This window comes from Pseudomonas sp. SJZ103, from assembly GCF_007828335.1.
In the GTDB taxonomy this organism is placed as follows: Bacteria; Pseudomonadota; Gammaproteobacteria; order Pseudomonadales; family Pseudomonadaceae; genus Aquipseudomonas.
In genome coordinates, this window is sequence record NZ_VIUN01000021.1 from 1 (window position 1) to 57,671 (window position 57,671).

Below are 57,671 nucleotides of genomic sequence, written 5' to 3' on the forward strand. Positions count from 1 at the left end.
GCCGCCATGGTTTCAACAATCAGCTGTCACCGGTAGAGTTTGAAAAGCGTTACGCAATGAGCTTGCAAGGTGTCTACAGAATCCGGGGCGATTCACCTTTAGCGGCGCGGCGATGTGGTTTTCTGTAGGCATGAGGAGTCCTTGCCGGGCCATGCCCGGCGGTGGAGTAGATTGATTTGAACTGCTGATTCCATCAGGTGCCGAAACAGCTACCACCCAGAGGACATAGCGATGACTAAGGAAAAGAAGAAAGAGCCGGAGCAGGAAACCCCGGCGCACTCCACTGAGGAAGAGCGCGAACGCTTGAAGGACTTCAACAAGGACGGAATTCCGCCTGGTTCAAGCTGATCGTCAAGCAGCGCGTGCTTGGCGCTGTTCTGTTCGCCGTGCCGTCCTGACCTGGGCCATTCCTCAGGTTGCCGGTGCCGAGGGCAAGCGCTCCGCTGCGGTGCTGCCGGCTGCCTGTTACGACATCACCAATTGGGATAATGATGGCAAGCCGGAGTCGACCCGGTACTGGTGGCGCTCAGGGATCCGCAAGACATTGGATGACCAAGTGAACGAGGCGCTCACTGCCGCTCAGGAACTGCTCGACGCAGAGGGATTAATCGAAGGTTGCGCGGCGTAGCAAAAAGCCGTTGCAACGAGTGAGAAAGTGAGAGAAAGATTTATCCATCCTGTCAATCTTGCGCATAAGGGATTGATATTAGAGAGCCTCGTCACTGGACGGTTTTTTTTCGTCCGCTCGTCGAGGCAGAAGCACTTTCTGTCTAATTAATCCCTCCCAGTTATACGCGCAACCCCGCGCTACAGACAGGAGATGATTTATGGTGGATGACAATAATGGTCCTGCAGCGGCATATCCGGGACCAAAAGAGGAAGTGCCTGAGACGGGCGAAGGTCATGACTCCGGTCTTGAGCAAGCTGAGTCCGAGCCCAAGCAGGGTACTGGTGAGAGTCCAGAGGATTGGAATCCGCCGCCTGGAAACCCAGGATCGGATCAGGACGCTCAGAATGATCGCAGCAACGGCGGCGCTAAGTAGTCTTCAGCGGTTAAAAGTTAAAACACAGAGCCCGGCCATCGGCGGGGCTTTTTGTGTCCGATTAGCTATAGGCGAAATTGGTTAACCATTCGGTTCAGTTCAGCCGCCAGCTTCGACAGTTCCGAACTGGCTAACGCGGTCTGGTTTGATCCTTCAGAGGCCTGGCTCGACAAATCGCGGATACTGACCAGGCTTCGATCCACTTCCCGGGCTACTTGAGCTTGCTCCTCGGATGCTGTGGCAATCAGCACGTTGCGTTCCGTGATGTCGTCAATGGTTTCGGTAATTTCCACCAATGCCGAGCCAGCACCACGCGCTGTGTCGAGTGTTTTTTGTGCTTGGATGTTGGTATTGCTCATTGCAGAAACGGCGGCTCCAGTGCCTTTCTGAATGGACGTGATCATCTGTTCGATCTCGCTGGTTGAAGTTTGCGTTCTATGCGCGAGCGCTCGGACTTCATCGGCTACCACAGCGAATCCGCGGCCTGCTTCTCCTGCCCGGGCGGCTTCGATTGCAGCGTTGAGTGCAAGCAAATTAGTCTGTTCGGCGATGGCCCTGATGACGTCTAGAACCTTACTGATGTCGGTAGCCATCACCGCGAGTCCTTGAACCTCATTGGATGCGTCTCCCACGCTTGAGACCATCAGGCTAATCGCTTCGACGGTTTCATCCACCCGTGCGCGGCCGGCAATAGCCGCCGAATTGGAGCGTGTAGCGGCCTCAGATGCCGCAGAGGCATTTCGGGCGACTTCTTCAACTGCAGCGCTCATCTCGGTAACAGCCGTAGCGGCCATTTCCACCTCGTGGCTCTGTTGCTGCATGCCGGTATTCGCGTTTTCGGTTACGGCATGCATTTCCTCGGATGTTGATGCCAGCTGGCTGGATGAGTCGGATATCGACAGAAGTGTGGTTCGCAAGTTAGCCTGCATGGCTTTCAACGCCTGCATCAGCCGCGCTACTTCGTCGGTGCCTTGCACATCAATCACTTCGCTAAGGTCGTTTTTCGCGATCCGCTCAGCGATGGCCAATGACCGATTCACCGGGGTGGTGAGGCTTCGGGTGTACATGAAAGCAAGGACGATCGCAGCCAGCGTACTCACCAAAATGAAACCGCCGACGATCAGTTTGCTTTGTTCATAAATACGCGTTGCATCTTTGCCAGCATTCATTGCTTTATTGTTGTTGAGTTCGGTCAGGTTCTGAAGAACGGTGTTTACGCCATCCGCCTTAAACTTCATTACCTCGCTGGACAGCTTGACTGCATCCTCGAATTTTCCGGCACCTGTAAGGGCCAAATATTGCTCCTGAACGACCTCATACGTGCTGTAATCTTTCGCCAATTCCCCGATAAGCTGTTTGCCCTTAGCCGTTACGATGAGCGGTTGGAGTTTCTGAATAAGATCCTTAAAACTTCCGCGCGATGTTTGGACCTCTACAAGCGCTTGAGCTCTGCGCTCGGCAGGCTCAATAGGGTTGCGCAATCTCGAATTATTATTTCGAATGCTTAAAAACTCGCGGTCCATCTTGGCGAGTATCGAAATGCTGGGCACCACGTTGTTTTCTACAAACTTTTCAGCGTCGTTCAAGCTTGATGCCTGGATGAGAGCTACCACTCCCAACCCAATAATCATCGAGCAAAAAAAACCAAAGCTAAGTGCGGAGCGTGGGGCGATATTGAGTTTGCGCAGAATCATACTGATACCTCTTCATGATCCTACTCTATCGGCAGCAAACTGAGCAGCAGCCCGTTCATCGCTGCTACGCATTCTATTGCTACGAGTACGAAGGCATTTGCACCTGTTTCTAGCGTCTGCATATGCAGACGCTTTTCTTTGCCGGTTCCTTTCGAAGGACGCGACCGACCGAGCCATGGACAGCGCCGATATCGGCACGTTGAAGCGCCTGAACGGACTGCTGAACCAGGAACGCGCTGCCAGTAAAGAGGCTGAGTCCCGCGCCGATCAGTTCGCCGAGGAACGCAACGACCTTGCCGCCGCAGTAGGCCGCATGGAAGGAAAAATCGAAGCCCTCACCAGTCAGGTTGGCCAGCTCACCGAGCGCGTCACAGAGCAGAGCGAAGAGATTCACCGCCTGTTGTTGGATCAATCCGAAGCTGGTGAGGGTTCTTGCTTCGGCTTGCTCTTGCTGAGAACGAACCACACAGCTAAACAGATGAGCCCGCCGCCGTAGAAATGCGCGGCCGAAAGATGTTCATCAAGGAACATCACACCCCACAGCACGCCGAAGGGAGGGATTAGGAAGGTTACGGTCAGCGAACGCACCGGCCCGATATCCGCGATCAAGCGGAAGTACAGAATGTACGCACACGCAGTGCAGATGAAACCCAGCGCAACCAGTGCTATCCATACCTCTGGGTTACCCCAGCTCGCCGGTGGGTTTATTGCGGTTGAGATTCCGAAAAACGGAACGAGAAACAGCGTCGCGCCAATCTGACTACCAAAAGCTACGAGTTTCGCGTCAAGCCCACCCTTGTCAGCTACCCATCGTTTAGTCAGAAATCCTGCTGCACCATAGCAACTGGTGGCGACTAAACATGCCAACGCGCCCATGACCACGTTCATTGAAAGTGTGACGGGGCCGGTGCTGGTCAGCAACGTAATGCCCATAAGCCCGATCAAAACGCCGACACCTTTTTTCAGTGTCAACGAATCGCTGAAACACATCCAACCGATCAAGACGCCCATCATCGGTGTGGTCGCATTGAAAATTGCTGAATAGCCGGCAGGTAACAGCAGTGCCGCCACGCTATACATCAAAAATGGGATGCCCGAATTGATAACGCCCAATACCATGATCTGCTGCAGCTTGCCTTTGAAGTCGACTTTGGTTTTTAAAATGGCAAGAATGGCGGCCAAGCCAATAGCACCCAACAACACGCGAAAAAATGCAGTCGGCAATGCGCCCAAAACAGGAGCCGAGATGCGCATGAAGAGGAAGCTGGCGCCCCAGATCGCCGCCAGAGCAAGTAGTCGAACATAATCGGATAATTTCATGGGCTGCCTTCAGCGCTGTTCGTTAACTCAAAAATGACTCGAGGATTGCATAGCTAATGCCGCGCAATCCAAGAATTTATTGGAGTGGTTAAGGGGAAAAGGCCAGCTATACGGAAGCCATGGTGGACTTCTCTAAGTTTGGAGTCTCATCGTAAGAATCTTCGAAATGTGCTCGCACTCCGATTCTTGCTGCCGAAAATGTATGTGCGTTTGGGCATCACGCCTTTCGGCGTCTGATGGATGAGTACTGAGCCAAAGGCGCAGTTATAGGTGGAAATCGCCCGCAGCCTCCGGCTGGTAAAGCACTTTCTTGATCTCAATCCGGCGGGTCCGATCAGAAATTCGCCAGTCGATGGCATCTCCCTCCTGATAGCCAAGGATGGCGGCGCCTATATCAGAAGACACGGAATGCTTCCCTGCATTGCTGTCCGCGTCTTCAGGGTAGACCAACGCCACTTCGAGCTCTTCGTCGTCCAGTTGCAGCAAAGCCCTAGAGTTCATCGTGATGACATTGCACGCCACCTGCTGCGGCTTGACGACAATAGCTCGTTCAAGCTCATGTTCGAGCTCAACAACCGCCGAGCCTTGCTCTAACGCGATTAGACCGTAGAGCCTGGCCTTGTCGATTTCAGTGATGTAGATCCTACTGGAGTCGCCACCGGCTCCTTCGCGTAGGAACTGGAGATAGCGTTCCTCCGTCATGGACAATGATTTCAATGTCGGCGTTTCGCTCTCAAGCATAAAGCCGCTGCGCAAAAAGGCTTTTAGCGAGCGCGAATTGTCCGGGTGAATCTTGGCGATGAGCTTCTCGGCCCGCATGTCGAGGAAAGCCAGTTTCATGCCTTCGCGGATCGTGCGGGCGCCTAGGTTTCGGCCCCATTTGTCGCTGTCTCCGATGACCAGGACTATCTCGCAATTTGAGCCGGTCTTGACCAGACGGACAAAGCCCACCGGGGCGTCATGCCGGTCATAGGCCATAAAGAATCTGCCGCCCCGGTTGAATAGATGGGTCAGGATCGGCAACTGAGTTCGATCAATGGCTTGCTCGATGGAGCGGGAGACATGACGCGAATCGCTCAGGTAGCAGGTGACGCGCTCATCCTCTAACCAATTCATTAATGTCAGCGCATGCGCCCGAGTAATTTCAGGGCAGAGCGAAATGAAAGGCCTGTTCATCTTAACCACTCTTATTTGTAAAGGATGGAAGGCCTTCATGGATATGAACATGGCGGCTCTTCGGCAACCGGGCATTTTAAGATATACCGCGAGTAATGGCGAACAGCCTAGAGAGTTTGAAGAAACCATCGTTTTGGCGAGCCCATGCCCAAACCAGTCAAGCGCTCAAGCCTCGATGAAGCCGACTACATTCGGAATGATCAGCGCCGTATCGTTCTGTCGCTCTCTTCCGTAATGCAGTGGTTGCTGAACGGCACCACGCATAGCGAGATGCCTAATTTTGGGGTGCAACTTCATACCAACTGGTGTTCTGATCGCCGCATAAAGCCGACGCTGCTTTGCAGGTCGGATGCCTGCTTGACGTACTCCGAGCTCGTTGCCGGCGGGAAAATGAAAGGTGTTTCCAGAACGTTGCTTTCGCTTTTTCCGGCGACCCGTGTGTTTCCTGGCGAAACTCAACGCATGCGTGGCGGGATCGTTGATTGCGTCGCGCCCAACAACCGCGGCTGCATTTTCAGCCTTGCACCTTCAGCCACGCACGAATGCGCGTTCGGGCATTGGCGTAAGGAGACGAAGTATTGAACTGAATCATGCGGCCCTTGGGCCATTTTCCGTACCAGGCGCTGCCATAGAGTTCATCGTCTGACCTTGCCGTGATCGTCGCCGCGAGCCGTGTTTTTGCTTCTACCAGGCGGGCAATCAGTTCGTGCCATTCGAGTGCGTTGTGATCTGCATAAAACTTCTGTGCCAGCAGGCCGAGCTGGTTCCATTTGAAGCCGATCTCAGGAAACTCAACCGGTTCACCCCGGTCGTCGCGGTCCAGCCATTTCAGTACCAACTCGTTCCATCCAATCAGGTAGGCCACAAGATCGGCCGGACTCATGGTGGTACCGTCGACATGACCCTTCAGTGTGGCTTCACGCGCACGATCAGGCGCAACCTTGGCCAGATCGCTCATCAGCGTGTTGAAGGTCGTCGTAATGGCCGCAAGCAATTCTGCCTTGGAGGCTGGAACAGCCATGAGTTCCTCCTTCTATCTGCTCTTACGACTGGCACGGAGGGTATGGAAAACTCAGGTTTCCCGAAGCGTTGAGATCAGTCTCGACGAGGCCCCCCGCGCTCAGTAAGTGGTTGCGATCGCCTGGGCGAGCTGCATGTCGGTCATGGGGCGCGTGTGAGGGGCCGAGCGGTAGTGTAGAGATGCCTGCTCAAACTGAGCGCCGCGAATTTCGCCCTCGGAGCCAATGAATGCAAGGGCATCATCCTTCGCTTTTTTCATTATTGAGGGCGAGTAGACCGTAAATGCCGTGGTCCCGCCGAGGATAATGGTCGGGAACAGGGTGGTGGCGCTCAGCGCTCTCTCGACCGGATTCTCCACATACCATGCCATAGCGTTGGTGCTGATCGATGCCATGAGGGCGATTGCCTGCGTCTTCCATGAATTCATTCTCCGATGCTTCCATTGCGGTCGAAGGACGCACGATAACAGAGTCGGCTGAGCGCCAGAAACTCGGCCCGTCAGCAATTAAACACAGGCGCATAACGCTCTTCGCGTTTCTTGAAATGAATCGGGGCCATAGGGACTTTTTCACCGTTGACGAATATGTCCGGGAAGGTGAGCGTGAAATCATCCATATCGCCTTGACCCAACGCTGTTCCTTTGAACCCGTCGTGGAATGTTTTCCTGGGGTCGAAACCGGTTTTGAGTTGTTCAATGGTGACAGGATAACTTTGCCCATTAGCCAGCGTGACCGTGACAACGGGCGATGCCGCGCTGACCCAAAGCGCCGGGGCGGGCTGTTTGACGGCTGCTGTGCGCTGCACCGAGGTATTAGATGGGTAGAGCCGCCCGAACAGGCGCAGTTCAGCTGCGGTTGAGCGCTGGTTGCCCGGCCAACTGGAGGTGCCGGGTGGCGCCACATAGACCAGCACATGAACCCAGTTGAGTGCTTCTGACAGCGGGGCATAGCTCATCGCCGCTTTCGGGCCGGGGCAGGTGCGCGAAAGCAGGGCGTTGCTGCCCACCGTCGACTCCGGATGCAGATAGGGCCCCGTGCTGCATCCTGCAAGCAGAAGCAATAGCGGATACAGGATGTTTTTCTTCATAGGGGCAACTCCATTTGCTGTTTGGGTTCGGCGCACAGTATCGCTTATATCAGGCGGCAGATGCGTGGGGCGCGAAGATGGGCTTCGCCAGCGTCTCCGGCATCGCCAGCCATAACAGCGCCAACGCGACGAAAGCCACACCGGCCAGGGTGAGGAATGCTGCGTTGTAGCCCGCCTGTTGCACCACGAACCCGGCCAAGCTGCTGCTCAGTGCCGCGCCCAGGCCAAATACCGTGGACAGCGCGCCCAGGCTGACGTTGAAACGCCCGGTGCCCTGGGTCAGGTCCTTGACGATCACCGGGAACAGCGCGCCGAAAATCCCCGCGCCGATACCGTCGAGCATTTGCACAGCCACCAGCCAATAGGGATCGCTGGACAGGGTATAGAGCACACCACGCAGCGGCAGAATCATGAAGCCGAACAGCAGCAGCGGTTTGCGCCCCCACACGTCGGCCTTGCTGCCCACCAGCCAGGCCATCGGCACCATCACCAATTGTGCGGCGACAATACACGCCGAGGTCAGCGGTGTGGCCATCTGCAGGTTGATCTGCGAGAGCTTCTGGCTGACCAGCGGCAGCATGGCTGCATTGGCCAAATGGAACAGGGCGCAACAGATGGCGAACAGCAACAGCGGGCGGTTCGCCAGCAGCACCTTAAGCCCGGACGGCTGCTCGTGATCGGCCGCGTGGGCGGGGTCGAAGCCTCGCGCAACCTCATGGTCGATAGCCTTGGCCGAGACACAACTGACCGCGACGACACTGGCCACCGCCATAAAGGCCATCAGGTAGAACACCACAACGGGCCCAAACAGATACGCCAGGCCACCGGCCAGCAGTGCAGCCACAGCGTTGCCGGCATGGTTGAAGGTTTCATTGCGCCCGGTGCGGCGGGTAAAGGCACGTGGTCCGGTAATGCCCAGGGAAATCGCGGAGATGGCCGGAGCGAACACCGAGGCGGCCACGGCGCTGGCCGCCTGGGTCAAGGCAACGAGGCTGAATGAACTGACGAAGGGCAGCAGCAGGCAACTGCCCGTCACCAGCAGGGCGGCAATGGCAATCACTGCGCGTTTGCTGTGCGTGCGGTCGATCAGTGCGCCCGCCGGGCCCTGGGTGATCAGTGCGGCGATACCCGCCAGGGTCATGACCACGCCGATACTGGCGGGGTCCCACTTGTGCACCGCCAGCAGGTAGATGGCCAGGTACGGGCCAAGGCCGTCGCGCACATCCGCCAGGAAAAAATTCAGGCTGTCCAGGGACAGGGTATTACGCAGGTCGGAGGCTCTGGCCATGGCGCAGTCTTCGGAAGGGGCGTTCAACGGCTGAACACTCGATGGGCTAATGACCTGTGCGCTCCACATTAAGTTTCGCCCGCTCCCCCGGGGTTTTAATCCTTGCCCACTTGGCTTATTTTCTGATCCTCCCTGTAAGAATATCTGGAGACGCAATGGACATGCCCTCAGCTCAACAAGCGATTGCCTGCAACAAGGACGCCTGGGACCAATCCGCCGACCTGCACAAAACCACCGAGACCTGGAGCGCACTGCTTGGCGGGGTCCGCGACCCCGGTTTTTCGTGCCTGGACCCCACCATTACCGGTTTGTTGCAGGACATCGGTGTCGCCGGCAAGGACGTGGTGCAACTGTGCTGCAACAACGGTCGCGAAAGCCTGTCGCTGTTCGCCCTGGGCGCGCGCTCGGTCGTTGGCGTCGATCAGTCCAAGGCGTTTCTCCAGCAGGCGCGTGAGCTTGCCGATGTGTCGCCGCATGCTCCTGAATTCATCGAGAGCGACATCCATCACCTGCCGCAACGCTTGCACGCGCGCTTCGATATCGCCCTGGTGACCATCGGTGTACTCGGCTGGATGCCTGATGTGGCGTTGTTCATGCGCCATGTCGCCAGCACGCTGAAGCCCGGCGGTACGCTGGTGATGTATGAAACTCATCCGTTCCTGGAGGTGTTCGATCCCAAGGCGCAAAACCCGCTGCTGCCTGCCAGTTCATATTTCCAGCGTGAGCCTTTTGTGTTGCAGGAGTCGATTGTCTACGAAGGCCAGGGCGACGTGGCTGGACCGACCTCCTATTGGTATGTGCACACCTTGGGGGATGTCGTGAGCGCAGCGATTGGCGCCGACTTGCAGATCAGCCATCTGCAGGAGTACGCCCACTCCAACCGTGAAGAGCTGTACGACCAGTACGAGCACCAACCTGCTCAGTTGCCCTTGTGCTTTACCCTGACTGCCACCCGGCAGCGAGTCTGAGTGGGATTGTCCAGACAAAAAAAAGCCCGCGAGGAGAGGCGGGCCAAGGGATTCACTGGAGTAGGTAGGTTTCACCCTATAAGACTGGAAGTGAAGGCTTTGTGAAAACGTTGTCGCAAATTCGGATGGCGTACGGCTCAGGAGCTCCGTATGAAACTGCGCATGGTTTGGCCTGCGCTCGTCTTGAATGAGAGGGGCCTGGGCATACCTTCATCCGCGGCAATGAACACAAATGTATTGCCTTCGAGGCGATAGCTGGCGGGCAAGTGCTTGCCGGCGTCATCGCCGATGGCGTCCACCCAGGTGATGCTCTTGGGAACGGTAGAGCTGTCGAGGAAAAATCGGCCAGCCAACAACACCTCGCCACTGACGGTCTTGACCTCGAAACGGTCGCCGGCAATCGTGGTAATTGCACCTGGAGCGCTGTGGGCATCCACGGGGTTGAGTTCGCCACTGTCTTCGAGTGAGGTTTGCTCCCAGGTGCCTTGAAGGGCTTGAATATCTGGGTCTGAAAGGGATGACATACAAATTCCTTTTGCTGAAAAATTAGTTGCCGGTCGTTCTGAACAAAGCGGTGTTTTCTTTATCTAAAGCGAAAGTTTATGTAGGAACTATCCTATTTTTTATTTTTTTGTAATTTTGCGTTTACCGGCAGGCAATTTGCGTTACTTTGCCTGCCTGTCGGGTAACGTCTCGTAACGAATCGTCTTTACTCAAGGTAGGTGCCACATACAACAGTCGTGTAACCGAAATGAAACCTCCCGCTGCTTAAGTGTGAGGGTTAAGTTAAATGGATGGCCTTTTGATGGCGTAGTGCCGCATTCGTGGTATGCCGGGAAGCTGCCCCCTGTTTATTCGTTGTTAGTCCGATCTGTGTGTTTGGGCGCCGGATTCCAACTCATCAGAGTGTACGAACTTTGAACAATACCCCCCTGCGTCATCAACATTTGGTATCGGACGAAATTGATCTCCTCGAACTGTTTCACGGGATATGGAAGCAAAAAAAACTGGTAATCGGTTGCACGATTCTGGCGGGTATTCTGGGGGTAGGCTATGCGTTTCTTGCACCCAGGGTTTACCAGGTCAGCAGTGTGCTACGGCCAGCGGCGATCAATGAGTTGGATGCTCTTAACCGTTCCGAAGTCTACAGGTTGCCGCCAGCCGAGGCCTTGGCCAAGGTCGGTGCGCAGTTGGACTCCTATGAGGTCCGGCTGGGTTTTTTCAGGGCTAATCCTGCACTGTTCGAAGCCTTCCAACGCCCAGGGCAAAGCCTGGAGCAGAGCTTTGAAGCGTTCAACCAGAACTCCATCAACCTGGTGATGCCTGATCCGAAGAGGCCCGATGAGGCCAGTTCCTATCTGCGCCTGGAAATGCAGTACCCCAAGGGAATTGACGGCGCGGCCATTCTCAACGGCTTCGTCGACTACGCCATTGCGCAGGAGCGCAACCAGGTGGCGTCCGACCTCAAGGTGATCGTTAATAACCGCCTTAACGAACTCAAGGGCAAGATCGATGCTGCGCGTACCAACTACGAGGCGGATAAAGCGGCGAAGACCGCCATGTTGCTGGAGGCTGACGAAGTCAAACGCGCTAGCTTGCAGGACGAGCTCAAGGCCTTGCGGTTGCAGATGAAAATGGAACGCACCAACCGCTTGGCCGAACTGGCCGAGGCGATCTCGATTGCCAAGTCCATTGGCATCAAGAACCCCACCACTCCCTCTGCCCTGGATCGGAATGGACCTCGTGGCTCGAACCAGGTGACGAGTATTGTCTTGACCAATCAGCCGATTCCTTTGTATTTCATGGGCACCGAAGTGCTGGAGGCGGAAAGGGCTGCGCTGCAACAGCGTACCAACGATGATTTCACCAACAGCAGGGTGGCCGAGATCGGCAAGGAACTTCGCATGCTCGACGTCAACCGCGAAGTCGAAATACTCAACGGCCGCAAGAACGAAGATATGTTCCTGCAGGACGTAGAGCCCCTGCGGGCGGAAGAGGCTCGGTTGCGCGGACTGAATATCGACATGAGCATGCTGAAACTGGTCACCGTGGATCGCCAGGCACTGGAACCGCTGAGTCCGATAAAGCCAAGGGTGGGCGCGATCATCGCAATCAGTTTCGTGGGCGGGCTGGTGCTGGGAATATTCTTGGCATTAATTCGACATTTTGTGCAAGCACGGCGTAACCGTGCCGTGTTCGACGATCGCCGGTCGCCACACCAATAGGTCGGGCTGAATACGGAGTGGGGTAGTTGCACGGTCGGCCGCAGAGGCGCCAGCCCAGCACCTTCAGTAGACAGGTTTTCACAATTCTTGATTAACTTTTGGTTACAAACTGTGGCTAAATAACTGCCACGGACCACGTATCGGGTTATTACTCAGCCGATCGCGCCAATTGTGTGAATTGTGATTTCAAACGCTGCTATCCATCCTCAGCCGTTGTGGGCGCGCAGGTGCAGCCTGTTTTCTTCTGACATGTGACGAACCCCCTTGAAACTCATCATTGTTGTTCTCTATGTGGCCTCCATTGCGTATGTACACCTGCGTGGTCGGGTGCGACATAAGCTGGGCCGCCAACTCAGTGATCATTCGACCTTCCTGGCGCCGATCAACTGCTTGCTTTACCTATGCTCCAAGCTACCCAGTCGTCCCTACCTGTCACCCAGTGATTTTCCTGACTTGAGCCCGCTGCAGGCGCATTGGAAGGAGATTCGCGAGGAGGGCCTGAGCCTGATGCGCGCGGGTGAAATCAAGCGTTCCGACCAGTACAACGATGTGGGCTTCAATTCGTTCTTCAAGGCTGGCTGGAAGCGCTTTTACCTGAAATGGTACGGTGAAAGCCACCCTTCGGCGATGAAGCTGTGCCCGCGTACCACCGAGCTGCTGCAGGGCATAGGCTCGATCAAGGCGGCGATGTTCGCCGAGTTGCCACCGGGCTCCAAGCTGGTGCGCCACCGTGACCCTTACGCCGGCTCGTACCGTTATCACCTGGGTCTGGTTACCCCGAATGATCCGGGCTGCTATATCAATGTGGACGGCGAGCACTACTACTGGCGTGACGGTGAGCCGGTGATGTTCGATGAGACCTACATCCACTACGCCGAAAACACCACGCAGCAGAACCGCATCATCCTGTTCTGCGATATCGAGCGGCCGATGAAATATCGCTGGGCTGCAGCGTTCAATCGTTGGTTCAGCCGCAACGTCATGGCCGCCGCCGGCTCGCCCAACGATGCAGGCGACAAGACCGGCGGGCTCAACCGCGCCTTTACCCGGCTGTACAAAATTCGCTTGCGTGGCAAAGAGCTGAAAAAACGCGACCGCACGCGTTACTACCTGGAAAAATGGGCGATCTTTGCCGCATTGGCGCTCATATTTGTGCTGATTTGAGGCCAACCTGGGCGTAAGTCACTCCGGTGGCGTCGCGCCCAGCTTGTCCCACATCTTCTTGCTGATTTTCTGCCGATTGGCATAACCGGCCCATGGGTCAACCTTCAGCCCCTGCAAGCGTTGGTGCAGGTTGGCCACGGTCCATTGCTGGGCGCCACGCAACCCCTTCAATTCCTCGCGACTGACCGGTACCGATACTGGCAGCCCTGGGCGTGCGCGCACCGAATAGGCCGCTACCGTACTGGCGCCGCGTGCATTGCGCAGGTAATCGACAAAGATCTTACCCACGCGGTTTTTCGGCCCGGAGGTGGCGGTAAAGCGCTCGGGCAGTTGCTCGGTCATGAATTGGGCAATGGCCTTGGCAAAGGCCTTTACGGCGTCCCAGCTATCCCGGCGTGCCAGCGGTATGACCAGGTGCACGCCTTTGCCACCGCTGGTCTTGACGAACGCTTCCAGCCCCAGCTCGTCGAGTACCGACAACGTGAGCTGCGCGGCTTCCAGCATGGTTTTCCAGGGCAGCGCCGGGTCCGGGTCGAGGTCGAGCACAAACAGGTCCGGGGTTTCGATTTTGTCCGAGGTGGCGCCCCAGGTATGCAATTCGATGGTGCCCATTTGCACGGCCCCGATCAGGGCTTTCGTCGTGTCGATCTCCATCAGGCGCGCATGGCCTGGGTCCAGTGCCGGGTCCAGTTGCTTGATATTGGGAATGGCGAGGCGTTCCGAGTGCTTCTGGAAAAACTGCTCACCCTCGATGCCTTCCGGAGCCCTGAGCAGGGACACGGGGCGATGTCGCAGGAAAGGCAGGATCCACTCGCTGATGCCCTCGTAGAACTGCGCCAGTTGCTGTTTTTGCGTGCCGCTCTGCGGGTCGATGACACGCTCGGGGTGAGTGATGTTTACGCCGCCGCGTGGCTTAGGGGCTTTCACCGCTTTGAGGGAGTTTGCCGCGCGCGTCTGTTCATGGATGATCTGCGTTGCTGGCTTGTCGGTACGCAACCCCACGAAGGCTGCCTGGCGCACCACGCCTTCACGGGTCCACTCCGTAAACTGCACTTCGCCGACCAGGCGCGGTTCCACCCAGTGCACACCTCGTGCCTGGGGGCTGGTGAGGGGGTTTTCCAGGGGCGATGCGTCGCGCTCCAGCGGGGTGAGTTGTGCGTAGATGTTTTTCAATGAGGCTTGGTCGAAACCAGTGCCCACCCGCCCGGCGTAGACCAGCCCGCCATCGTCATTGACTGCCAGCAGCAGCGCGCCAAAACCGCTGCGCGACCCCTGGGGCCGGGTGTAGCCGACAATCACGAACTCCTGGCGCAGGCGGCACTTGAGCTTGATCCAATCGGTATTTCGACTGGAGACGTAGGGGCTGCCCTTACGTTTGCCGATCACGCCTTCCAAGGCCAGGTCGCATGCACTTTCGAAGATATCGCGTTGATTGGCGGCAAACGCTTCGGAGAAACGCAGCAGTTTGCTGCGGCTACCAGACAAGGCGTCCTTGAGCGCGGCGCGACGCTCCTCCAGCGGCGCCTGGCGCTGATCGCTGCCGTTTAAAAACGGCGCGTCGAACAGGTAGTAGACAATGTCCAGGCTGCGGCCGATATCAAAGGCATTTTGCAGCGCCTGAAAGTCCGGCAGGCCGTCGCCATTGAGGCTGACCACCTCGCCATCCAGCCAGCTGTCCTTGAGCTTTAGGGCGCGCAGGGCCTTGGCCTGGCGTGGCAGGCGTTCGGTCCAGTCGTGGCCGTTACGTGTAAACAGGCGGACCTCGCCGTCGCGGATGCGGGCGAGCATGCGGTAACCATCGAACTTGATTTCGTAGTGCCAATCGCCTTCTGGCGCGCGGTCTACCAGGGTTGCCAATTGCGGTGCGAATTGCTCGGGGAGGGCTGTCGCCTGCTTCTGTGGTTTGGCGCGAGGCTTGGCCTTGGGTTTACCGATGGATGCATCACTGAGGACGCTCTTTGGCTGGGCCTCCACAATGTCATAGTCGGCCGCAGAGCGGGCCTGTTGGTCGTGTTCCTTGATCAGCAGCCATTGCTCCTTGTCGCCGCTGCCCTTGAGGCGCGTACGCACCAGCGCCCAGTCACCCGAGAGCTTCTCACCGACCAGGGTAAATTTGAGTTTGCCGGCGGCGTAGGCCTTGTGCGGGTCGTCATGGGGTTGCCAGATGCCGCGGTCCCACACGATCACGTCGCCGGCGCCGTACTGGCCGGCCGGGATGCTGCCTTCGAAACCGCCATAACTGAGGGGGTGATCTTCAACATGCACCGCCAGGCGTTTCTGGCTCGGGTCCAGGCTCGGTCCCTTGGGCACTGCCCAACTGAGCAGCACGCCGTCGAGTTCCAGGCGGAAGTCATAGTGCAGGTTGCGCGCATCGTGCTTCTGGATCACGAAGCTCAGGGCCGAAGCCTCGCGCTTTCGACCTGCTGCGCTGCCTGATGGCTCAGCGGTGACCTCGAAATCGCGCTTGCGGTTGTATTCGCTCAGGGGCTTTGCCATGGAGTTCTCCTGTATATGGCAGGCTCAAGAGGCCTTTTTGCCGGCTTTTTTCGCCGCCGGTTTTTTCGTTGTTGGTTTTCCGGCCAGGCTGCGTTTGAGCAGCTCGGTCAGGTCGATCACATCGGCCGACTTGCGCTCGTCGCTGTCTTCCTGGGATTCGACGTCTTCGATCTTGCCTGCCTTGGCCTTCCTGGCCACCAGCGCCATGATCTTTTCCTGAAAACTGTCGCGATACTCCTCGGGCTGCCAGTCGGCGCTCATGTCTTCCACCAGACGCTTGGCCATGTCCAGCTCGCCCTTGGCCAGGTCGGGTTTGGTCACGTCGCTGGGGAGTTCCAGTTCATCCAGGCTGCGCACTTCAGCTGGCCAGCGCAGCATCACCAGCACCAGCGCCGACTCCAGGGGCATCAGTGCCGCCAGGTGTTGCTTGGTGTGCAACACCACATTGGCCAGGGCGACCTTGCGGGTTTTCTTCAACGTTTCGCGCAGCAGTGCGTAGACCTTGCCACCGCGTTTATCCGGGGCCAGGAAGTAGGGCGTGTCGATGTTCTGCAACGGAATTTGGTCACTGGCGACAAACGCGATGATCTCGATGGTCTGGGTCGACTTGGGGTGGGCCGAGCGGATCTCATCTTCGCTGAGTACCACATAGCGGCCTTTCTCAAATGCCACGCCCTTGACGATATTCTCCTTGGTGACCTCCTTGCCGGTGCTCTTGTTGATGCGCTTGTAGCCCACCGGGTCCATGCTGCGCTTGTCCAGCCAGTCGAAATCCACGCCCTGGGCGGACGTGGCCGAGACCAGCGATACCGGAATATGAACCAGGCCAAAACTGATGGCGCCTTTCCAGATTGCCCGTGGCATACGTGCGATTCCTTAAGAAGAAGCTGTGTTCTGGTGACTCGACGGCTGCGTGAAAAGTTTCCCCCGGCAGATGCGCGGACAGATCGTGTTACACCTGATGAGAAACTATTTAGTTACGAAAGCCGAACCCAGGGCGTAGCGTGGTATCGAAAGCACGTACTCCTCGCCCCAGAGAGGCTTTGTCATGAAAAGCTGTGTGCGTCATCTCGCGGTGCTGGTGTTAGGCCTGGCACTTGGGCCATTTGCCCACGCGCAAAACCTGCCCGGCAGAAGCGATTCCAATAACGGTCCGATCCACCGGGCCAATCCCAACAGCATGCAGGGCACCCAGCCCAATACACCGACGGTGCGTGGCATTCAGACCGTGCCGACCCCGCGTGCGCCGACCCTGGAAAACGGTGGTATCGGCAATCGCTATCCGCAACGCGATGCGACACCCAGCCGCCCGGCCACCGACACCAAAGCCCCCACCTATGATGCCAACGGCAATCGCCGGTAAGGACGCTGTCTTATGTTTATACGCAAAACCCTGCTAGCCACCCTGTGCGCCACCACGCTGCTTGCGCAGACGGCCGTTTATGCGGCCGATGCGCAGCAGTTCCCCAGCGAACAAGGCAGCATCTCCGCGACGCCGATCGCCAAAGGCCTCGATCACCCGTGGGCCGTGGCATTTCTACCCGACCAGCAAGGTTTCCTGGTGACCGAGCGTCCAGGCCACCTGCGCTTTGTCAGTCCGGACGGCAAGCTGTCTGCGCCGTTGACCGGCGTGCCTGAGGTGTGGGCCAAGGGGCAGGGCGGTTTGCTCGATGTGGTGCTGTCGCCGGACTTCAAGCAGGACCGCATGGTCTACCTGACGTACGCCGAAGGCGGTGGCAAAGGCGGTACGGCCGGCACGGCAGTGGGCCGCGGGCGCCTGGCGACGGACATGAGTGGCTTGACCGATTTCAACGTGATCCTGCGCCAGGAGCCGAAACTCTCCACCGGCAACCACTTCGGTTCGCGCCTGGCCTTCGACCGTGATGGCTACCTGTTCGTGACCCTGGGGGAAAACAATGATCGCCCGACCGCCCAGGACCTGGACAAGTTGCAAGGCAAAGTCGTACGGATCTACCCGGATGGCCGCGTGCCCGATGACAACCCGTTCGTCGGTCAACCCGGGGTACGCCCCGAGATCTGGTCCTACGGCCAGCGCAATCCGCAAGGGCTGGCGCTGAACCCATGGAGTGGCACGATCTGGGAAAACGAACACGGGCCGCGCGGCGGTGACGAAATCAACATTATCGAGCGGGGCAAGAACTACGGCTGGCCGCTGGCGACTCACGGCATCAACTATTCGCTCACACCGATTCCCGAGGCCAAGGGCAAGACCGCAGAAGGCACCGTGGCGCCTCATCATGTGTGGGAGAAATCACCGGCTATCAGTGGCATGGCTTTCTACGACGCCGACCGGTTCAAAGCGTGGCAGCACAACGTGTTCATCGGTGCGCTGGCCAGCCAGGAACTGATTCGGTTGCAGTTCGACGGCGACAAGATCATCCACGAGGAGCGTTTGCTGGACGGCTTGAAGGCACGTATTCGCGATGTGCGGCAGGGGCCGGATGGCTTTCTGTATGTGCTGACGGATGAGGACGATGGGGTGCTGTATCGGGTGGGCCTCAATCAGGATTGAGCAATGAGCCGCAAGCTTGAAGTTTCAAGCTTGCGGCTTCAGTCAAAGCCCCAGAGCGGACAACCCCGGATGCTCATCCGGGCGTCGACCCAGCGGCCAGTGGAACTTGCGTTCGCTTTCCTTGATCGGCAGGTCGTTGATGCAGGCAAAACGATTGGCCATCAGGCCATTCTCGTCGAACTCCCAGTTCTCATTGCCATAGGAGCGGAACCAGTTACCCGAGTCGTCGTGCCATTCGTAGGCATAGCGCACGGCGATGCGGTTGTCGGTAAAGGCCCATAGCTCTTTGATCAGCCGATAATCCAGCTCCCTGGCCCATTTTCGAGTGAGAAAACCCTTGGCCTCTTCGCGGTTATGGACGAATTCGGCACGGTTACGCCATTGCGTGTCCAGGGTATAAGCCAGCGACACCCGGTGTGGGTCGCGGGAATTCCAGCCGTCTTCGGCCAGGCGCACTTTTTCAATCGCCGATTCACGGGTAAACGGCGGCAAGGGCGGACGTGTTTCTGCGGTAGATGACATCAGGTGGCTCCTTAAAACCCTACAGCGTTATCGAAAGTTGCCAGGCGTGTGGATTCACAGTCCCAATAACGTTCGCGCCATGCATTGCGCATTATCAGCAGCTGTTGAATCACCCATGACCAGGGCAACGGTAATGGCGCCATCGATCAGGATCAGCAGTTGCGCGGCCTGCCGTTCGGGGTCGGGGGTGCCATGTGCCTGGCACAGTTCGAGTGCGTACTCGAACAGTTTCTGTTTATGGGCCTTGGCCAGCAGGCGTACCGGGTCGTGCGGGTCGCCGGTTTCGCCACTGGTGTTGATAAAGGCGCAACCTCGAAAGTCCGCCGAGGCGAACCAGGCCTTGAGGGCGTCGAACAGCGCGAGCAAGCGTTCTCCGCTGCCATCGACGCGCTCCACTTCGCCGTGCAGCCATTGCATCCAGCGCTCGTCGCGGCGCTGCAGGGCTGCGATCACCAGCTCATCTTTATTGGCGAAGTAACGGTAAATACTTTTTCGCGAGACGCCGGCGGTTCTCACCAGGAAGTCCATGCCGGTGGCGGCGATGCCGTGGCGATAGATCAACTTTTCAGTGACGTCGAGGATAATGTCGCGAGTTTCATTGTGGGTCATATCGGTCATACTTATAAAAGTAGAACGATCATTCTTCTTGGTCAATAAAAATTTTACTCTCTGGCACTGCGAGACCTGAGCACCCCCATGGTGTAAGCTCGGGGCCTCCTCGGATTCGACCCATTGCGAGCCCTATGCCGTCGTTCTTCAAACGCTCCCTGTTGCCCAAGCTGCGTGGCTTCCCCCTCACTCCCGACGCCCTTGACGTGCTGTCCGGCGCTGACGCGTTTCGCCGCTGCCTGCTGGAAAAAATTGCCCAGGCCACCCGACGCATCTACATCGTTGCGTTGTACCTGCAGCAGGACGAAGCAGGGCAGGAGATCTACGACGCCCTGCACGCCGCCAAGGCGGCGCGGCCGGAGCTGGACATCGTGGTAGTGGTCGACTGGCTGCGCGCCCAGCGCGGGCTGATTGGCGCCGGCAAGCAACCGGGCAACAGCGCCTGGTACCAGGCCATGACGCAGCGCCATGCCAGTGAAGTGCCGGTGTATGGCGTGCCGGTGCAAACCCGCGAGCTGTTCGGCGTACTGCACCTCAAGGGCTTTGTGATCGATGACAGCGTGCTGTACAGCGGCGCCAGCCTGAACAACGTGTACCTGCACAAGTTCGATAAATACCGCTTCGACCGTTATCACCTGATCCACAGCCAGCCGTTGGCCGATTCGATGCAGCATCTGGTGGAGCACGGCCTGGTGACCTCCAAGGCCGTGCACCGCCTCGACCTGCCCAACCTGCCGACCACCCGCAGCCTGCGCAACGACATCGGCGACCTGCGCAGCCGCCTCAAGCACGCGGCCTACGACACCACCGCAGGGCAGTTGCCCAACGGTCACCTGTCGGTCAGCCCGTTGCTCGGCGTGGGCAAGAACAACCCGTTGAACCGGGTGATCCTCGAACTGATCGCCAGCGCCCAGCATCAACTGACTATCTGCACACCGTACTTCAACCTGCCGCTGCCGGTGACCCGGGAAATCAACCGCGCCCTGGCGCGTGGGGTGAAGGTCGACATCATCGTCGGCGACAAAACCGCCAATGATTTCTACATCCCGCCCAGCGAACCCTTCAAGGTGATCTCGGCACTGCCGTATCTCTACGAAATCAGCCTGCGCCGTTTCGCAAAACGCCATCAATCGGTGATCGACAGCGGCCAGTTGAACCTGCACCTGTGGCGCGACGGTGACAACACCTACCACCTCAAGGGTATGTGGGTCGACCAACGCTACACCTTGCTCACCGGCAATAACCTCAACCCTCGGGCGTTCCGCCTTGATCTGGAAAACGCCTTACTCGTCGATGACCCGCAAGGCCAGTGGCTGGAACCGCGACGTGCCGAGCTGGCGCAGATTTTCCAGCACACTACGCGGATCGAGCGTTACCAGGATTTGCAAACCCTGGTGGATTATCCCGAGGCCGTCGGCAAATTTTTGCGCCGTGTCAGCCGTGTACGAATCGAGCGGTTGTTGTACCGAATTCTCTAGTAACGGGTGCGTTGCGGCAGACTCGACTTCTTGAGACTTTGCCTCTGCAGCGGCTTTGGCGTGTGCTGTACGTTTTCTATTGACTGTTCTAAGGGACGAGAACTCTCGCCGTTCAATTGGCCAGGGGTTAATAGATATGTACACCACTCGATTCAGCAGTACTGTCCCGGCGCTCAGTGAGTTTCAGGCGCCCTCCCAGGGGGCGTTGTTGCACCCTGTCGCTGTACCTGACAGCCGGTCCAAACGTGCTGCTTTGGATACCGTAACGTCTCGACGCCATTTCCCCAGCGCCGCTGTTGCCGCTGCCGCGGATACCACGCTGCGCAAAAGGCTGGTTCAGTGGTTGACCACGGGCAGCGCGCCCGAAAACCTCATCCCCCCCAATGCGTCCATCGCCCCCTTTCTCCAGATGTACAACGCCGCAATCAATGAGCCGGCCGTGCTTGCCTGGTTTGAAGCCAAGGGCCTGAAGCTGTCGACCGTGCGGGTCTTTCGAGATTCGGTGGCAGGCACGGTGACGCGTGATGGCAAGGATACCTTTGAGCGGTTTACAGCCACGGATGGTTCGGGCTGGTGGGAGGTGAGCACAAAGATCAACGCCATCCAGCAGGTTCTGTCACCCCATGACCTGGGTGTGCCCGTTGCTGAAAGCCCTACCCAAGGTGCGGTGCCACGGGACGTGGTGCTGGATTTCTACGGCGTAAGGCCGCCGCTCAATGAACGGGCCTCGGCTGCAACGGGCACACAACTCAAGCGCGAGGGATGGCCCGCGATTTCTTCCACCTTGCGTGATCAGTGGGAGAAACAGTTCAAGCACCTGCTGCAACAGAACGATGACCAGGCAGTGCGCCGGCAATTGGTTGGCCAGTTGCAGCCGATGATCGCGGGCAAGGCGGACGGCGAATCACTCAAGCTGGATAACCATACGGTCTCCATTGCGAGGGGATCGACCCTGGATCAACTCAGTCAAGAGGCACGAAAGCAGTTCAATGCCTTTCTGACGACGCCGACCTTCCGGAATTTCCTGACGAAAGTGGGTTTCGCGGGAGAGGGCCGCGCATACAGGTTGTCCGAGGGGGAGCTCCAGATGCGCAACGCTGCCGGTCAATGGCGATCGTTGCAGGCGTATTTCGACGATGAAATCCAGAAAACCCTGGCCGCCGGCAGCGAAGAAGCACAACAGTCTGCCCGCCAGTTGAACGCGAATCTCGATGATTTGCTGCTGATGAGTGGCAAGACCGGGAATGCCCTGTACAGCACTCGCACCTATGACGCGCGGCAGGCGTTGGCGTTTTATGCCCCTGATGCGCCGCAGACCGTGAGTGACGTGCGTGCCACATTGAGTTGGTTCAATACGTCGTTCCCGCCGCCGCTGCCGGCAGCCGATTACGCAGCCATGCTGCCCTATGAGCAGAGCGTGGGCGCCGCTTTGTCGGCCGATGCTCGTGAGGTATTGAAAGGCATGGCGCCAGCGGTGGTGTCATTGCTTGGACGCTTTACAGGCTCCAGTGTGGTTGAGCAATCGCCGCATGATCCGGACCGCCGTCTTGCCGACTTTTTCGATTCGCCACCGTGTATCGCCAAGGCCGACGAATTGGCCAAGCGGCTGAAGCTTTACGCCGTGGCCGACGGCCAGCCCTTGAGTAAAGCCAAGCGCCATCAACTCCTCGCGGCGGCGCTGAAGCTGAGTGTGAACGCTCCAGTGCCCGGCCGGCCAGGCGTGGTGGCCGGGTATTGGCTTTACCAGCCAGGCAACCTGGGCCGCACACTCAAGGATGTGCGCCAGGACGTGGAAAAACACCTGGAAAGCAAGGGGGTCGATGCCACGCTTTCGTCCCTGTTCGCCCACCTGTTCCTGGCCCACTCCGCACCGGAAATGCTGATCAAGGCCGATCCGGATGTGCCGAGGGAGGCCGCGCAGGCCTTCAACCGTGACCCGCAAAGCGTCAAGATCGGCTCCACCGGCTGGCTGGAAATGCGCCTGGGCTGCGCAATAGCCGATGCACTGTCCGGCGCGGGCAGTTCGCGATTGATGAACCTTACGCAAATCATGGCACTCTCGCGGCTTGACGCGGGTGGTGCAACGCAAGAGACGCTGCTCAAGACCCTGGCGACCAGGCCCTTGTTGGACTGGGCGGTCATGACCGGTATTTTCCCCATGACCCACGACGGCCAGTACTCCCCAGGGGATTATCAGGCCGCAGCACAGGCCTTTACCTCGCGGGAGAAGCAGATCCGCGAGGCCTTCAGCACGCTGACGAAAGAGCCGCCGACCCAGCGCAGCTTGCTGATCGAGCAACTGGTGCCGTTGTTCCCGGAAATGACCGCCGATGAAATACGTGAATTCAGGCTTGAACTGGACACTGACGTGCCCTTTGACCCTCGCCAGCATGCTCATTTGGAATCCCGTCGGCCGTTGTTGACCGATGTCATTCTGACGGAGCAGGTTCGCGATGACCCGTTGCTGGCCGTCGATCATTGGCTCAATACCCGGATCAGTGGGGAGCGACGCTACCGGTTCACCCATCCCGGAGTTTCCCAGGCAACCTTCGAGGCGCGCATCCGGCAGGTGCCAGAGATTGCCCCATTGGTGGAAGCCGCCGTTGATCGGCACATTGCCGATACCCGCGAGGCTCAGGCTACTGCATTGAAACTGATGATTGCCCAGTTGCCTGCGCAGGAGCGTCTAGCGCTGGAGGCAGGCAAAATAGAATTTTTCACCGTACGCCAGGAAACCGGGGAAGCCCTGGAGGACGATCAGGGCCCCGACTCCAAAGTCGACGAAAACTGCGGCAGGCATGGTCTGCTGCTGCGTTATGAAACGGGCGTGGTAGAACCAAGGTTCGGTTACTACGAGGTGTTCCCGCGATCGATGCAGATGGTCAAGCGCACCGATTTGCCTTATCGGTTGACACTCAACGGTACTGTCGAGGAGGGCCGCAAGCCCCACGGGCCATTTGCTTATGTGCGCGCTCCGTTCCGGCTGGGGACTGAGCAAGCGTTGGATGTGATGGCCTACCGTTCAGGTTCGCCCCCGCGTACGGGGGCCAAATCGAAGGTGATTCTCGACAAAGCCTCCACAGAACTGCCGCCGACGCCGCTGCCACGCCCTGGGGATACGGCGATCCAGCGTGTGCCCGATACCTTTGCTTCGACCAAAACCCAGCGAATTGTCAACGCTTTGCTGGCGCACAGTTTTGACGACAAGCGCGAGGCGCTGATTGAGTTTGCCAACCAACCCACGGGTCTACAGAGTCGACGCACCTATCCGTTTACCTCCGGCAGTCAGCTGTTCACCGCCGAGAACGCTCGTATGATGCTGAGCCTGATCCCGTTTGTGGGGGCGATTTCAGATATTGCACAAGGCAATGTGAAGGAGGGACTCAAGGGCTTGCTGATTGATTTCGCTTCGTTCGCCGCCACAGGAGGGCTGAGTGGGGCGAGCCGATTTTTGCGCGGCGTAAAAAAGCTGGTGCTGTTCAATGGCAAGTCATTCAGCCTGCCAGGGCTCAAAGGCGCCGCGCCGTTGCTACGTAGCCTGTTCAATCCTCTGGACGGTACGATTGACGTGTTCAAATCCGGGTCGAATGCCATCGATGCAATGCGCAAAATCATGAAAGGTGAAGTCGCTCGCCTGGCGCCCGGCCTCTATATGCCGACCACGGCATTCGAGAAGTGTCGTTGGGCGGTGGGCGTTCAAGGTTGCCTCTTCCCGGGAGGCGTTCGATCGTTCAGGGCTGTGTCGGGCGTTCGAACGGGCAACGTGGGGGCTCTTGAAATCCAGGCGATCCAGAAAAATGCCGGGTGGTATGCGATCAATCCCAGCTCTGGCGAGCCCGAGGGTGCACCGCTGAAGCATTTCAGGGTTCGGGGTTGATAGGTGCCGCCCAGGCTCATTGCGAACCTGGGCGGCCACGGATCAGTTCAGGCCCAGCTTGCCACGCAGGGTCGACAGGTCTTCGGCCAGGGTGTTAACCGGACCCACCAGCGCCTTACGGTCGTTTTCCTTGACCTTGTCATAGGTCTCGAAGCCGCCGTCCTTGGTCTTGTACTTGGCCAGGATCTTGTCCACGGCGGCGAAGTTCTTGTCGACCTTGGCCAGGAAGGCCTTGTCCTGTTTCTCGATCTGGCCACGGAACAGGTCGACGATTTTCTTCGCGCCGTCGATGTTGCCCTGGAAGTCATACAGGTCGGTGTGGCTGTAGCGGTCTTCTTCACCGGAGATCTTGGTGGCGGCGACTTCTTCCAGCAACGCTGCGGCACCGCCGACAACTTTCTCCGGCGGGAAAGTCAGGCCGTCGACACGGGTTTTCAGGTCGTTGACGTCGGTGTTGAGCTTGGCCGTCAGAGCTTCCAGGCCCTTGGTCGAGTTCTGCGAGAACAGCGCGTACTCGATGCGGTGGAAACCGGTGAAGTCTTCGGCGGTCACGCCTTTTTCGTGGTCATCGACACGGGAGTCGATCGAGGCGTCGAGGTCGCTGAACAGCTCGGCGATCGGCTCGATGGACTCATAGTGCACACGGGTCGGCGCGTAGAGCTTCTTGGCGGTGGTGAGGTCGCCTTTGTTGATGGCATCGGTAAAGGCCTGGGTCTGGGTGACCAGCTCGCCGATTTCCTCGGTAACGTAGATCTTGTAGTCCGACACCGGGCCTACCAGGTCCAGCGGCGCGGTGGCGGCGAAGGCTGCCAGCGGCGAAAGGGTCATTAACAACGACAACGCGATAGTCGACTTCTTCATGGGACGTTTTCCGCTCTGGTGTGTTTTAGGTGTTGGCAGTGGTTTGAAGGTGCGTGGCAGCGAGCAGCGTGCGCCCAATGAAATCCTTGGGCCCCGTGACCCCCGGCAACGTGAAGAAGTACCCGCCGCCGACCGGCTTGAGGTATTCCTCCAAGGGTTCGCCGTTGAGCCGGGTTTGCACGCTGATAAAGCCTTTCTCCAGGTCAGCCTGGTAGCAGATGAACAACAGCCCCATGTCCAGCTGACCGTTTTTATTGACGCCGTTGGAGTAGTTGAACGGCCGACGCAGGATCAGGTTGGCCTGGGTCTGCGCAGTACGCGGGTTGGCCAGGCGGATATGGGCATCGAGCTTGGTCAGCTTGCCTTCCGGGTCCTTGCTGTAGTCGGGCACCTGGGATTCTTTCTGGCCATCCATCGGCGCGCCGGTTGGCTTGATACGGCCGATGATGCTTTCTTGCTCCTGCAGCGGCGTGCGGTCCCAGCGTTCGACGAAGTTGCGGATGATGCGCACCGCCTGATAGCTGCCATGGGCCGCCCAGCTCGGTTCGTCGCTGCCGGGTTGGACCCACACAATCTGGTCCATGGCCTTGCTGTCGTTGGAGTTAGGGTTGGCCGAACCATCGCGAAAACCCAGGAAGTTGCGCGCGCTCTGCGCCGGCTCGCCGGGCTTGGCCGGCGCCTGGGGCGGCACGCTGCCTTCCTGCTTCCAGCGCACCAGCAGCAGGTCGGGCAGGTTCTTCACGATGTCGCGCAGGGCGTGGATATTGGTGTCCGTGGTGTTGGAGCTGAATTGCAGGCTCAGGTCGCCATGGCACTGCGCCGGTTCCAGCGCATCGTTGGGGAAGCCCACCATGCGGCTCAGGCGCTTGGGTTTGACGGCGGCCAGGCCGAAGCGCTCATCGAACAACGATTCGCCGACGGACACGGTGATGGTCAGGTTATCCGGCGTGACCACCGGGCCGAGAATGCCGGAATCGGTGGGCGGCAGCTTCGGGTCGACCTGGGGCACGGTGCCGCCGGTCATCAGGAAGCCGATGCGCTCGTTCAAGGTGCGGAACAGACGCTCCAGGTCTTCGCGGTCGCTGGCCAGGACATCGAACGCCACGACCATGCCGCAGGCCGGGCGCGGGGTGACGATGCCGCTTTGGTGCTGGCCGAAAAAGTCGTGGTGGTCCTGGGTCTTGTCACTGCGCGGTGCGGTAGTCACTTGCTCGGCGGCGGCCGCCATGGCCGGGCAGGTCAGGGTGCTGCCGGCGATGGCGGCACCGGTTGCGGCCATGCCCAGGAGGACACGGCGACGTTGTGCTGAAAACTGTTCTGAATCACTCATGTGTGCGGTCGTCTTCACTGCAGGCCGGAGAGGCCAAGGGCGGGGTCGATTCCATCGAGTGCGGCGGCCAGAGCCTTGGCCTTGTTTGCGATCTGCTTGCGCTGATCGGCGGTAACGCTGTCGTATGTGGCGTAGCCTTTGTCGAGCTTGAAACCCTGGAGCTCGGTATCGAAGGCGGCGAGGGCGCTGTCGACGGTCGGCAGCAGGTCGGCGGCGGACTTGGTCAGCAGCGGACGCATCAGCTCGACCACCTTGTGCGCGGCCTCCAGGTTCGCGGCGAAACCATTCAGGTCGACATGGCTGTAGCGCTCCTCTTCACCGCTGATGGCGCGTACATCCGCCAGGCTGTTGAGGTTGCGCACTACGATGCTGACCAACTGCTCCGGCGGCAGGGACTGCGCCAGCAATTGCTGCTTGAGGGTGGTGACATCGGTCACCAGGCGCTGCGCAATCGGCGCCAGGCCATCAAGGCTGCGTTGCTGGAACAGGCTGTATTCGAGGCGATGGAAGCCGCTGAAGGCCGGGTCTTGCTCACGTTTTTCAAAATAGTCGGCACGGGCGTTGATGGCGTTGTCCAGCTCGGCCAAGCGCTGTGAGGCCGGGGCCAGACGTTGGTAAGCCTCACGGGCCGGCACATACAGCGCTTGCGCTTGGGCCAGGTCGCCAGCGTCGATCGCCTGTTGCAGGGCGGTCACGGCCTTGACCAGGGCACCGCCCTGGCTGCTCAGGTACACGCGAAACTCAGACAGCGGGCCGATAAACGCCACCATCGACGGCTTGGCCTTGGCCTGGGCGTCGGACTCAGCGGTTGGCGTCACATGCAGGGTGCCGCGCGGGTTGCTCAGCAGGCCGCACGTGATCGCATAGTCCCCCGGCAACAGGTTGGCGTTGATCACCTGGCTCAGGCCTGGGGCGATGTTTTCGCGCTCTTCGACCACCAGCACGCCGTCGAGGATTTCCCACTCCACCGCCCGGTCAGAGCGGTTGATGATGCGAAAGCTCGCCCGGCCGGCCGGCACGCTCAGTGCATTGGGCTCGCAGGCGTGGCCATGGATGGTCACGGCGATTTCATTGTGGTTGGTCTGGCGCTTGCTGGCCGCCAGTTGCGAGGCGTAATAGAACAGGCCACCGGCGGCGATCATCACGACCACCGAGCCGGCCACCGCCCAGCGCAGGGCGCGGGGGGGCGAAGCGGGTTGAGGCGTTGGGTTGGACAAGAGACGGTCCTTACTGGCTGGAAACGGAAGAAGGGCTGGCGGCAGGCTTGGCCGGTGCCGCAGGCAGGAAAAACATCACCAGCGCCACCATCAGATAAATCAGATAGGCGCCCAGGGTGCTGATGGTCGGCGCTTCCTGGTAGCCGAACATGCCGGCCAGTACCGAACCGAGCGGGCTGTCCATCGGCAGCACGGCGCTGAAATCGAACAACACGGTCTGCCAGTGGTTCCACACGCCCGCTTCGTGCAGGGCTTGCACCGAGTTGGCGAGGATGCCGGCGGCGACCACGAGGATGAACAAGCCGGTCCAACGGAAAAACGCACCGAGGTTCAGGCGCATGCTGCCGGTGTAGATCAGGAAGCCGACGATGATCGCCAGGACTAGGCCGAGCAGCGCGCCAATCGGCGCGCCTGGGCCTTCGCTCTGTTGGAACACCGCCAGCAGGAAGAACACGGTTTCCAGGCCTTCACGAGCGACGGCGAAGAACACCATGAGGATCAATGCCGTGACCTGGTGTTTGGAACCGGTCAACGCCTGATCAAGCGAGGCGTGCAGCGAATGCTTGATGGAGCGCGCGACTTTGCGCATCCAGAACACCATGGAACTGAGAATGCCCACGGCGACCAAACCGACAATGCCTTCGAACAGTTCCTGTTGTTTTTGCGGGAACTCGGCGCTGACCAACTCCAGGCCACCGCCCACCAGCAACGCCAACGCGGCGGCGAGGAACACCCCGATCCACACTGCCGGCATCCACTGGCCACGGCCGGTCTGTTGCAGGTAACTGGCGATGATGCCGACGATCAGCGCGGCTTCAATGCCTTCGCGCAGCATGATGAGAAAGGGGACAAGCATTCGGCACCAGAGCGTAACTAGATAGGAGCCTAAGTTGTAACATAATGATACTCATTACTAAACAGACAATCTTGACGATTGCTGAACAGCGGCTGAACGGCCCGGAGAAGGCCGTTCAGTAGTCCTGCCCGACGGCCTGGTTATAGGTATCCACCAGCAAGTCAAAGCGGCGTTGTGTTTCAAAGTAATCGGCGTTTAGCCGCTCTGGGTCGGGGGTTTCGCTTGAATGACGGGCAAGTGTTTGCAGCGCGCCAAGGTAGTCGTAACCGGGTTGTCTAATCCGCTGCCACAGCTGCTGGGCCTTGGCGTCGGAGATGGGTAGGTTGGGGCGCAGGTACTGCTGGGCGTGATCCCAGCTCTGCTGTAAGTCGCTCAATGCGTCCGCCAATTGTTTGGGGGATCGCGGGTCAAGGCTGTGCATCGTGTCGCGGGTCTGCAAGATCAGGCCGGGGATAAGCGCCATCTGGTGTTCGTCACGCACCTGCAAGTGTTGCAGCTGTTGCAGGCGTATCCGGCGGTCGGCTGCGTCCACGGCGGCGCGCAGTTCGGATGAGACCGTGAGGAATTTTTCCGCCACAGGGAAGAACCGCGCATCGCTGATCGCCCGCTGCGCAGGGGTAAGGCCTGGGACGGTTGCGTTGGGGTAGAAGTCGAACTCTTTCACCGATGAATAGACCTGCAGCAGGTGGTCCATATAGTCATTGCGAAGCGCGGCGATCTGCGGCAGGTATTTTTGCAGTGCGCTTCTTTGCGAGGACGTCAGCAGGCACAGGTCCGGGCGTTTGGCGTCGTAGTCCAGCAGGCTCAATTGCGGGCCCTGTGCGCGCTGATACCGTTCGGGGAAACGCTCGATGATATCCAGGCTCGGGTCGTTGGCGCGGGGGCTGCGGCTGCGGTAGTTGGAGTACGCCACTCGCCAATTGCTGTCGACCCGGTTGAGGCAGTCGATCACTGGACGCAGCGCCTGGGCTTGCTGGTGTTCAAGCGCTGCCGGGCGGTTGGCCCAGGTTTTCAGCGGGGCGAGCATATCGGTATTCGTCAGCAGGCCCACGGTGCTCAGCGCCAGGGGCACTATGGTGCACAGTGCAGCAAGGGTGATGCGGTTCATGGTGTACACCCCTGCGCGCCGGCTTTGAGGCCACTGCAAGGGCTCATCAGAAACGGTTGCAAGCCCTCGTCACGGTGGATGCGTTGGTTGTTTGCGTATATCAGCGCGGCGCTCAACAACAGGGCGCCGAGGCCCAGGCAGGTGGCCCATTGGCGTGTCGACGGTCGCGCAGGCCAACGCCACGTCAGTGCTGAACGTATCGACGGTCGTCCGAGCACGCGCTGCGCCAGCCCCAGGCCCTGCAGTGTCAACACATAGCCGGCGAACGCGTAATTGCCGAGGATGATCCAGATCAACAGGCCAAGCACCCAGCACGGCAGAATCTCGCGGATCACCAACGGCGGCGGCCGGCGAAAACTCAGCCAGGGCGATAGGTGGGCGGCGAGCTTCTCGTCAATCTCGCCGTAACCATCAGTGACGGGGCGCCAGATCGCCAGGATGAGCAACGCCGGTATGGCGATCAGGAAGGCCCAGGTTGGGACCATGCCGAGGGATTCCATCAAGGTGTGGTCGGTCAGTTGCTGGTCGTGGATCGCCCAGCCGACGGCCATGCCCAGCAAAGCCACAAACATCGGCCAGGGGCGGCTGGTGCGTTCCCAGTCGCGCCAGAAGTAGGGGTCTTCATCGGGCATCTGTGCGCACAGGGCCGGGTACTGGTTGAGCAGGGTTTCGCTGAGAGTACGGCAGGCATTCCAGTCGGACTCGCCGAAGCGTCGAGCAAAGCGTTGGCGTTGTTCCAGTGTCATGTCGCCGAACAGCAACCTGGCCGCGCGCGCCTTCGGGTCACGGCTGTTCAGGCTGGCCTGGTGGTAGGCCTGCGCACTGAAACGCTCCAGTGCATGGCGTGCCTTTAACGCCGACCATTCGGGTTCGGGGCAGTGGTTTTCCAGGTGTTGATCGGACCAGGCCTGCTCGCTGCACAGGCTCTCAAACAGCGCCTCGGACCAGAACGTGCTGGCCAGCAGCGTGCGCGCGAGTACGTCATCGAGCCGCGCATGGCGCGCCAGGGGCTTGAGCCATTCGGTGTCATGCAACTCGATCAGGGCGGCGTTGAAGGCCTCGACCTGTTGTTGATCGAGTAATTCGGTCAACCGCTGCTCAACCTGGGCAAACATCTGCTCCAGCAGCGCGGCCAGGCGATAGTCGGGCAGCCGCGCCGGGGTTTCCCGTTGCCAGGGGGTGAGCCAGTGCAAGTGCGTCACGGCCCAGTCCGCAATCGCGGGTTCCGTGCCACTCAGGCAGCGTTGCAGCAGCAAGGCTTCAAATGCCTCGGTGCATTCATTGTCCTGGGCGTGCTGATAGAGACGCGCGAGATTGGCCGGCGTGGCATCGGCCACCAGGGCCTGCGCCTGGTCGTAGCGCGTGTCGGGCTCGGCGGTAGCGGGCAGCACCGTGTCGACCTGCAACGCTTGCGGCACTTCGACGGGCGCTTCATAACGGCTCCATTGCAGCGCGTGCTCATAGGCCTCGCGCAGGCGCTGGAAGCCGACAGGGTCTTCGTCCGGGCGATGCTGTTTGAGTAACACCGCGTATTGGCGCTTGATACTGCGAGCATCGGCGTCGGACGGCAGCCCAAGTACTTCCCAGCAACTCATCGATACAACTCCCTGTCGGTAAATCCCGGCGCAGAATACCCGAGACCCAAACCCGAGTGCCTACTCTTTTGCCGCGTGACTGCCTAAGATGGCCGCACTTCACGCCACACAGGGCACGGCAGCGCCAATGTTGGAAAAAGACACTATCTCCCTCCACCTCGTGCGCGAAGCCTTGTTGCAAAGCTGCGCACCGGGTCCGGCCACTGTCGAAGTGTTGAGCAAGGTCGGTATCGATCCGGCATTGCTTGAGCAACCCGACGCCCGCGTTCCGGCTACTGCCTACGCCCGTTTGTGGCGTTTGCTGGCAAGGCGCATGGACGATGAGTTCTTCGGCATGGACCCGCGCAAGCTCAAGTCCGGCAGCCTCGAGTTCCTCTGCCGCGCCGCCATTGCACAACCCAGCCTGGCAGAGGGCCTGCAAACCGCCTTGGGTTTCCTCTCACTGATGCTGGAACACCTGCCGGCCCAGTTGGTGCGCCAACAGAGCCTGGCGGAAATCGTGTTGCACGAACCAGAAGCTGAGCCCAATCGAGCATTCACCTATTTCACCTACTGGATGATCGTGCACGGCGTCGCCTGCTGGCTGGCTGGCCGGCGCATCCCGATCCTGGCCATTGAACTGCGCTGCCCGCAGCCGGACTTTTGCGATGACTACCAGGTGATGTTTTCCGACAACCTGCGTTTTGATCGGCCACGCACCCGCATGATCTTTTCCGCTGACTGCCTGGACCTGCCGATCAAGCGCAGCCCGGAAGAACTCAAGCGCTTCCTCGCCCACGCGCCGGCCAACATCCTGGTCAAATACCGCAACCCCGACAGCCTGGCTACGCGCATCAAGCACGACCTGCGGCAAATGCCTCCCGACACTTGGCCTGAGACCGAGGGCCTTGCTGCCACGCTGTTTATCTCCGCTTCCACGCTGCGCCGCCGTCTGGCGGAAGAAGGGCAGAGCTATCAGGGCCTCAAGGACAGCGTGCGCAAGGAGTTGGCGATTGTCTGGCTGGCCGAACCGCAGATCAGCTTTGCCGAGATCGCGGCGCGGTTGGGGTTTGCCGATACCAGTTCGTTTTATAAGGCGTTTCGTAAGTGGAGCGGGTCGAATCCGGGGCATTATCGTAGTTTGATTCTTAACGATGCCGGATAAGTCTTCAGGGAGACAGGTAGTGCTCAAGTCATGGGTGATCTGTATTTGTTGTGCTCTGTTCCCGCTCACCGCCTGGTCGGCACTGGGTATTGGTGATTTCACTCTGGGGATGCCTCGCACGCAGGTCATGGACATCCTGCAGCGGTATTTTCCGAAGGTGGAACTGGAGAGCAACCTCTCCTATTCGGTGCCGATGCCTTACTACCGCGCGATCGAGCCTTCCAGCCCCTATCTTTTGGGCGATGTGCCGATCTATGTGGTGGGTGTCTATTTCGACGAAGACGACCGGCTCAAGCAACTGAGTATCGCCTTCAATATAACCGACCCCGAGCGTCTCAAACCGCTGATACCGTTGATGCGCGAAGCACGCTTGGTTCCGGACACGAATGGGCGTTATGAGGTGATGATCGAGGAGGGTGAGCTGACTTATTGGGTCTCCAGGATATTCGAGTGGACCACCGTAGAGATCGCCAACAAGGCCGCTTCGAAGGTCAATATTCCGATGCGCATGCACCGTGATCAGCAAATCAAGGCGGCCAGGTAGCCTTCCGGCCAGCCAAATATGCAGGTCAGCCCTCTGGCGTTGTTGCAGCCAAAAAAAAGCCCCATGACGAAATAGACCACGGGGCTAAAAATTGGCTGGATGCGACCAACCAAAGGAGCTCTTTACGTTACTTGGCAGTCGCCACGACGGTGTCCGGCTTCCAGCCACCCCCCAGCGCCTTGTAGATCGCCACAATCCCGCGATACAGGTCCACTTCGGCCTGGGCCTGGGAGTCTTCGGCGGCGAGGCGTTCGCGTTGCGCGTCGAGCAGGACGAGGAAGTCCACGGTGCCTTCGCGGTAGCGGATCGCGGCGAGGTCGGCGGCGGCTCGGCTGGATTCGCTTTGGCGGATCAGCGAGACCAGGCGTTGCTGACGCTTGCCGTAATCACTGAAGGCATTCTCGGACTCTTCCAGTGCCAGCAGCACTTGCTGCTCGTAGCTCGCCAGGGCGCCATCGGCTTCGGCGTCTGCGCCACGCAGACGGGCACGTACGCTGCCCAGGTCGAAGGCGGCCCAGGTGATGCTCGGGCCGAGTGCCCAGGCATTCGCGGCGGACGAGCCGATCTGTGAACCGCGCCCGGCGGTGAAGCCGAGGAAGCCGCTGAGGCTGACCCGTGGGAACAGGTCGGCCTTGGCCACGCCGATACGCGCGGTGGCGGCGGCCAGTTTGCGTTCGGCGCTGAGGATGTCCGGGCGCCGTTGCAGCAGTTGCCCCGGGTCGCCGATCGGCAACGCCTTGGCAATCGCCGGCAGGTCTTTCGGGCTCAGGTCCACCGTCAGCTTGTCGGGACGCTGGCCGAGGAGGGTGGCGATGCGGTTACGCTCACGCACCTGTTCGGCCTGCAGTTGCGGCACGCTGGCTTCCACTGCGGCGAGGCGTGCGTCGGCGCGCTCCACGTCGAGTTGGTCACCCACACCGGCATCCCGCAGGCTGACGGTGATGGTGCGTGAGTCCTGCTGGTTCTTCAGGTTGTCGAGGGCGATGCGTTCCCGCAGTTGCGCGCCGCGCAGTTGACCGTAGGCGTCTACCAGTTCGGCAATCATGGTGACTTGCAGTTGGTACAGGTCGGCCTCGGCGGCTTGCTGGTCGGCGTCGGTGGCTTCCAGGTTGCGCTGGATGCGCCCGAACAGGTCCAGTTCCCAGGCCATGTCCAGGCCCAGGTCGTACCGCTCGGTCTTGACCCGGCTGGTGGTCTGGCCGGGGATCTGGCCCTTGCCCTGGTCGCTGCTGACGCGGCTGGTAATCGTCGGCATGGCATCGTTGCTGGCGTCATCGCGGATTGCACGGGCAGCGCGCAGACGGGCAAACGCCACGCGCAGGTCACGGTTACCTTGCAGCGATTGCGTGACCAACTGGTTGAGGGTCGGGTCGTCGAACTGCTGCCACCAGATGCCTTCGAACTTGGCGTGGTCATACTGCTTGGCGTCCGCGGCGGCGGTGATGTTCGCCGCCTCCGGGGTCTGGGTCTTGTAGTCCGGGCCTACGGCACAGGCGCTCAGCGCCAGTACCAGCAAGCTCGGCAGGAATACTTTCACGCTCATTGCTGTGTCTCCAGCTTCAAGGCCTTGGCCGCTTTGCGCGCTTCGCTGCGCTCCACATAGCGACGGATCAGTACGTAGAACACTGGCGTCAGCAACAGACCGAAGAAGGTCACCCCGATCATTCCGGAGAACACCGCCACGCCCATGGCATGCCGCATCTCGGCACCGGCACCGCTGGACAACACCAGTGGCACCACACCCATGATGAAGGCGAACGAGGTCATCAGGATCGGCCGCAGACGCAAGCGGCAGGCTTCCAGGACCGCAGCGAGCGGGTCGAGGCCTTCCTGCTGTTTGTCCTTGGCGAACTCGACGATCAGAATCGCGTTCTTGCATGCCAGGCCCACCAGTACGATCAGGCCGATCTGGGTGAAGATGTTGTTGTCGCTACCCGAGATGATCACCCCGGTGATGGCCGACAGCAGCGTCATCGGTACGATCAGGATCACCGCCAGCGGCAGGCTCCAGCTTTCGTATTGGGCGGCCAGGACCAGGAACGCCAGCAGTACGCAGAGCGGGAACACGAACAGCGCGGTGTTGCCCGAGAGGATTTGCTGATAGGTCAGGTCGGTCCACTCGTAGGTCATGCCGTTGGGCAGTTCATCCTTCAACAGTTTTTCAATCGCCGCCTGGGCCTGGCCGGAGCTGTAGCCCGGTGCCGCGTTGCCGTTGATTTCGGCGGTGATAAAGCCGTTGTAGTGCATCACGCGATCCGGCCCCGAGGTGTCGCTGACCTTGATAAAGGTCGCCAGCGGGATCATCTCGCCTCTGTTGTTGCGCACTTTCAGCTGGCCGATCTGGTCGGACTCCTGGCGGAACTGTTGCTCAGCCTGCACATTGACCTGATAGGTACGCCCGAAGCGGTTGAAGTCGTTGGCATACAACGAACCCAGGTAGACCTGCAGGGTGTCGAAGATGTCGCTGATCGCCACGCCGTGGGTCTTGGCCTTTTCGCGGTCGATGGCGGCATCGACCTGGGGCACGTTGACCGTGTAGCTGGTGAACAGGCCGAACAGCTCCGGCACGCCGTGGCTCTTGGTGATGACGTTCTGCACTTCTTTGTACAGCTCGTCATAACCCAGGTTGCCACGGTCTTCGATCTGCAGGCGGAACCCGCCGATGGTGCCCAGGCCCTGTACCGGCGGCGGTGGGAAGATCGCCATGTAGGCTTCTTCGATGTTGGCGTACTGGCCGTTCAGCGCACCTGCAATCGCCCCGGCGGACATGCTCGGGTCTTTACGTTCATCGAATGGCTTCAAGGTCACGAACACGATGCCGCTGTTCGGGCTGTTGGTGAACCCGTTGATCGACAGGCCAGGGAAGGCAATCGCGGCTTCCACACCGGGCTGTTTGAGGGCGATTTCCGACATGCGCTTCATCACGTTTTCGGTGCGATCCAGGCTCGCAGCGTCGGGCAATTGGGCGAAGGCCACCAGGTATTGCTTGTCCTGGGCCGGTACGAAACCGGTCGGGGTGTGGGCAAATCCGAAGAAGGTCAGCACCATCAGGCCGGCGTACACGAACAGCGCAATGCCCGTGCCGCGAATCACCCGGCGTACGGTACTCACGTAGCCATGGCTGGACTTTTCGAAAAAGCGGTTGAAGGGACGGAACAGCCAGCCACCGAGGAGCTTGTCGAGGATCTTCGAGAAGCGATCCTTCGGTGCGTCGTGACCGCGCAGCAACACGGCGGCCAGGGCAGGGGACAGGGTCAGCGAGTTGAACGCCGAGATCACCGTCGAGATCGCAATGGTCAAGGCGAACTGTTTGTAGAACTGCCCGGTCAAGCCACTGATAAACGCCGCTGGAATGAACACCGCACACAGCACCAGCGCCGTGGCGATGATCGGGCCGGTCACTTCGCTCATGGCTTTTTCAGTCGCCGGGAACGGCTCCAGGCCCAGCTCGATATTTCGTTCGACGTTCTCCACCACCACGATGGCGTCGTCCACCACGATACCGATGGCCAGTACCAATCCGAACAGCGACAGCGCGTTGAGCGAGAACCCGAACAGGTGCATCACCGCAAAGGTACCGATCAACGATACCGGCACCGCCACCAACGGAATGATCGAGGCGCGCCAGGTCTGCAGGAACAGGATCACCACCAGCACCACGAGGATCAGCGCTTCGAACAGGGTGTGCACCACCGCTTCGATGGAACCGCGCACAAAGATCGTCGGGTCATAGGCGATGCGGTAATCCATGCCGGCCGGGAAGCTCTTTTTCAGCTCGGCCATCTTGCTGCGCACATCGTTGGAGATATCGATGGCATTGGAGCCGGGACGCTGGAAAATCGGAATCGCGACGGCCGGCTGGTTGTCGATCAGCGAGCGCAGCGCGTATTGGCTCGACCCCAACTCGACCCGGGCGATGTCCTTGAGGCGCGTGATTTCACCGTTGGCGCCGGCGCGGATCACAATGTTCTCGAACTCTTCCTCGGTGACCAGGCGACCCTGGGTGTTCACCGACAACTGGAAGCTGGTGTCAGACGGTGCAGGCTGGGCGCCCAGGGCACCGGCTGCCACCTGGCGGTTCTGCTCACGGATCGCGGTGACCACATCGGTCGCAGTCAGGTTGCGCGAGGCGGTCTTGTTCGGATCCAGCCATACACGCAAGGAGTAGTCGCCCATGCCGAACAACTGCACGTCGCCCACGCCGCCCAAGCGGGCCAGCTCATCCTTGATATTGAGGATCGCATAGTTGGACAGGTACAGCATGTCGTAACGCTGATCCGGGGAGGTCAAGTGCACCACCATGGTCAGGTCGGGGGAGGCCTTGTCCACGGTGATACCGATGCGCGTCACTTCCTCAGGCAGTTTTGGCTGAGTCCGCGTCACCCGGTTTTGCACCTGCACCTGCGCATTGTCCAGGTCGGTGCCCAGGGCGAAGGTGATGGTCAGGGTCAGCTTGCCGTCGGCAGTCGATTGCGAGGACATGTACAGCATGCCCTCGACGCCAGTGATGGCTTGCTCCAACGGCGCGGCCACGGTTTCACCGATGACCTTGGGGTTGGCGCCCGGGAAGTTGGCACGCACCACCACGGTCGGCGGCACGACTTCCGGGTATTCGCTGATCGGCAATTGGAACAGCGAGATCGCACCGGCGATCAGGATCAACAGCGACAGCACCGCTGCGAAGATCGGCCGCGAAATGAAGAACTTGGAAAAATTCATCTTGAGTCGTATCCCTTAACCGCGTGGAGCCGCAACGGCTGCGAGCTTGGGCGCGGTTTTTTCCGGCGCCACTTGCTCCAGGTTGCTGGCTTCAAGCGCTTGTCGTTGTTGGGCCAAGGCGGCGAGGGTTTCCTTGCTGGCCATCGGGATGGTTTCCGGTGCGACCGGCGAGCCGGGGCGCGCGCGTTGCAGGCCCTTGACGATAATGGTGTCGTCCTTGTTCAGGCCGCTGCGCACGATGCGCAAGCCTTCGATCTTCGGCCCCAGTTCCACCGCGCGATACGCCGGCTTGTCGCCTTCCATGACCAGCACGAACTTCTTGCCCAGGTCGGTGCCGACGGCCTCGTCGTTGATCAGCACGGCGGAGTAGGTGCCGCTGCCGACCAGCTTCAGGCGCGCATACAGGCCAGGGGTGTATTCGCCCTTGCTGTTATCGAACACGGCGCGACCACGGATGGTGCCGGTGGCCGGGTTGACCTGGTTGTCGATGAAGTTCATCTGGCCCAGGTGCGGGTTGCCGGTTTCGTTGGACAGCCCCAGGTACACCGGGGTGGTGGCGCCACGGCGGCCTTGGCGAGCCAGTTCGGTGTACTTGAGGTACACACGTTCATCGGCGTCGAAGTAGGCGTAGACCTTGTCGGTGGAGACCACGCTGGTCAGCGCGGTGACGTCGGCGGTCACCAGGTTGCCGGCGGTGATTTCGGCACGGCTGACGCGGCCGCTGATCGGCGAGGTCACACGGGTAAAACTCAGGTTCAGCTTGGCCAGGTCCAACTGCGCCTGGATCCCGGCGACGGCGGCGCGGGCCTCCTGGGCGGCGGTGGTGCGCGAGTCGGCCAGTTCGGCGGAGATCGCATTGCTCTGGCGCAGGCGTTCGCCGCGCTGGGCTTCGTTATCGCTGCGGGTGGCGGCGGCTTTGGTTTGAGCCAGTTGGGCTTCAAGGCGGCGCACTTCGGCCTGGAATGGACGCGGGTCGATCTGGAACAGCAGGTCGCCTTTCTTGACCAAAGCGCCTTCGGTGAAAGCGACTTGGTCAATCTGGCCAGAGACCCGTGGACGAATCTGTACGGTTTCGGGCGCTTCCAGGCGACCGGTGAACTCATCCCACTCGTTGACCGGCTGCTCAAGCACCTTGGCTACGCTGACTTTCGCCGCGGGCATGGCGGCCGCTTGTTCCGGGGTCTTGCCGCACGCGCTCATCACCACCACGGCCAGGATCGCCAGGGGGAAGCGCAAATGTTTGAGTGACTGTTCCATGAGGTGCATCCGCCAATGTATTTGAGATGGGCGGATCATGCGCGGCGAGGCGGTATGTCACGAATCGAATGAAGCAAAGGTAACTATCATTCGGAATGATATAAGCGCGGGATCAGCCCTCTAGCATGGGGGTTTCGTTAGGGGGCTATCAATGGGCGTGATGACAAAAGACTGTTGTTGCGTGTGTAACGAACCTCTCAGGTCCGTTGTGTTGAGCCTACATATCCAGAGTGCGGCGTAGCTTGAAGTCTGCGCGATCAGTCGAACGCAAGCTGTTCCTGGATAGCGCGAATGGGATCATGAGCGAGTTGCTGTTTGCGTGACCGAGTGTGTTTGCGGCCCGATGTTTTCGGTGCCGCATCTTTGGCGGCGTCATCTGGAACCACCCACAGTGCGCTGGCCTTACCGCCGTCGTTCAGCCGTTCGGCAATCGTTATTTCCATGGCATGGCGAAAGGCTTGCAGTTCTGGGCGGTCTGTTGAATCGCCCTGGGCATCCAAGTCATCGATGGTGCGTTGCCAGCCCGCCAGTGCGGGGTAGCTGCGCTTAAGGCTGCGTTTACCGACCACAGCGCTGAGTAATTGGGTGCACAGGTGTTGTCCTTGGGGCGTGAGGCCGTGATAGGTGACGAACTCCTGGCGATTGGTTTCCATACGGATGAAGCGGATATGTTCATCGTAGCGATGGTGACGGGGATGAAAGAAGGTCATGACGTCTGCCGTGGGGTAAAGCGCCGGGGTCCCAGGGAACTTGCCCCAGTCGGCCTTGCCCTTGACCGAGTTGCAATCGACACACGCAATCGCCAGGTTGCGCGGATGCAAGGCGAATTGAGGATAGGTGTCGCGTGACAGCACGTGTTCGATGGGTGCTGCACTCGCATGGTTAAGCAACCAGCGCTTGCAGTAACAACACCTGGGCTCCTGGCGGCTTTTCAGCGCTAAGCGCAAGCGTTTTTTGAGCGCCGCACAGTCGGCTTTGGCAGGGTCGCCCAGCTTGCCCCAGATACTTTTATCAAAAGCCTTTGCCCCCTTGCGCAATGCGTGCAGAAACTTGCGCTGTTCGCTGTAGAGGAGCGCTGCCTTCGGCTCGCCGGTGGGGCGGGTCATGCTGGCAACGCCTGTTGCGCAAGGGCAAAGGTTTCGGTGATGGCAAGACTCGCGTGTTCGATGAGTTGCAGGTCCTGTTGGTAGCGCTTGTCTTCGGCGTCGCCGGAGGTCTTCATGATGGTTGTCATGTATTCCAGTGCTTTTCTGAGGTCTTCATGTTGTTGGGCATACTTACCCGCCTGGCCCCTGTTGGTTGCTCGAATAGCCTCGGTCACAAGCGCCGCGCAGCGCTCGGCGACTTCCCGGTTGTGTGGGGTGTAGGTCTCGAAGCCCTTGAGCAGGATGGTCTCTACTGAGTGGCGCTGTTCAGGCGCAATTTCTGTCAGTTGATTGTCCTTGGCCATAAAACAATGGCTCAGGTTGTCCTTGGCATTGGCAACCAGGGTCGGTGAATGGGTGGCAATCACGAACCGGGTTTGCAGACGTTCTGCCATCAGGCTGAACAGGCTCGGCAGCAACTGCTGCCAACCGACATGCAGGCTCACTTCTGGCTCATCGATCAGCAGCACTTTGCCGGGGCCGGCGCTTGCCATGATTTTGGCGAACAGGAGCAGCACCTGTTGTTCGCCGGAGCTGAGGTCGGTGAATTTCAGCAGGTTGGAATGGCCTTGGCGACTCAATGCGAGACTCAGTCCCTTGAGGGAAACATGTTCACTGACCGCGAGTGCAAGGGGAATGACTTGGGCGGCCAGGTCGAGTGGTCGCAGCAGTTCGTTGAATGCACCACTGGGCGCAAGGTACAGGCGCTGTTTGAGGCCCAGGCGCTCAAGCAGGTTTTCCAGCAACGCCAGGCGCTCAGGTAGCTCGACCGTTTCGACCAACAGGTCGATCAACTTGCGCTCGATGGTTTGCGATGAATACCCGGTACTCGTCCGGTCGCCCAGGTAGCGATAATGAGGATACTTCTCGCGATTGCCCAAGGGAAAACGGTCAATCGGCCCAACCACAATGGCCACACTGGCGGTGGACTGTTGCTGCAGGTGGTCAACCAGAGAAGCCAACAACAGGCTTTTGCCGGCACCATTGTTACCGATGACGTAGGTGCAGGAAGATACGCTGCCTGGTTGCGCGAGCAAGTGCTCTAGCGGGCGCCGGTCGAGCAGTGAAATTTCCCGTACTCGGTCAACGGGCGGAACCCGAGTCCCGCCGATGCGGGTCCTGAGCACATCCTTGGTGTCCAGTTCTACGCAAACGCCGTCGACATCCTCATACCCAGTGTCGAACCATTGGGCAAACAGCCCTTTGAGTGAACCCAGCAGCTTCGACTCAGGGTATTGGCTGAAGCGCAACGCTCCATCTGACCGCCATATCTGGTAAATCGCTGCTGAAAAGTAGGCGAGCTCTTCTGCGCTGACCCCCCGAATGCCAGACAGCAATTTGCGTGTGTCGATGCACAACGTTCTGTCTGCCTGGGATTTTTGGCTATTCAACAACCAGGCGTAGTAGCGGGTGGCGTTGCCAGCGTCGTTATAGCTCGTGAAATCGAACACGGCTTCAAGCAGGTCATTGCTGGACAGGTGTTGCTTGAGTTTATCCAGGGCGGCGGGGGTTGGGGTCCGGCCAGGCGTGAACACCATCAGTGTTCGCCCCGTTAACGTGCCTTCTTCGGTCCGTTGTAACAGTGAGACGAAGGGCTGTTTCAAATAGACCGGATTATCCAGCAGTGAGAGGCTCTCACATTTGAAGTCATTCGGCAGACCTTGGATCAGTTCGGCATTGACGCCTTGCACGATCAGTCTGAGTCGGGTCAAGTGGTGCAGGGCCGCGCTACCTTCAACAAGCAAGTATGCAAACCGGCCCTGATGGAGGTCGAAATGCTTGACGAAGGCTTCGCCACTGTAGGGCTCCAGGTCGATCAGCCCTTCATCGCGCGCCAAGCCGGTGGCGAGTGCTCCGCTGATCTGGGCATGGCGGCGGTCGAAACGGGCTTGGGTGGCAAGAAAATAAAAAAGTGCGTCGAACAGGTGGAGGCACTCTTCTCCGTCCAGTTGCTCCGTGACCTCATCCAGCAGCACTGAAAGCTGTTCGTAGGTCTGTTCGTCGCATGCAGTGATTTTTTCGGCGAGGCCACAGTGCTCCATCAGCATGTGCACGCTGGCCTGAATGGTGTCGTGGTAGACCCAGTACTTAGTCTCCCGCTCCTTGACCCATTTAGGGCTGTCTCAGTCCACGATTTGCACGGCGAGGACATGGAGCAAAACCTGCTGGAATTGAGCGTCTGTCATCTCGCCCTGAAGCTGACTGGCCTGTGCGCGTGCTAATAGCTCGCCGAGCCAGATATGACTTTCTTCCATGAATGTCCACCTGTTTCCTATGACTTTAAAGACCGGGGGCCGCCCCCGAGGTGCATGGGTTTGAAGTTTACCTATCGATTCGAGTAGTGGCGAGTAGCCATTTCCGACTGTCTGCCAGCCACCTTCAAAAAATGGGCTGCGGGTTTTCCCCGCAGCCAAGGACCCTACGTGGTACCGAACCCCACCAACACTGTCAGCGCCCCCTGGTTATCCCCCAACCCAACGCCATAACGCCCCTCCAGATCATCGTTGATACACAGCTGCAATTCCCCGGTCTGCCCCGTTGGAATTTCCGCCAGGTCACCCACCAGAAACGGTGTCCCGCTGCTGCTCACACGGCCAATCAGCGCCCCCTCATTAGCCCCCGCCAAGGTGTAGCCCGCCTTGGCGATCAACCCCGGGCTGCCGTTGCCATCGACCATGCCGCCCACCGGGCTGGCCAGCCACTTGCCGCTGACATAACGCACCAGGCGCGGGCTCGGGCCGCTGATTTGCACGCCGGTACCTTGCCACGGCTGGTTGGCCTGCACCTGTACCGTCGCGGCTTTAAGCTCGTTGCACAGGGTGTCGCCGGCCTGGATCGACAGCGCGGCGATGGTCAGGCTTGGGTTGGAGGTGCCGGTGGTGGGGAACACGCCATCGCCCACCAGGAACAGGTTGTTGTGGTCCCAACTGCGTTGGGTCTTGTCCACCACCGAGGTCTTGGGGTCATCACCCATGCGGTAGGTGCCCATCAAGTGCCCTGCACCCTGGAACGAATAGGATTGCCCTTGGTAGGTGAACACCCCAGGCGGGATGTCGGCAGTCAGTTCGGTAGCCCCGAGCAGTTCGGTGATGACATGACTGGCCAGAATACGCGCCTGTTTGAAGCCCTCCTTGGTGTAGTCGGACAGGTCGTAGTGGATTTCCGGGCGCGGGATACCCAGGCGGTCCTTGTATTGGCCGGAAGGCACGATGTAGCAGTTGGCGTTATTGGGATCCTCCTCCACTTGCTCCACCAGGAAACCCACCCGAAATTGCCGCGTAAGCAGGTTGTTCAACTGTTGCACCAGCGCCGTGCCGAACAGCACCTGGGGCGCGCCCGGGTTGTTTGGCAGCGGGTTGGTGTGGCTGACGTTGGTGCCATCAATCAGGTCGGCGACGGTGGTGTACGGGTCGCCGATCGGCCAGTTGAAGCCCTCGTTGCCGATCTCGATCCGCCAGGCCGCGCGCTGGCTGCGGAACGCGCCGTCGCGCAGGCTTTCGATGCCGGAGGTGGACACCGGGCCGCGATACGGGAACACCGTCTTGCCCTCGGGCATCAGGCCCCAGGCCAGGTAGATCGGGTGGTCTGCCAGGCTGCGCCCGACCTGGCCGCTGCTGTTGGCCACGCCCTTGGGCCAGGCGCTGCTGGTGGAATTGAGCAGCAACTTGGGCGTCTCGATGGCATGGGCGGCGATCACATAACGTTGCCCGACGGCAACGCCCGTGCCGGTCGGTGGTCCATCACCGAGCTGGTACTGGATGAACTCGATACCGCTGATGCTGTTGTCCGCCGCGACGGTGACCTTGCTCGCCACGGTCTTGTACAGCACCCGCACATTGCCGGTGTTGAGCGCGTTGTTCATGGTCACCGTGGCATCGTACTTGGCCTGGATCGGGCAGATCGGCGTGCAGTTGGTGTTGCCTGCGCATACCCGTCGCCCGGCATACGGCTGCGAGTTGCGTCCGGCTGGCGTCGGGCTGACCACCAGGGGCAGGCCCTGGAACGCCTGGCCCTGCACCGCGTTGACGAAGCTGCCATCGACCAGCGACAGCGGGATGCTGGTCATCGGGTATTCATAGTTGGCCGGGAAGGTAATGCCCAGGTACGCCTGGTCGGCCACATTCGCCGCCACACCGATTTCCGCCTCGGCACGGCAATACGCGCTTTGCAGGTCGTTGTAGCTGATCGGCCAGTCCACCCCCACGCCGTACAGCGATTTCATTCGAAAATCATTCGGCAGCATGCGCAGGCAAGTGGCGACCCAATGCCAAGTGGTGCCGCCGCCCACGCGCTCATAAGTACTGGTGAACGGCAACGGGCCTTTTTGCACCAGGTAGCTGATGGCGGGGTTGTTCCAGCCATTGATCAGGTCGGCGATGGTCGCGCGCGGTGCGTTCTGTTCAGCCGGGTTGCGCGCCGGGCTCAGGGTGCTCACCGGTGGGTAGGGTGATTCGGGCGTCTTCAGTGTGGCGGTGTAGAAACGCTCCAGGTACTGGTTGCGATTGGGCGGGATCTCCGGCCCCGATTCCAACACCAGCACTTGCACTCCGGCCAGCCCCAATTGATAGGCAATGAGGCTGCCTGCAAGGCCCGCACCGACAATCACCACATCTGCTTGTTCGCTACTCATGACGATGCTCCTGGCTGCGTGCTGGCGGTGACCCCGGTGAAGTCTTCCAGGTTGGGCGGCGGACTGTTCCAGTAGCCGAAGAAGAACTCGCTGTAGCCCATGGGGTGGGCCTGGGCAATACTCCACGCCCAGCTCTGGGTGTAGGCCTCGTCACTCACCACGGTTTGCTCGCCGAGCGGGAACGCACCCTGGGTATACGGCTGGTACCACACGCCCAGCAGCCAGAGCTTCATGATCGCGCGTGCCACCTGGGCGGTTTGCGTCGGTGCCGGTTGGCCGTTCTGCATCAGGATCGCTGTGCCGATTTGCTGCGGAGTCGCCTGGTCGGCCGCCAGCGTGGCGTATTGCGCGAGCAGGGCGCTGAGCACGCTTTGGCCGACACGCGGACCGATGAAATCGAGAAAGGTCGTGGGCAGGCCGATGGGGTCTACCGACGGCGCCAGCAGTTCCTGATTGATGCCGGTGAGCACCACGCTCAGGCCGGTGAAATTGTCCAGGTCGGTACTCATGGCTGACTCCTTGTCACACCGGTGGATTGGGCGCGCTCGAGCAGGTAGGTGAAGTCCGCGAAGCTGGTGCGCGGCGACTGGGTAACGTGGGTGGCGGCATTGCCGTGGCAGGCGATGCAGCTCGATGACGCTTGGGGCACGGTGCCCTGGATATAGGTCTCCAACGTGGCATTGGCGAGGAACGACGGTGCCGGGTTACCCAGCGGCTTGGTGGCGGAGATCTGGCACGGCGGTTGGCCGCTGAGCGTCGGCCACTGGGTGCTGATCAACTGGTAGTTGGCCCATACGCTGTTGGGGTTAACCGTTCGCAGCAGGGTCTGGTAGGTGGTGTTGAGGGCCTTGGTTTCATTGGTCAGCGGTATCTCGCGCACGATCTGCGAGGGCGCGGCCTTCACCGCGGGGTTCCACGGCCGGGGCGGCGGCTGGTTGACCTCGGCCTGGCTGCTGGCGCTGTAGAACAGGTACGGGCCTTTGCGCTCGGCGGGAGGCGTGGTTTTTTCCGGCACATTGTCGACGTGCTCAAAGGTCGACCACACCCACTGCGGCGCGCTGGTGGTCTTGTGCACGATATGCAAGCCAACCAGCCCGACCGGCTCGGCCACGCAGGACTCGGCCACCACCGGCCCTTTGCTCGGGTCGCTGTTGCCCGGCGTATACACCAGGGCGTCGACGCTATGGAAGCTGGCGGGATTGTCGTTGCCGTCCAGCACCTTCCACGAGGCCTTGACCATCAGCGAACCCACCTCACTGGTGTGCGGGTTACCGCAACTGAACGCCACGGCATTGGTCGGGCTGGCGGCAAAAAACGCCTGTTGGCCTTGAATGCTGTAGAGGCCGTTGTTGACGATACCGTCGAACATCGGTTGGTTGACCACGATTTCATTGCGCGTGTACACGCCGCTCTGGTCCACCAGAGGGCCGCTCTCAAACGGCTGGATAAACTCGTCGAGCACATCCGGGACCTTGCCCATCTGTTGCAGCAAGCGCCCGGAACCCTTGCCTTCACAGGCTTTCGGTACGCTGGCGGGCGCGTGAAAAGGCAGCGGCTTCTGCCCTTGGGCCAGGAATATCTGATAGCTCTCCTTATAGCTTTCCCACACGGTGGCCGCGTCCTGCTGGCCGATCTGCACACCGTTATTGGGTTGACCCGTGTCCAGGGCCGGCCAGTTCAGCGCAATGAACGTCTGCCACGACATTTCATCGAAGTTGGCTTGCAGGCTGTCGAGAGAGAAGGGCGGGGTCGCCGTGACATCGAAGGGTATTTGCGTAGACAACGTGGGGGCCGCGACGACCAGGGGGCTCAGCAACGCGCCAAACAGCGCACAGCCGAACCCGGGCCGGGGGCGATGGGTTTCCATTCTCATCGGTATCTCCTAGGCATCAGGTGCCGGGAGACAGTGGGTCCGTCATGGACTCTTCAATGCGCCTCCTGGCACGGGCTAGAGCGTAGATAAGGTTGGCGGCGCAGGAGTGTGGGCGGCTAGATTTGTTCGTAATAAAAACAATCGCCAAGCAGAGGTTCAGGCGTGCTCTGTTCGAATATAAGTGCGAAACACATGGTCCCACAGCGGTGAAGAAACCCCGAAATTCTTCTCGATGCCTTTGCGGTGATGCAGGTCGTGATTGGCCACCAATCCCGGAATAAAGGCATAGGCCCAATGCTGCGGGCGGTGCATCACGTAGTGCAGCGAGATGTAGACGAAATAGCCGGCTACGGCACCGATAAAGGCCGAGGTGAGGCCGGTGAACCAGGCGAGCAGCAACAGCACTGGCAGCAAAATGAGGGGTGTGTCACATCGTCGTAATACTGCGAACGGCGCGCGTGTGTTGTGGGCCCGACCCAATGCGTTGGGCCGGCAGTCGTCGACCATTGTTTCTCGTTACTTCAACGCCGATATCGCCAGCGCACCGCGCTTGCTTGCGCCGCCGTTCATTCTTGAGGACTGTCACTTGGATGAGATAACCGACCAACTCCTGAGTGCGGTGAACAGTACCGTGGTCGAGCTGGTCGGGGTTTTCGGCTATTACGCCCTGGTGGCGATGACCCTGAATGTGTTTGCCGTTCGCCGTGATACCGACACACCGCTTCCATTTGCCGAACCTTGAAAACCGAGCCCGCGGGCACTAGCAGCGTCGTGTCGCCGCTGACCCCGGCTGGGCCTCGACGTTGCCGGGCGTGGAGGTAGCACCGCGCCGCTGCAACAACTCAATCTGGCCCGCCGGCACCAGCGTACGCAGCGTCTTGTACAGCACCCGGGTTTCCAGCAGGTTCCACACCCGCAGCATGGTTTCCAGCGCGTCCAGGGGTTTGCTGATGAAGTCCCGGGCGCCCAGGGCCAGGGCGCGCAGGCGCGTGTCACGGGTCGCGTCGGCAGTGAGCACCAGGATCGGCAGGTATTCACCCTGGGGGATGCGCCGGTTGAGTTGTTCCAGCACCGCAAAGCCGTCGAACTCCGGCATGTGCAGGTCGAGGATCACCAGGTCCGGTTCGAAGCTGTTGAACAACTCCAGGGTGCGCAGCGGCTGGGTGCTGCTCAGCACGTTGGTCAGCCCTTCGCGCGCCAGCAGTTGCTCCACCAGGTCGAGGTTCGGGCGTTGGTCGTCGATGATCAGGATACGCAGGTCGAGGTTCACGCGGGCTCCGGAAAAGCTTGGTCGAGGTGGGCGAGAAACGCCGGCACGTTGATCGGTTTGTTCAATACCGCGGTGGCGCCGGCCTCCTGCAAGGCCTGGCGGGTAAGGTCGCTGGCGTCGGCGGTGATCATCAGCACCGGTGTGTCGCGGGTGATCAGTGACTGACGCAAGCGTTGCAGTACCTTCAAGCCATTGATGTCCGGTAGGGACACATCCAGCAGAATCAACTGTGGCGCATGCTGCGCGGCGAGGTCCAGGCCCAGTTGGCCTTGCATGCTCGACAGCAGTCGTATGCCGGGCCGGCGCTGCAGCAGGGTTTCGATCAGCGCCAGGCTGGAGAGGTTGTCCTCGATGCACAACACCTTGCCCTCGAAGGTGCTGACGACGGGGGCAGGGCGCTTCAATTCGATGTCGATGCCGGGCGTGGCGATGCTCGGGGCTTGCGCCACGCGCACGAAGGGCAGTTCCAGAGTGAAGCGCGAGCCGATGCCGGGTTGGCTCTGCACCGTGAGTTGGCCGTCCATGTTTTCCAGCAGGCTTTTACTCAGGGCCAGGCCCAGGCCGCTGCCTTCCACATTCGGGTCGGCCCCCAGGCGCTCGAAAGGCTTGAACAGTTGGCCGATATGATCGGCGGCGATGCCGTTGCCGGTATCGCATACCGACACGCGGATACGCTGCCCATGGATGCCGACCTCAATGCTCACCTGGCCATCGCGCCGGTTGTATTTGATCGCATTGGACAGCAGGTTCAGCAGCACCTGGGTCAGGCGCTGGCGGTCGGCAACGATGCCCGTGTCCGCCGCCAGTGCCGGCAGCGGCTGCAACTGCACGCCCGCGTCGGCGGCCATGGGCGACACCAGCGTCAGCGCCTCTTGCAAGGTGCCCGCCAGCGGGATCGGCACGATATTCAACGCCAGGCTTCCGGCCTCGATCTTGGCGATGTCCAACACTTCGTTGATCAGCGTGAGCAGGTGCTGCCCGGCGCGCAGAATGTGACCGACATCGGCCTTTTGCGCCTTGGGCGCGTCCATGTCCAACAACTGCGCAAAGCCCAGGATCGAGTTGAGCGGGGTGCGCAGTTCATGGCTCATGCGTGACAGGAACTCGCTTTTGGCGCGGCTGGCGCGTTCGGCCTCCTCGCGGGCGGTGCGCAGGGCGATCTCCGCCGCACGGCGGTCGGTGATGTCGCGGGTGATCTTCGAAAATCCGCGCAGGGCGCCGGTGCCGTCGTACTGCGCGGTGATGACCACGCTGGCCCAGAACCGCGTGCCGTCCTTGCGGCAGCGCCAGCCTTCTTCGGTGTAATCGCCGTTGCGGGTGGCCTCGCGTAAGGCCATGTCCGGGTGCTGCGGGCATTCCTGGGGCAGGTAGAACACCGAGAAATGCTGGCCGATGATCTCCTGTTCGGTATAGCCCTTGATCCGCTCGGCGCCGTTGTTCCAACTGGTGACATGGCCCGCCGTGTCGAGGGCGAAGATCCCGTAGTCCTTGACCCCATCGATGATCAGCCGCAAGCGTTCTTCGTTGTCGCGCAACGCGCGTTCGCGTTCGGCCAGCAACAGTCCGGCTTCCACCAGGCTGGTGCCCAACTGGCCGATTTCGTCTTGTTCCGGCGGCTGTGGCAGCAGCGGCGAGCCCAGGGCCAGGCGCTGGGCATTGCGCTGCACATTCTGGACCCGGGCGACAATGCCCTTGGACAGAAACAGCACCGCGACAATCGCCCCGAACAGTCCGCAGATCGCCGCCAGCCAGGTGGAGAGCAACAAGCGTTGGCGGGTCTCGGACGCGGCGGCGCTGCGCTCGGCCAGCAACGACTCCTCGAGGGTGAGCATGCTGCTGATGTGTTGGCGCAGGGCATCGAGGATGTGCTTGTTGCTGATCAGGATGGCACTGATGGACTCCGGTGTGGCGTCGCTGTCCTTGAGCATTTCCTCCAGCCCGTCGACCTTGCCGTCGATCAGCGGCTTGATCGCGCTGAGCTGCTCGCGCACCCGTTGATCGCGTACGTTGCGGTCCAGTCGGCGCAGGGCTGACTCGATCTGGGGCTTGGCGTTCAGGTAGCTGGGCAGGAAGTCTTCGCGGCGGGTGAGCAGGTAACCGCGCACACTGGCGGCGGCTTCCGCGAGCAGGGTATGCACGGCCTGAATATCGCTTTGCACGCGCAAAACACGGCGCACATCCTCTTCGGCGCGGGCGGTCTGGCGTTCCGTGGTGTAGATCAGCACCAGGGACAGCAACAGCACCACCAGTGGCAGTGAAATCACGACCAGCGCCTTGCCGCGCAGCGGCAGGTCGGCCCAGCGCCGCTTCATGTTGGTGTCACCAGGCCCAAGGCGATGCCCCGCACGGCGGCCTGGGTGCGGTCGGCCGCACCGAGCTTGCCGATCACCCGCTCGACATGGGCCTTGGCCGTGCCGGTGGTAATGCCCAGGTGTTCGCCGATGGCCCGGTTGCTCATGCCGTTGGCGACCAAACCGAGGACCTGGCGTTCCCGTGGGGTGAGCGGTTCGCTGGGGGCGGCACCGCTGGCCTGGCGTTCGGTCATGCGCCGCAACAGCCGGGCGCTGACCGCCGTGTTGAGCGCTTCGCCGCCAGCGGCCACGTGTTGCAGCGCCTGGATCACCTCGGCACGGTTGGCGTCTTTGAGCAAGTAGCCCACCGCACCGGCATTCATGGCCGCCTCCAGGTACTCGGGGCTGTCGTCCATGGTGAACATCACCACCTTCACCGCGGGCAGGCGTTGTTGCAGCAAGCGTGCGGCGCCCAAGCCGTTGAGCCCGGGCATGCGGATGTCGAGGATGACAATATCGGGCAGCAGTTGCTCACACAGTTCCACCGCTTGTAGGCCATCGCTGGCTTGACCGACCACCTCGAACTGCGGATGTCCGGCCAGCAGGGACACGAAACCGGTGCGCGTGACTTCATGATCGTCCGCCAGCACCAGGCGCAAGACGTGGGTCATTGGGGTACTCCAATCAAGGGGGCTGGCACGCGGGCGTGCAGTTGGGTACCGCCGTCGACTGTGCTGACGCAGGTAAAGCTGCCGCCCAGCAGGCTGGCGCGCTCCTGCATGGTGGCGAGGCCCAGATGCTGGGCGTCATCGAGGGATGGCGCTGAGGTGAAGCCTTTGCCGTTGTCGTCCAGCCGCAGGGACGCCTGGCCGTCGTGCAGCGCCAGGGTCAGTTGCACCCGACTGGCGCGCGCATGCTTGAGCACATTGTTGATGGCTTCCTGGCCGATCCGGAACAAGGCGATTTCCACCTGGCTGGGCAAGCGCGTCTCACAGTGCGCCTGCCACACCACGCTGATTCCGGCGTCACGCAGGCGGTCGGCTTCTTTATCGAGGGCTTTGAACAAACCGAAATCATCCAGCACCGTGGGACGCAGGCCCGCGATCAGTTGCCGGCCCTCGCCGACAGAGTGTTGGGCCAGGGTAAGAATCGCCTGCAGGTCGGCGGCCAACGCGTCTGGCAGCGGCGGGCAGCGCCCGGCAAAGCCCTGCAGCCGTTGGTGCAGACCCGCCAGGGTTTGCGCCAGGCCATCGTGCAGGTCGTAGGCCACACGCTTGCGTTCGTCCTCCTGGGCGCGAAGCAAGCGGTTCACCAGGTCGGACAGGGTTTTGTCACGGAGCTTGAGGGTGGTCAGCAGCCGATCGTTTTCCAGGTGGGCCGCCAGCAGGGTGGCGAGCAGCTGCAGGGATTCGCTGTCTTCGTGCTCCGGCGCCCGCAGGCTGACGCTATTGCCCAGCACCAGTACGCCAAAGGCATGGCCATCACCGGCGCGCAACGGCACTTGCAAGACGCTGGGCAAGTCCTCTGCTGGTCGTTCCTGCCAGCACGGCGTGCGCAGGCTGCGGTCGGCGAGGGCGGCCAGGCTGCCCAATCGCGCCGGGTTGCCATGGCGGGCGCTGGTGTAGGCGACGCCCTCGGCGTCCCACTCCTGCAGCAGCCCGTGGTCCATCGCCAGAAACGCGCAGGCCCGCGCGAGCACGTGTTCGCGCATGGCGTCGGGGGCCAGCTGGCGCAGTTGCTGGCCGGTATCCACCAGCAGGCGCAGGCGCGCCGTACGGCTTTGCGATTGGCGAAAATGCGCGCGCATGGCCAAGGCGCTGCCGGGATCATGGGGCGTGTCATGCATGGGTGATGCTCCATTGCTGCGGGCGCGAGGGTTAGCTATTAAACAGGGTCGGGCACCTTGGGCGCTATCTGCCAAATGGCATAGGTAAATACCTCCGGTTGGCCGATGGCGGGCAGCGGGCAGGTTGGCAAAGTGGCCTCAACGACGACCACTGGAGTAACGCCATGAAATTCAAGATCGCCCCAATCGCCCTGATGTTTGCCCTGAGCGTACCGTTTGTTCACGCCGCCGAGACGGCCCCGTATGTCTACCGTGAGGTGGCCCAGGCGCCAGCCAATGTGAAAGACCGCGAGATTGCCAGTTTATTCGACCGCTGGAACAGCGCCTTGCAGACCGGCAACGTGAAATCGGTGGTCGACCTTTATGCGCCGGGCGCTGTGTTGCAGCCGACCGTGTCCAACCAGGTACGCACGACGCCGGATCAGATCAAGGACTACTTTGACCACTTCGTGGCGCTCAAGCCGGTGGGCCAGATCAACTACCGCGAGATTCGCCAGCTGGGCAGCAACGTGGCCATGGACAGTGGCGTCTACACCTTCACCCTGACCGAGTCGGACGGCAAGGTGCGCCATGTGCAGGCACGCTACACCTTCGTCTATGAGCAGGTGGGTGGCCAGTGGAAAATTCTGAATCATCACTCTTCGGCGATGCCTGAAGTGCAGGCCAAGCACGCCAAGCAGTAATGATTGGAGGAAAAATGCCCATCCCTTGCCGGGGGTGGGCATTTTTTTGTTATGGCTGGGAGATTGGTCCTGTGACGGATCCATAGCCTGGCGACATTTGACTGATTGTCTCCTATCCAAATGTGGGAGGGAGGCACTACCTCTTCGATGCAGCGCTGTCGCCCAGTAAACTGGAACCTCTGTGGCGAGCGGTACAAGCCCGCTCGCCACAACAGCGCTGTCTGCCGGACGTTCAGCGTTGAGCCCATTCAGAAGTCCAGCGTCACCCCGCTATACAACGCACGCCCGTCACCCGGTGAGTGCAGCGAGGCTTTGGCACCGTCCGGGTCATACCAGGCGTACTCGTAGTAGCGGTTGGTGAGGTTTTTCAGTTGCAGGTCGACGCTGAGCGACTCGGTTACCCGGTACGTCGCCCCCAGGTTCATCAGGACATAGCCGCCGTAAGTGCCCTGGGTGTTCTCGCGTTCCAGGTAGTAGTGGGTCTGGCCGTTCATCCACGCGGTCAGTTGCAGGGCCGGCGTGGCCTTGAAGCTGACGCCGGCGTTGTACAGGTGATGGGGGATGTGGTCGATTTCCTGGCCCTTGCTGTTGGGCAGCGTCGCGCTGGGCTGGAGGATTTTCGAGTACTGCCAGGCATAGGCCAGCCAGATCTCGGTGCGTTCATTCGGGTGCAGGTTCAGCTGCGCGTCGTAACCCCAGCGGCGGGTTTCGCCGACGTTGTCCGACTCGCCGCTGGGGTCATTGAGCCTGCGGCTGACTTCGCCACTGGCTTCCTGTTGCCAATACGCCACGCGGCCGTCGACCCAGTCGGCAGGGGTGAATTTGATCCCGGTTTCCCAGCCTTCATTGATGGACGGCGCCAGGTCGGTGTCCCTGGGCGGAATCTTGTAGGCCGCCGCGCCGCTGCCGACCTGGAACGTGCGCCCCCAGTTGGCGTACACGCTGGCCACGTCCCAAGGTGAGTACACCACGCTGAGCTTGGGTTGCCTGATCAGCCCGTAGTCGTTGATGTCGTAGTCCAGGCCGGTCATTTCATTGGTGAAGTTGCCCTGGATCTTGTCGACGCGATACGCCGGGATGATCTTCAACGACTCGAACGGCTTGATCTCGGCCTGCATGTAGGCGCCGTAGGTGTCGAAGTCGAACTGCTGGTCGCGGGTTTGCGCCAGGCGCGCGCGGTCCAGGGTGCGGTAGCGCTCGCTCCGGTTCTGTTGCTGTTGGGTATCGGCGCCGCCTTCCAGGGCGAAGTCATACAACCAACTGACTTGCGGGCGCCAGGTCAGCGAGGTGAGGGCACCGTACTGGGTTTCGTAGGCGTCGCGCTCCTGCTGGGCACTGGTGCGCCAGTACTGGGTCCAGCGTCGGTCATCGAACGTGTTGACGTAGGTTTTCGCCGACCAGGCAAGGGTGTCGGCCAGTTCGGTGTCGAAATGCACACTGACCTGATTCATGCGCCGTGTGCCTTTATCGCTGGCGTTGTAGCGGTTGGTCATGGTCGGGTGTCGGCGCGCATCGTCCTCGCTCAAGTAACCGGGCTCCTGTGCCTCGGTTTCGTAGTGACGGGCGATCAGGCCGATGCGGTAGCTGTTGTCGTCAGGGGTGTAAAACCATTTGCCGGACATCGAGAATTTGTCCGCCTCGGCATGGTCGCGGTAACCGGCGGATTTCTGGTAGGCGAAGAAGTAGTTCTGCGTCCAATTGCTGCCCTGGATGCCTTTGGCGAACTGCGTTTCCTGGGTGTTGAAGCTGCCATAACGCAGGCGCGCCTTGGTGTAGTCTCCGCCCGTGCGGGTGAGCATATTGACGTTGCCGGCAATGTTGTTCAGGCCGTAGCGCGCATCGCTGGTGCCGCGCACCACTTCGATACTGTCCAGCTCCATCGGGAAAATCATGTCCATGAAGGGCATGTTGCCGTCGTTGCTGTTGCTCGGAATACCATCGATCAGCAGCTTCACCGCATTCACTTCACCTTCGCCGTTGAAGCCGCGAAAGGAAATCTTGCCGGAGGTGGTGCCCTGGTTGAACTCGGTGAGCATCACCCCCGGCGCGCGGCTGAACAGCTCCCAGCTGTAGTTGACCGGCATTTTTTCGAGGATGTCGGCGCCGAGGATATCCACCGAGCTGAGCACGCTGGCGGTACTCAACGGGCCGCTGGCGCCGCTTGCACCCTGGACCGTGACGGTGCCGAGGGTCAGGGCCGAGTCTTCGCTTTTGCCGGCTTGGGCAAGGGCTGAACATAACGGGTTGAGGGCGAACAGGCCGGCTGAAATCAGCGGCCACAGGCAACGGGACACGGCGTGACGCTGCGCACGCGGCGCAGTCAAGAGAACAGGCATGGACATACTTCCTGATAGCCAAAAACTGCAAGGACGTTCCAGTCACCCGCATAGGGCAACTGATAACGCAGGGTTCGGGGCGATCAGGCGACAGGAGAGGCGCGCGGGTTCAGGTCCGGCCAGCGAACCTTGGGTTGCAACGTCGGCAGTAACGGGTTGTCGAGGGCGATATCGGGTGTATAGCGCGGCAGCAGATGCCGGTAATGGCTGGAGGGCAGGGCGGCCAGCCCGGCATGGCCACAGCAGCAATCGCTGTGCTTCATGGCGGTGGGTGCCGGGGCCTGCTGCGAAGGGTCGATCAGCTTGGCAAAGCCTGGCGGCAGGGCTTGCGACGCGCCCCCGGAGCAGAAACCGCCCCAAAGCATCAGGCCGCTGTCCGGCGTTTGCAGGGCACGGCTCAGCGGCATGGCCAGCATGTTGAGCAACAGGGCCAGGCAGGCGATCCAGGGGCTGATACGTTTGAACATAGCCATCGAAGCAATCGACGCAAAAGGGCGGGTATTTAGCCGCAGTTCAGGCATGAAATAAAACGCGCTATTTTGCCGCAGCACTGTCTTCGGCTGATGAGAGAGGCGTGGCGGCCCCCGGAGGAAGTGGCAGCGTGGTTTCGATACCCTGGCGTGCACCGGTTGCTGATAGGGTCATTGAGGTTTATCTCCCGGCCTTACTCAAACATGGGCGCCCGTCTTTGGTTCTATCCGACCGGGCTCGTAAATGCTGTCGAGCACGGTGAAGCGCGGGTCCAGCGCAACTGGCTCGCCCTGTTGGGCGTGCCCGAGGCGCCTCACTCACTGCTGGAATTCCGACGCCTGTACCTGCAAGACTTCCAGGACGGCGAGGGGCTGTTCAAGGGCGGGTAGGGAATATCGGAGTTTTAGGGGGGCACGCTATCAGGCTATTAGCAGGTGAAGTGTAAATAACGCTGGTAAATGAGCCAAATTCATGGGGTATTTTGAGTTGTGGATTAGATGCAGCGTATTAAACCGCTCGGCACAAATTAAGGAGGGTTTGTTGATAGCTTTAGTTGCTTCTGCCGGTTTGTTTATTGGTGTGTTGTCGGGAGGGTGATAAGGGTAAAGCAGTGTCATCCGAGTGTGCTCACCGCCCTGTGTTGACGTGTATTTTCGGTTTGGTCGTTATCTTGATAAGTCATCGGAGTTACTCAAGGAAAAAGACAGCGTAGACGCTTAAACGCAGCTTCGCTCTGATGTTCGCTTGTCAGTAACGGGGTGTTTGCTCTCGAAAGGATGAGGTTTGGCGTTCATTGGTGTCATAAACTTTGGTCTGGCTGGCGCAGCCCGTAAATGAGGCTACGATAATCTACAGCGTCGCTGTAGAGACCATCCGTATGGTGCTGCTGGTGTGAATCTTACTGGGATGTGTATTCAATCGAATGGGCGGCTACAGGCTTCGCCGGGAAACTGAATTCTTATTCGTCGACCATAAAAACCTTTCGAAGCGTTTACGGTGGGTTATTTCCTGGTCGTAAGAGTAGACGTTTGCAGGAGCTGCGATGGCTGACAAGGAAGTGCTGCAAACCCTTAAAGGCGTACTTGCCTGCCTTTCGGGTGCGGTTGTTGTCTTGGATCGATCTGCCCTGGTCGTCGTGGGTAACCCTGCGTTTTCGGCGTTGCAGCTCCAGCATGGAGTACCACCTGATGCAGGGGCCGAGTTTCTCGCCCTGCTGCGGCCAGAGGACTACGGGCTTTTTTATGCGGCGCTCGAGAAGGCCGATGGAAAGTCCCGGGTGTTTTTTGAGGCGACAGCGAGGGGAGTGGGCCGGTTGGGCGTATCGATAACGCCGTGGCAGCACGACTACTTTATCGCTGAGATTACCCCTGGCCTGGAACTCACTCGCTCTACCGCCGACGGCGAGCGCTTTTCAGATATACCCCTTAAATCGATTTTCGATTCATCCGGTACCGGGTTGGCGCTCGTGGCGCTTGACGGTCGGTGGCTACGGGCCAATAACGTGATTTGCACGCTGTTGGGCTACAGCGAAGCGCAGCTGCAAAGCACCACGTTCATGGCTTTGACCCACCCCGAGGACCGCGAGGTGGGCAAGCAGTTGATAGAAGAGTTGAAGGGCGGTGCACGGCAGGGCGCCACCTTGCATAAACGCTACATCCACCACGACGGTCAGGTTGTCTGGGTACGCTTGACCGTGGGTCTGGTGCGGGACGACCAGGGGCAGCCGATCTGTTTTGTCTCCCAACTGGAAGACATCACCGAGAACTGGCAACTGCGCGAAACCTTGCTGGGCAGCGAGCTCAAATTCCTCACCCTCGCGGAAAACTCACCCAATATCATTGTTCGTTACGACCGCAACTTGTTGCGCACGTACGTCAACCCGACGTTCCTGCTCTTGACCGGCATGTCCTACGACGAAGCGATCGGCGCCAGCCCCATGCAGGAGTCCGGCGACTACCTGAATCAACTGCGTCACGTGGCATCCACAGGCGAGACG

46 protein-coding genes and 3 pseudogenes (1 of these 49 running past the window's edge) are annotated in these 57,671 nt (G+C 60.2%); 14 read left to right on the top strand and 35 right to left on the bottom strand.

Features of this window, described 5'->3' with window-relative positions:
* Window positions 1–1,108: 1,108 nt before the first annotated feature.
* On the bottom strand, window positions 1,109–1,990 hold the full coding sequence (locus FBY10_RS32365; protein WP_371921007.1) for a methyl-accepting chemotaxis protein: 882 nt from the start codon (window positions 1,988–1,990) through the stop codon (window positions 1,109–1,111).
* Window positions 1,964–2,737, bottom strand: a pseudogene (locus FBY10_RS32370) (MCP four helix bundle domain-containing protein); the annotation flags it as partial. The gene FBY10_RS32365 and the pseudogene FBY10_RS32370, both read right to left, overlap by 27 nt.
* A gap of 133 nt (window positions 2,738–2,870) precedes the next feature.
* Between FBY10_RS32370 and FBY10_RS29105 the strand changes: the two are divergent.
* A pseudogene (locus FBY10_RS29105) lies at window positions 2,871–3,233 on the top strand (hypothetical protein); the annotation flags it as partial.
* Here FBY10_RS29105 and FBY10_RS29110 read toward each other — a convergent pair.
* The 6 genes from FBY10_RS29110 to FBY10_RS29135 form a co-directional block, all read right to left on the bottom strand.
* Complete coding sequence (locus tag FBY10_RS29110) at window positions 3,146–4,057, bottom strand: DMT family transporter (RefSeq protein WP_145338630.1); 912 nt, start codon at window positions 4,055–4,057, stop codon at window positions 3,146–3,148. The pseudogene FBY10_RS29105 and the gene FBY10_RS29110 overlap by 88 nt on opposite strands.
* A 264-nt stretch (window positions 4,058–4,321) precedes the next feature.
* Window positions 4,322–5,284: a bifunctional GNAT family N-acetyltransferase/nucleoside diphosphate kinase regulator gene (locus tag FBY10_RS29115; protein ID WP_178116812.1), complete on the bottom strand. Its 963-nt coding sequence runs from the start codon at window positions 5,282–5,284 to the stop codon at window positions 4,322–4,324.
* 463 nt (window positions 5,285–5,747) lie between these two features.
* Window positions 5,748–6,254, bottom strand: coding sequence for a ClbS/DfsB family four-helix bundle protein (locus tag FBY10_RS29120; RefSeq protein ID WP_131696482.1), 507 nt, complete (start codon window positions 6,252–6,254; stop codon window positions 5,748–5,750).
* A gap of 99 nt (window positions 6,255–6,353) precedes the next feature.
* Window positions 6,354–6,680 (bottom strand): DUF2388 domain-containing protein, encoded by a 327-nt coding sequence (locus FBY10_RS29125; RefSeq protein WP_145338631.1) that lies wholly within the window; start codon window positions 6,678–6,680, stop codon window positions 6,354–6,356.
* Between the two features lie 71 nt (window positions 6,681–6,751).
* Entirely contained in the window at window positions 6,752–7,339 is a 588-nt protein-coding gene (locus FBY10_RS29130) for a hypothetical protein (protein WP_131696480.1), read from the bottom strand.
* A 49-nt stretch (window positions 7,340–7,388) separates the two neighbouring features.
* Window positions 7,389–8,627, bottom strand: coding sequence for an MFS transporter (locus FBY10_RS29135; protein WP_145338632.1), 1,239 nt, complete (start codon window positions 8,625–8,627; stop codon window positions 7,389–7,391).
* A 155-nt stretch (window positions 8,628–8,782) separates the two neighbouring features.
* Between FBY10_RS29135 and FBY10_RS29140 the strand changes: the two genes are divergently transcribed.
* Entirely contained in the window at window positions 8,783–9,595 is an 813-nt protein-coding gene (locus tag FBY10_RS29140) for a bifunctional 2-polyprenyl-6-hydroxyphenol methylase/3-demethylubiquinol 3-O-methyltransferase UbiG (protein ID WP_145338633.1), read from the top strand.
* A gap of 137 nt (window positions 9,596–9,732) precedes the next feature.
* On the opposite strand, the gene FBY10_RS29145 is transcribed toward FBY10_RS29140, so the two are convergent.
* Window positions 9,733–10,119, bottom strand: coding sequence for a TIGR03067 domain-containing protein (locus FBY10_RS29145; protein ID WP_145338634.1), 387 nt, complete (start codon window positions 10,117–10,119; stop codon window positions 9,733–9,735).
* A 393-nt stretch (window positions 10,120–10,512) separates the two neighbouring features.
* Here FBY10_RS29145 and FBY10_RS29150 point away from each other — a divergent pair, with 393 nt between their 5' ends.
* Window positions 10,513–11,820 (top strand): Wzz/FepE/Etk N-terminal domain-containing protein, encoded by a 1,308-nt coding sequence (locus FBY10_RS29150; protein WP_145338635.1) that lies wholly within the window; start codon window positions 10,513–10,515, stop codon window positions 11,818–11,820.
* Window positions 11,821–12,084: 264 nt separating this feature from the next.
* Window positions 12,085–12,984, top strand: a complete 900-nt coding sequence (gene lpxO / locus FBY10_RS29155; protein ID WP_145338636.1) for a lipid A hydroxylase LpxO — start codon at window positions 12,085–12,087, stop codon at window positions 12,982–12,984.
* 18 nt (window positions 12,985–13,002) lie between these two features.
* Here lpxO and ligD read toward each other — a convergent pair whose 3' ends face one another.
* Together ligD and FBY10_RS29165 are read right to left on the bottom strand one after the other, a co-directional pair.
* A complete protein-coding gene (gene ligD / locus FBY10_RS29160; protein WP_145338637.1) occupies window positions 13,003–15,480 on the bottom strand; it encodes a DNA ligase D in 2,478 nt (825 codons plus the stop codon).
* Window positions 15,481–15,504: 24 nt separating this feature from the next.
* Window positions 15,505–16,344: a Ku protein gene (locus FBY10_RS29165; RefSeq protein ID WP_131696473.1), complete on the bottom strand. Its 840-nt coding sequence runs from the start codon at window positions 16,342–16,344 to the stop codon at window positions 15,505–15,507.
* 184 nt (window positions 16,345–16,528) lie between these two features.
* On the opposite strand from FBY10_RS29165, the gene FBY10_RS29170 reads away from it, so the two are divergent.
* Complete coding sequence (locus FBY10_RS29170) at window positions 16,529–16,843, top strand: hypothetical protein (RefSeq protein ID WP_145338638.1); 315 nt, start codon at window positions 16,529–16,531, stop codon at window positions 16,841–16,843.
* Window positions 16,844–16,855: 12 nt separating this feature from the next.
* Window positions 16,856–18,013 carry a PQQ-dependent sugar dehydrogenase gene (locus tag FBY10_RS29175; protein ID WP_145338639.1) on the top strand — a complete coding sequence of 386 codons (1,158 nt, stop codon included), beginning with the start codon at window positions 16,856–16,858 and terminating at the stop codon, window positions 18,011–18,013.
* A 42-nt stretch (window positions 18,014–18,055) separates the two neighbouring features.
* Here FBY10_RS29175 and FBY10_RS29180 read toward each other — a convergent pair whose 3' ends face one another.
* Window positions 18,056–18,535, bottom strand: coding sequence for a nuclear transport factor 2 family protein (locus FBY10_RS29180; RefSeq protein WP_131696470.1), 480 nt, complete (start codon window positions 18,533–18,535; stop codon window positions 18,056–18,058).
* Between the two features lie 54 nt (window positions 18,536–18,589).
* Window positions 18,590–19,153 (bottom strand): TetR/AcrR family transcriptional regulator, encoded by a 564-nt coding sequence (locus FBY10_RS29185; RefSeq protein ID WP_145338640.1) that lies wholly within the window; start codon window positions 19,151–19,153, stop codon window positions 18,590–18,592.
* A 125-nt stretch (window positions 19,154–19,278) separates the two neighbouring features.
* Here FBY10_RS29185 and pssA point away from each other — a divergent pair, with 125 nt between their 5' ends.
* Together pssA and FBY10_RS29195 are read left to right on the top strand one after the other, a co-directional pair.
* Window positions 19,279–20,622, top strand: a complete 1,344-nt coding sequence (gene pssA / locus FBY10_RS29190; protein ID WP_131696468.1) for a CDP-diacylglycerol--serine O-phosphatidyltransferase — start codon at window positions 19,279–19,281, stop codon at window positions 20,620–20,622.
* A 439-nt stretch (window positions 20,623–21,061) separates the two neighbouring features.
* Complete coding sequence (locus tag FBY10_RS29195; RefSeq protein ID WP_256663605.1) at window positions 21,062–24,499, top strand: hypothetical protein; 3,438 nt, start codon at window positions 21,062–21,064, stop codon at window positions 24,497–24,499.
* Between the two features lie 42 nt (window positions 24,500–24,541).
* On the opposite strand, the gene efeO (FBY10_RS29200) is transcribed toward FBY10_RS29195, so the two are convergent.
* The 6 genes from efeO (FBY10_RS29200) to FBY10_RS29225 all read right to left on the bottom strand — a co-directional run bounded on the left by efeO (FBY10_RS29200) (window position 24,542) and on the right by FBY10_RS29225 (window position 31,466).
* Window positions 24,542–25,360 (bottom strand): iron uptake system protein EfeO, encoded by an 819-nt coding sequence (gene efeO, locus FBY10_RS29200; protein ID WP_145338641.1) that lies wholly within the window; start codon window positions 25,358–25,360, stop codon window positions 24,542–24,544.
* 25 nt (window positions 25,361–25,385) lie between these two features.
* On the bottom strand, window positions 25,386–26,690 hold the full coding sequence (gene efeB, locus FBY10_RS29205; protein WP_131696466.1) for an iron uptake transporter deferrochelatase/peroxidase subunit: 1,305 nt from the start codon (window positions 26,688–26,690) through the stop codon (window positions 25,386–25,388).
* A 14-nt stretch (window positions 26,691–26,704) separates the two neighbouring features.
* Complete coding sequence (gene efeO, locus FBY10_RS29210; RefSeq protein ID WP_145338642.1) at window positions 26,705–27,907, bottom strand: iron uptake system protein EfeO; 1,203 nt, start codon at window positions 27,905–27,907, stop codon at window positions 26,705–26,707.
* A 10-nt stretch (window positions 27,908–27,917) separates the two neighbouring features.
* On the bottom strand, window positions 27,918–28,763 hold the full coding sequence (gene efeU / locus FBY10_RS29215; protein ID WP_145338643.1) for an iron uptake transporter permease EfeU: 846 nt from the start codon (window positions 28,761–28,763) through the stop codon (window positions 27,918–27,920).
* A gap of 115 nt (window positions 28,764–28,878) precedes the next feature.
* On the bottom strand, window positions 28,879–29,871 hold the full coding sequence (locus FBY10_RS29220; protein ID WP_145338644.1) for a hypothetical protein: 993 nt from the start codon (window positions 29,869–29,871) through the stop codon (window positions 28,879–28,881).
* Window positions 29,868–31,466 (bottom strand): J domain-containing protein, encoded by a 1,599-nt coding sequence (locus FBY10_RS29225; RefSeq protein ID WP_145338645.1) that lies wholly within the window; start codon window positions 31,464–31,466, stop codon window positions 29,868–29,870. The genes FBY10_RS29220 and FBY10_RS29225 overlap by 4 nt, the downstream gene beginning before the upstream one ends.
* Before the next feature lie 127 nt (window positions 31,467–31,593).
* Between FBY10_RS29225 and FBY10_RS29230 the strand changes: the two genes are divergently transcribed.
* Window positions 31,594–32,610: an AraC family transcriptional regulator gene (locus FBY10_RS29230; RefSeq protein WP_145338685.1), complete on the top strand. Its 1,017-nt coding sequence runs from the start codon at window positions 31,594–31,596 to the stop codon at window positions 32,608–32,610.
* Between the two features lie 19 nt (window positions 32,611–32,629).
* Window positions 32,630–33,154, top strand: a complete 525-nt coding sequence (locus FBY10_RS29235; protein ID WP_131696462.1) for a hypothetical protein — start codon at window positions 32,630–32,632, stop codon at window positions 33,152–33,154.
* 127 nt (window positions 33,155–33,281) lie between these two features.
* Here the strand turns inward: FBY10_RS29235 and FBY10_RS29240 are convergent, their stop codons facing one another.
* The 10 genes from FBY10_RS29240 to FBY10_RS29280 all read right to left on the bottom strand — a co-directional run bounded on the left by FBY10_RS29240 (window position 33,282) and on the right by FBY10_RS29280 (window position 47,192).
* Window positions 33,282–34,697 carry an efflux transporter outer membrane subunit gene (locus FBY10_RS29240; RefSeq protein WP_145338646.1) on the bottom strand — a complete coding sequence of 472 codons (1,416 nt, stop codon included), beginning with the start codon at window positions 34,695–34,697 and terminating at the stop codon, window positions 33,282–33,284.
* Entirely contained in the window at window positions 34,694–37,873 is a 3,180-nt protein-coding gene (locus FBY10_RS29245) for an efflux RND transporter permease subunit (RefSeq protein WP_145338647.1), read from the bottom strand. The genes FBY10_RS29240 and FBY10_RS29245 overlap by 4 nt, the downstream gene beginning before the upstream one ends.
* A gap of 15 nt (window positions 37,874–37,888) precedes the next feature.
* Complete coding sequence (gene mexE, locus FBY10_RS29250) at window positions 37,889–39,130, bottom strand: multidrug efflux RND transporter periplasmic adaptor subunit MexE (RefSeq protein ID WP_145338648.1); 1,242 nt, start codon at window positions 39,128–39,130, stop codon at window positions 37,889–37,891.
* Window positions 39,131–39,387: 257 nt separating this feature from the next.
* A complete protein-coding gene (locus FBY10_RS29255; protein ID WP_145338649.1) occupies window positions 39,388–40,236 on the bottom strand; it encodes an HNH endonuclease in 849 nt (282 codons plus the stop codon).
* Window positions 40,233–42,251 carry an AAA family ATPase gene (locus tag FBY10_RS29260; RefSeq protein ID WP_178116813.1) on the bottom strand — a complete coding sequence of 673 codons (2,019 nt, stop codon included), beginning with the start codon at window positions 42,249–42,251 and terminating at the stop codon, window positions 40,233–40,235. Before FBY10_RS29260 ends, FBY10_RS29255 begins: the two co-directional genes overlap by 4 nt.
* A gap of 147 nt (window positions 42,252–42,398) precedes the next feature.
* Window positions 42,399–42,530: a hypothetical protein gene (locus tag FBY10_RS31930; protein ID WP_256663606.1), complete on the bottom strand. Its 132-nt coding sequence runs from the start codon at window positions 42,528–42,530 to the stop codon at window positions 42,399–42,401.
* 164 nt (window positions 42,531–42,694) lie between these two features.
* Complete coding sequence (locus FBY10_RS29265; RefSeq protein ID WP_131696456.1) at window positions 42,695–44,905, bottom strand: GMC family oxidoreductase; 2,211 nt, start codon at window positions 44,903–44,905, stop codon at window positions 42,695–42,697.
* Complete coding sequence (locus FBY10_RS29270) at window positions 44,902–45,414, bottom strand: sorbitol dehydrogenase (protein ID WP_145338651.1); 513 nt, start codon at window positions 45,412–45,414, stop codon at window positions 44,902–44,904. The genes FBY10_RS29265 and FBY10_RS29270 overlap by 4 nt, the downstream gene beginning before the upstream one ends.
* The gene (locus FBY10_RS29275; protein ID WP_145338652.1) at window positions 45,411–46,778 is read right to left on the bottom strand and encodes a cytochrome C; all 1,368 of its coding nucleotides are present in this window, start codon (window positions 46,776–46,778) and stop codon (window positions 45,411–45,413) included. Before FBY10_RS29275 ends, FBY10_RS29270 begins: the two co-directional genes overlap by 4 nt.
* Window positions 46,779–46,934: 156 nt before the next feature.
* Entirely contained in the window at window positions 46,935–47,192 is a 258-nt protein-coding gene (locus FBY10_RS29280; protein WP_256663607.1) for a sterol desaturase family protein, read from the bottom strand.
* Window positions 47,193–47,409: 217 nt separating this feature from the next.
* On the opposite strand from FBY10_RS29280, the pseudogene FBY10_RS29285 reads away from it, so the two are divergent.
* Window positions 47,410–47,520: pseudogene (locus FBY10_RS29285) on the top strand (carboxymuconolactone decarboxylase family protein); the annotation flags it as partial.
* 18 nt (window positions 47,521–47,538) lie between these two features.
* On the opposite strand, the gene FBY10_RS29290 reads toward FBY10_RS29285, so the two are convergent.
* The 4 genes from FBY10_RS29290 to FBY10_RS29305 are packed head-to-tail and all read right to left on the bottom strand — an operon-like array spanning window position 47,539 to window position 52,185.
* Window positions 47,539–48,048, bottom strand: a complete 510-nt coding sequence (locus FBY10_RS29290) for a response regulator (RefSeq protein WP_145338653.1) — start codon at window positions 48,046–48,048, stop codon at window positions 47,539–47,541.
* Window positions 48,045–50,360 carry an ATP-binding protein gene (locus FBY10_RS29295; RefSeq protein ID WP_145338654.1) on the bottom strand — a complete coding sequence of 772 codons (2,316 nt, stop codon included), beginning with the start codon at window positions 50,358–50,360 and terminating at the stop codon, window positions 48,045–48,047. The genes FBY10_RS29290 and FBY10_RS29295 overlap by 4 nt, the downstream gene beginning before the upstream one ends.
* Complete coding sequence (locus FBY10_RS29300) at window positions 50,357–51,010, bottom strand: response regulator transcription factor (protein WP_131696451.1); 654 nt, start codon at window positions 51,008–51,010, stop codon at window positions 50,357–50,359. The genes FBY10_RS29295 and FBY10_RS29300 overlap by 4 nt, the downstream gene beginning before the upstream one ends.
* Window positions 51,007–52,185 carry a sensor histidine kinase gene (locus FBY10_RS29305; protein ID WP_131696450.1) on the bottom strand — a complete coding sequence of 393 codons (1,179 nt, stop codon included), beginning with the start codon at window positions 52,183–52,185 and terminating at the stop codon, window positions 51,007–51,009. The genes FBY10_RS29300 and FBY10_RS29305 overlap by 4 nt, the downstream gene beginning before the upstream one ends.
* A gap of 164 nt (window positions 52,186–52,349) precedes the next feature.
* On the opposite strand from FBY10_RS29305, the gene FBY10_RS29310 reads away from it, so the two are divergent.
* Window positions 52,350–52,868 (top strand): SgcJ/EcaC family oxidoreductase, encoded by a 519-nt coding sequence (locus tag FBY10_RS29310; RefSeq protein WP_145338655.1) that lies wholly within the window; start codon window positions 52,350–52,352, stop codon window positions 52,866–52,868.
* Between the two features lie 248 nt (window positions 52,869–53,116).
* Here FBY10_RS29310 and FBY10_RS29315 read toward each other — a convergent pair whose 3' ends face one another.
* Together FBY10_RS29315 and FBY10_RS29320 are read right to left on the bottom strand one after the other, a co-directional pair.
* Window positions 53,117–55,204 (bottom strand): TonB-dependent receptor, encoded by a 2,088-nt coding sequence (locus FBY10_RS29315; protein ID WP_145338656.1) that lies wholly within the window; start codon window positions 55,202–55,204, stop codon window positions 53,117–53,119.
* A gap of 83 nt (window positions 55,205–55,287) precedes the next feature.
* Window positions 55,288–55,677 carry a DUF2946 family protein gene (locus FBY10_RS29320; protein ID WP_145338657.1) on the bottom strand — a complete coding sequence of 130 codons (390 nt, stop codon included), beginning with the start codon at window positions 55,675–55,677 and terminating at the stop codon, window positions 55,288–55,290.
* 201 nt (window positions 55,678–55,878) lie between these two features.
* Between FBY10_RS29320 and FBY10_RS29325 the strand changes: the two genes are divergently transcribed.
* The gene (locus FBY10_RS29325; RefSeq protein WP_131696446.1) at window positions 55,879–56,064 is read left to right on the top strand and encodes a hypothetical protein; all 186 of its coding nucleotides are present in this window, start codon (window positions 55,879–55,881) and stop codon (window positions 56,062–56,064) included.
* Between the two features lie 653 nt (window positions 56,065–56,717).
* On the top strand, window positions 56,718–57,671 hold the 5' end (the start) of the coding sequence (locus tag FBY10_RS29330; protein WP_145338658.1) for a PAS domain S-box protein. 1,944 nt of this gene lie beyond the right edge of the window; 954 of the gene's 2,898 nt are visible here — the first part of the coding sequence; the start codon lies at window positions 56,718–56,720; the stop codon falls past the right edge of the window.

What these genes read in the sequence shown, in the direction of transcription:
- FBY10_RS29130 (WP_131696480.1), bottom strand. Translation starts at nt 7,339, where the DNA reads ATGAAGAAAAACATCCTGTATCCGCTATTGCTTCTGCTTGCAGGATGC.
- mexE (WP_145338648.1), bottom strand. Translation starts at nt 39,130, where the DNA reads ATGGAACAGTCACTCAAACATTTGCGCTTCCCCCTGGCGATCCTGGCC.
- FBY10_RS29230 (WP_145338685.1), top strand. Translation starts at nt 31,594, where the DNA reads ATGTTGGAAAAAGACACTATCTCCCTCCACCTCGTGCGCGAAGCCTTG.
- FBY10_RS29265 (WP_131696456.1), bottom strand. Translation starts at nt 44,905, where the DNA reads ATGAGTAGCGAACAAGCAGATGTGGTGATTGTCGGTGCGGGCCTTGCA.
- FBY10_RS29125 (WP_145338631.1), bottom strand. Translation starts at nt 6,680, where the DNA reads ATGAATTCATGGAAGACGCAGGCAATCGCCCTCATGGCATCGATCAGC.
- efeO (WP_145338641.1), bottom strand. Translation starts at nt 25,360, where the DNA reads ATGAAGAAGTCGACTATCGCGTTGTCGTTGTTAATGACCCTTTCGCCG.
- FBY10_RS29295 (WP_145338654.1), bottom strand. Translation starts at nt 50,360, where the DNA reads ATGAAGCGGCGCTGGGCCGACCTGCCGCTGCGCGGCAAGGCGCTGGTC.
- FBY10_RS29270 (WP_145338651.1), bottom strand. Translation starts at nt 45,414, where the DNA reads ATGAGTACCGACCTGGACAATTTCACCGGCCTGAGCGTGGTGCTCACC.
- FBY10_RS29220 (WP_145338644.1), bottom strand. Translation starts at nt 29,871, where the DNA reads ATGAACCGCATCACCCTTGCTGCACTGTGCACCATAGTGCCCCTGGCG.
- FBY10_RS29225 (WP_145338645.1), bottom strand. Translation starts at nt 31,466, where the DNA reads ATGAGTTGCTGGGAAGTACTTGGGCTGCCGTCCGACGCCGATGCTCGC.
- FBY10_RS29305 (WP_131696450.1), bottom strand. Translation starts at nt 52,185, where the DNA reads ATGCATGACACGCCCCATGATCCCGGCAGCGCCTTGGCCATGCGCGCG.
- FBY10_RS29180 (WP_131696470.1), bottom strand. Translation starts at nt 18,535, where the DNA reads ATGTCATCTACCGCAGAAACACGTCCGCCCTTGCCGCCGTTTACCCGT.
- FBY10_RS32365 (WP_371921007.1), bottom strand. Translation starts at nt 1,990, where the DNA reads ATGCAGGCGTTGAAAGCCATGCAGGCTAACTTGCGAACCACACTTCTG.
- FBY10_RS29120 (WP_131696482.1), bottom strand. Translation starts at nt 6,254, where the DNA reads ATGGCTGTTCCAGCCTCCAAGGCAGAATTGCTTGCGGCCATTACGACG.
- FBY10_RS29185 (WP_145338640.1), bottom strand. Translation starts at nt 19,153, where the DNA reads ATGACCGATATGACCCACAATGAAACTCGCGACATTATCCTCGACGTC.
- efeB (WP_131696466.1), bottom strand. Translation starts at nt 26,690, where the DNA reads ATGAGTGATTCAGAACAGTTTTCAGCACAACGTCGCCGTGTCCTCCTG.
- FBY10_RS29145 (WP_145338634.1), bottom strand. Translation starts at nt 10,119, where the DNA reads ATGTCATCCCTTTCAGACCCAGATATTCAAGCCCTTCAAGGCACCTGG.
- FBY10_RS29135 (WP_145338632.1), bottom strand. Translation starts at nt 8,627, where the DNA reads ATGGCCAGAGCCTCCGACCTGCGTAATACCCTGTCCCTGGACAGCCTG.
- FBY10_RS29315 (WP_145338656.1), bottom strand. Translation starts at nt 55,204, where the DNA reads ATGCCTGTTCTCTTGACTGCGCCGCGTGCGCAGCGTCACGCCGTGTCC.
- pssA (WP_131696468.1), top strand. Translation starts at nt 19,279, where the DNA reads ATGCCGTCGTTCTTCAAACGCTCCCTGTTGCCCAAGCTGCGTGGCTTC.
- FBY10_RS29275 (WP_145338652.1), bottom strand. Translation starts at nt 46,778, where the DNA reads ATGAGAATGGAAACCCATCGCCCCCGGCCCGGGTTCGGCTGTGCGCTG.
- FBY10_RS29170 (WP_145338638.1), top strand. Translation starts at nt 16,529, where the DNA reads ATGAAAAGCTGTGTGCGTCATCTCGCGGTGCTGGTGTTAGGCCTGGCA.
- FBY10_RS29300 (WP_131696451.1), bottom strand. Translation starts at nt 51,010, where the DNA reads ATGACCCACGTCTTGCGCCTGGTGCTGGCGGACGATCATGAAGTCACG.
- FBY10_RS29240 (WP_145338646.1), bottom strand. Translation starts at nt 34,697, where the DNA reads ATGAGCGTGAAAGTATTCCTGCCGAGCTTGCTGGTACTGGCGCTGAGC.
- FBY10_RS29175 (WP_145338639.1), top strand. Translation starts at nt 16,856, where the DNA reads ATGTTTATACGCAAAACCCTGCTAGCCACCCTGTGCGCCACCACGCTG.
- FBY10_RS29140 (WP_145338633.1), top strand. Translation starts at nt 8,783, where the DNA reads ATGGACATGCCCTCAGCTCAACAAGCGATTGCCTGCAACAAGGACGCC.
- FBY10_RS29320 (WP_145338657.1), bottom strand. Translation starts at nt 55,677, where the DNA reads ATGGCTATGTTCAAACGTATCAGCCCCTGGATCGCCTGCCTGGCCCTG.
- FBY10_RS29245 (WP_145338647.1), bottom strand. Translation starts at nt 37,873, where the DNA reads ATGAATTTTTCCAAGTTCTTCATTTCGCGGCCGATCTTCGCAGCGGTG.
- ligD (WP_145338637.1), bottom strand. Translation starts at nt 15,480, where the DNA reads ATGGCAAAGCCCCTGAGCGAATACAACCGCAAGCGCGATTTCGAGGTC.
- FBY10_RS29115 (WP_178116812.1), bottom strand. Translation starts at nt 5,284, where the DNA reads ATGTTCATATCCATGAAGGCCTTCCATCCTTTACAAATAAGAGTGGTT.
- FBY10_RS29110 (WP_145338630.1), bottom strand. Translation starts at nt 4,057, where the DNA reads ATGAAATTATCCGATTATGTTCGACTACTTGCTCTGGCGGCGATCTGG.
- FBY10_RS29310 (WP_145338655.1), top strand. Translation starts at nt 52,350, where the DNA reads ATGAAATTCAAGATCGCCCCAATCGCCCTGATGTTTGCCCTGAGCGTA.
- FBY10_RS31930 (WP_256663606.1), bottom strand. Translation starts at nt 42,530, where the DNA reads ATGGAAGAAAGTCATATCTGGCTCGGCGAGCTATTAGCACGCGCACAG.
- FBY10_RS29325 (WP_131696446.1), top strand. Translation starts at nt 55,879, where the DNA reads ATGGGCGCCCGTCTTTGGTTCTATCCGACCGGGCTCGTAAATGCTGTC.
- efeU (WP_145338643.1), bottom strand. Translation starts at nt 28,763, where the DNA reads ATGCTTGTCCCCTTTCTCATCATGCTGCGCGAAGGCATTGAAGCCGCG.
- FBY10_RS29255 (WP_145338649.1), bottom strand. Translation starts at nt 40,236, where the DNA reads ATGACCCGCCCCACCGGCGAGCCGAAGGCAGCGCTCCTCTACAGCGAA.
- FBY10_RS29165 (WP_131696473.1), bottom strand. Translation starts at nt 16,344, where the DNA reads ATGCCACGGGCAATCTGGAAAGGCGCCATCAGTTTTGGCCTGGTTCAT.